The organism is Pseudomonas sp. GW821-FHT09E04, from assembly GCF_059416185.1.
Genome location: NZ_JBWKOR010000005.1, coordinates 55,523 through 113,193, shown reverse-complemented (window position 1 = coordinate 113,193; position 57,671 = coordinate 55,523). Strand labels below are relative to the sequence as shown.

The window sequence follows — 57,671 nt, the reverse complement described above, 5'->3', positions numbered from 1 at the left end:
CGACCAGCGTCAGGGTGTAAGCCGAGACATGCAGCGCACTGTCTGCCGGCAACAACGACAGCAGCGGCAGGGCGATCAGCAACGCGAGAACAACGGCACCGACAGCGATGGAAACTTTGGGGCCGGCCTTTTGCGTGGCCGTTACGAGTAGAGGCTGGTTCATCAGTCGATCACCCGTCCTTTCAGTGCGAAGAGGCCTTGCGGACGTTTCTGGATGAACAGAATGATCAGCGCGAGGATCAGGATCTTGCCGAGCACCGCACCGATCTGCGGTTCGAGAATCTTGTTGGCGATGCCCAGGCCGAACGCGGCGAACACGCTGCCGGCCAATTGGCCGACGCCACCGAGCACCACCACCAGGAATGAATCGATGATGTAGCTCTGGCCGAGGTCCGGGCCGACGTTGCCGATCTGGCTCAGCGCCACGCCGCCGAGCCCGGCGATGCCCGAGCCGAGACCGAAGGCGAGCATGTCGACACGCCCGGTCGGCACGCCGCAGCAGGCGGCCATGTTGCGGTTCTGGGTGACCGCTCGCACGTTCAGACCGAGGCGAGTCTTGTTCAGCAGCAGCCAGGTCAGCACCACTACGAACAATGCGAAGGCGATGATCACGATGCGGTTGTACGGCAGCACCAGATTCGGCAACACCTGAATCCCGCCGGACAGCCATGCCGGGTTCGCCACTTCAACGTTCTGCGCACCGAACACCAGGCGCACCAGCTGAATCAGCATCAGGCTGATGCCCCAGGTGGCGAGCAGGGTTTCCAGTGGGCGGCCGTAGAGATGGCGAATCACCGTGCGCTCCAGGGCCATGCCGATGGCGGCGGTAACGAAGAACGCCACCGGCAGCGCGATCAATGGATAGAACTCGATGGCCTGCGGTGCGTAGCGCTGAAACATCAACTGCACGACGTAGGTCGAGTAGGCACCGAGCATCAGCATCTCGCCGTGGGCCATGTTGATCACGCCCAGCAGGCCGAAGGTGATCGCCAGACCCAAGGCCGCGAGCAACAGAATCGAGCCGAGGGACATGCCGCTGAACGCCTGTCCGAGCAGTTCGCCGATCAGCAGTTTGCGCTTGACCTGGGCGAGGCTGGTTTCGGCGGCGGTGCGCACATTGGCGTCAGCCTCGACGCCGGGTTCGAGCAAACCTTCGAGGCGAGTGCGGGCCAACGGGTCACCGGTTTCACCGAGCAGACGCACGGCCGCGAGGCGCACTGCCGGGTCGGTGTCGACCAGTTGCAGGTTGGCCAGCGCCAGGCTCAGGGCGGCGTGGACGCTTTCGTCTTTTTCGCCAGCCAGTTGCTGGTCGAGGAATTTCAGCTGCGCCGGTTTGGCGCTTTTCTGCAATTGCTGCGCGGCAGTCAGACGGGTTTTGGCGTCGACGGCGAGCAATTGGTGGCTGGCCAGTGCGGTGTCGATCAGACCTCGCAGGCGGTTGTTCAGGCGCAGGGTTTTGGGTTGGCCGTCGACGGTCAGTTCGCCTTGTTGCAGGGCGTTGATCAGTTCGACACGGGCCGGATCGGGCTGCGCGGCCCAGGCTTCCAGCAGTTTTGCCTGTTGCGTCGGGTTGGCGGCAACGAAGTCTTCGGCGTCGCTGGCGTGTGCGGCCATTGGCAGTAAAAGTACGAGGGCCAGGACCAAGCGGTAAAGGGCAGTGGACATAACGGGCGTTCCTGTATTGATCGTTCCCATGCTCTGCGTGGGAATGCCTCAACGGACGCTCCGCGTCCGCTTTTGGGACGCAGAGCGTCCCCGGCTGCATTCCCACGCAGAGCGTGGGAACGATCAGGTTGAGCGGGTTAACTCAGTTGCTCTTGACCGCATACTCCGGCTTCTTGTCGTTGCCCGGAATGAACGGACTCCAGGGCTGCGCACGAATCGGCCCCTCGGTCTGCCACACCACGTTGAACTGACCGTCGGCCTGGATCTCGCCGATCATCACCGGTTTGTGCAGGTGGTGGTTGGTCTTGTCCATGGTCAGGGTGTAGCCGGACGGCGCGGCGAAGGTCTGGCCGCCGAGGGCTTCGCGGACCTTGTCGACGTCGGTGGACTTGGCTTTCTCCGCCGCCTGCGCCCACATGTGGATGCCGACGTAAGTGGCTTCCATCGGGTCGTTGGTCACGGCTTTGTCGGCGCCCGGCAGGTTGTGTTTCTTCGCGTAGGCTTTCCAGTCATCGACGAACTTCTTGTTCACCGGGTTCTCCACCGACTCGAAGTAGTTCCACGCTGCGAGGTTGCCTACCAGCGGTTTGGTGTCGATGCCGCGCAGTTCTTCTTCGCCCACCGAGAACGCCACCACCGGTACGTCGGTGGCCTTCAGGCCCTGGTTGGCCAGTTCCTTGTAGAACGGCACGTTGGAGTCGCCATTCACGGTCGAGATCACAGCGGTCTTGCCGCCGGCCGAGAATTTTTTGATGTTGGCGACGATGGTTTGATAGTCGCTATGACCGAACGGGGTGTAGACCTCTTCGATGTCTTTATCCGCTACGCCTTTGGAATGCAGGAACGAACGCAGGATCTTGTTGGTGGTGCGCGGGTAGACGTAATCGGTGCCGAGCAGGAAGTAGCGCTTGGCGCCGCCACCTTCTTCGCTCATCAGGTATTCAACTGCCGGGATCGCTTGCTGGTTCGGCGCGGCGCCGGTGTAGAACACGTTCGGCGACATCTCTTCGCCTTCGTATTGCACCGGGTAGAACAGCAGGCCGTTGAGTTCTTCGAACACCGGCAGCACCGATTTGCGCGACACCGAGGTCCAGCAACCGAACACCACCGCGACCTTGTCCTGCGTCAGCAACTGCCGGCCCTTCTCCGCGAACAGCGGCCAGTTCGACGCCGGGTCGACCACCACCGGTTCCAGCATCTTGCCGTTCACCCCGCCCTTGGCGTTGATCTCGTCGATGGTCATCAACGCCATGTCTTTGAGCGATGTTTCGGAGATCGCCATGGTGCCGGACAACGAATGCAGAATCCCGACCTTGATGGTCTCGGCGGCCTGTACCGTCCAGGTCATGCCCATCGCGGCAATGGATGCCGTGAGTGTGAAAGCCTTGATCAAACTGCGACGCTTCATTGTGCGATCTCCACGAACGTTAAAGTTTTTTATGGTTGGCAGATGCGAACGACTGAAGGGTGTTTTGCAAGGGCTGTGCCCGGTCGGGATCGGGCAGCAAAAGGTCGGTTTAGAGCGGTTGTGCGCAGGGGCGGCGCACCAGGAGGGGACAGGCGGCAGGGTGTGGTGCGGGGACGTGCTTCATTGTGGTGCTGCCGCGAGGCGGCAGCGGGGATGCGTGACAGATCAGTTCACGCCAGGCCAGGAGTCCACGTACTTGATGGTGAAATCAGGGTAAGAGTCGACGATCTGAATCTTGTAATCGGGATACTGATCAACGATCTGCCATTTGCCCACCGAGTCTGGCCACTGAGTGACTTGCTTCACTTTCAGATCTGGCCAGGAGTTATCGATCTTTACTTTGTAATCCGGGTACGAGTTGACGAACTGGATCTTGCCGTAGATCTTCGAGACATCGACGGTCGTATCGGCCAGCACCGCGCTGGATCCCACAAACAGCAACGCGACAACAGCTGCTTTCAACATGACACTCATCCTGAGAAAAAATCGGGGGCGCAGTCTAAAGCAGGCTCAGCGGCGGCGCATCAGGCCGATGAAGAACAATCCGCCGAGGGCAGCGGTGGCAACACCAATGGGCAAGTCTTCGGGGGCGATCAGCGTGCGTGCGGCGACGTCCACCCAAACGAGGAAGACGCTGCCGAGCAACACGCACACCGGCAGCAGACGCCGGTGCTCGGCACCGATCAAGCGCCGCGCAATGTGCGGCACCATCAGCCCGACAAACCCGATTGAGCCGCTGATCGACACCAGTACCCCGGTCATCAGTGAAGCAATCACGAACACCCGCAGACGTACCGCCCGCGCGTTCAGGCCAAGGGTGACAGCCGTCTGTTCGCCAGCCATCAAAGCGTTCAATGGTCGGGCCATGCCCAGCAGCAGAATCAGCCCGAGCAACACGCTGAGCGCCGGCACGGCCAACAACTCCCAGCGCGCCAGACCGAGGCCGCCGAGCATCCAGAACATCACCGCCGAACTGGCGCGATGATCGCCCATGAACAGCAGCAGATTGGCGATCGCCATCATCACGAACGACACCGCTACACCGCACAACAGCAACCGGTCACTGTCCAATCGCCCGTGACGGTTGGCAATGCCCAGCACCAGAAACATGCTCAACAACGCGCCGATAAACGCGGCAATCGGCAAGGTCAGCAGACCGACGATTTCGCCGACGTGCAGCACCACGATCACTGCGCCGAGGGTCGCGCCGGAGGTAACGCCGAGCAGGTGCGGGTCGGCCAGAGGGTTACGCGTCACCGCTTGCAGCACCGCACCGATCAACGCCAGCCCGGCGCCAACCAACGCACCGAGCAACATGCGCGGCACGCGGATCAGCCAGACGATGTGCTCCTGGCCGGCGCTCCAGTCCGGCACGCCGAAACCGAACAACTTGTGCAGCAGAATCCGCCACACCACGTCCACCGGCACCCGCGCCGGGCCGAAGCCCAGCGACACCACGCACGACACCAGCAGCACCGCGCCGAGGGCGATCAGCAGCCAGCCGTAACGACGATTGATCATTCGCCGTGGAACCCTTTGGCCAGAGTTTCAACCGCCAGCACGTTGTCGATCCCCGGCGTGGCCTGCACGTAAGGGATGACGATGAAACGCTGGTTCTTGATCGCGTCCACCGATTGCAGCGCCTTGTTCTTCAGCAGAAATTCAATCTTCTGTTCGGCGGTGATTTCGCTGTAGTCGACGATCACGATCACCTGCGGATTGCGCTCGACCACGGTCTCCCAGTTGACCCGGGTCCAGCTCGCATCGACGTCATCGAGAATGTTGCGCCCACCAGAAGCGTCGATCAGCGCTTGCGGCATGCCGAGGCGGCCGGAGGTCATGGCGCGGTCTTCGCCGCTGTCGTACAGGAACACCCGTGGCTTCTCGGCGGGCAGGTCTTTGCGGATGTCGGCGACCTGACTTTGCATGTCGGCGATCAGTGCGTTGGCGCGATCCTGCACGTCGAAGATTTTGCCGAGGTTGCGCAGGTCGTTGTAGGTGTCTTCCAGCGTGGCGGCCGGGCGCTTCATCACGAAGGCGCAGGACTCGGTCAGCTCATAGACGTTGATGCCCAGCGGTTGCAGCGTCTGCGGGGTGAGATCGCCACCGACGCGCATGCCGTAATCCCAGCCGGCGAAGAAGAAATCGACGTTGGCGTTGAGTAACGTTTCCACCGACGGGTATTTGGCCGCCAGTTCCGGCAGGCCATCGAGCAGCGACTGCATTTCGGGTGTTACCGACTTCCAGCCACTGACGCCGCTGTAGCCGGCCATCTTCGACTTGAGGCCGAGGGCGAGCATCATCTGGGTCATGTTGATGTCGTGGCTGACCGCGTGTTTCGGCGCTCCCTTGAAGGTCACTTCGCGGTTGCAGCTGTGGATCGTCAGCGGGTACTTGGTGGCCTCGGCGAAGGCTTGGGTGGTGCCCAGCAACAGGGCGAGGCAAAGCAGGGAACGCACAGTCATGGTCGGGTTATCCAGGTGATTCGCGGGTAGCCGTGGAGGGGGTGGGCATCGATCAGTGCTTCGACGCCGAACACGTCGCGCAGCAATTCAACCGTGAGGACTTCTTGCGGGGTGCCGCTGGCGACGATGCGACCGTGGTTGATCACATACAAACGGTCGCAGAACGCGGCGGCCAGGTTCAGGTCGTGAATGCTTGCCAGGGTGCCGATCTGCAAGCGCTTGACCAGTTGCAGCAGTTCCAGCTGATAGCGCGGGTCGAGGTGGTTGGTCGGCTCGTCGAGGATCAGCAGTTGCGGTTGCTGGGTCAGGGCGCGGGCGAGGATCACGCGTTGTTTTTCACCGCCGGACAGCGTGGCGAATGCGTGGTCTTCGAAACCATCGAGGCCCACGGATTTGAGGGCCTGGGTGGCGAGGTGGCGGTCTTCCAGCGTGTCGCCATCGAACAGGCCTTTGTGCGGCGTGCGGCCCATGGCGACCACTTCTTCGACGGTCAGGCCGAAGGCGTCGGGGAATTCCTGCAAGACCACGGCGATGCGTTGTGCGCACCAGCGCGAGGATTGCTTCCACACGTTGTGATGATCGAGTCTGACCTCACCGTGTTCCGGCTGACTGAAGCGGTAGGCGCAGCGCAACAGGCTGGTCTTGCCGCTGCCGTTGGGCCCGATCAGCCCGACGAACTCACCGGCGGCCACTTGCAACGAGGCGTCACGCAGCTGGAACTGGTGATGGCAGTGGTCGTGGCCCAAGGGGGACCATCTCAGGTCGGTGAGGGTCAGGGAGGTCATTTCGTTCCTGTTCTAGAAGGTGTAGTCAGCTGTGACAAAGAACGAACGAGGCTCACCCAGAATCCACTGCTGCCCCTCATTGTATTGGCTTTGCGCATAGGTCCGGTCAAACAGATTGTTCACCTGCAACCCCAGCGTGGTGTTGCGCAGGGCTTTCCACGACAGTGTTGCGTCGACCACGGTGTAGCTCGGCAGCTCGTTGCGGTTGGCCATGTCGGCGTAGCGCGCATCGACATAACGCACGCCGGCGCCGGCTTTCAGGTCATCGCTCAGCGCCTTGCTCAGCCACAGGTTCGCCGTGCGACGTGGCACGTCCACCGGGCGATTGCCGTTGCGCGACACCGGCACGCCGCCGACCACCTCTTCGAAATCGTCGTACTTGGCTTTAACGATGGCGGCGTTGGCTTGCAGTTGCCAGGCGTTCGGCAGTTGCAGATCGAGGCTGGCTTCCAGGCCGTTCGACGATTGCTGGCCGACCTGCTGCTTGAGCGTCGGGTTGCCGGGATCGTCGGTCAGCAGCTTCTTCTTCACGATGCGATACGCCGCCAGCGTGAATTCGCCACGCTGATCCCAGAACAGCTGCTTCATGCCGATCTCGGTTTGCCGCGCGGTGGACAAGTCGTATTGCTGCTGGCTCGGGCTCAGAGAAATCAAACCGCCGATGCCATCGGTGCTGGTAGCGACCTGACCGTAGAACGAGGTGTCCTGTGTCAGCGCGAACACCAGCCCGGCCTTCCAGTTGTTGCCGGTCAGGGTCTTGTCGCTCTGGCTGCCGTCGACCAGGTTGTTGCGATCCACGTGCACGTAGTCGCGGCGCACGCCGGTTACCAGCGACCAGCGCTCGCTCAGTTGCGTGCGGTTTTCGGCGAACACCGACATCTGTCTGGTGGTGCTGTCGAATTGATCGCGATACGGGTCGGCGCTCTCGAAGTAACCGGTTTGCGGGTGGTACAGATCCAGCGGTTGGCCGTTCGGCAACACGTCGTTGAACGGCGAGTTGCTGTTGAGCTGGAAGCGGATGCGGTTGTAATCGACGCCGGTCACGGTCTGGCTGTCGAGGCCGAACAGCGAATGCTTGAAGGTGAAAGTCTGGCGGTCGCCGACCTGTTCCTGTTTGTGGCCGATGCCGAAGTAACCGCTGCGGCTGAGTTGTTGGCTGCCAGCGTCGAAGTTGTAGTTCTCGGCGTTCTGCCAGCGGCGCTGAGCCTTGAGGTAATACAGCTCGTTGCTGGCGTTGACCGCGTCGTTGATCTGCCAATCGGTGGTCAGGCGTGTCCATTGATCGTTGTAGTGCTGCTTGTCGTTGCGCACGTTGTAGTTCTTGTTGCGCAGGCTGTCCTTCAACTGGCCGTTGATCAGCGGTGTGCCGAAGTAGTTCTGCGGGCGTTGGTCGCCGTAATCGTGGGCGAGGGTGAAGGTCAGATCATCGGTGGCCTGCCAGCGCAGGGCGGCGCTGATGAAGTCGCTGGACGAGTCGCCGCGATCGATCCAGCCGTTGCTGCGCAGGCGGTTGAGGTTGAGGCGATAGCTCAGGGTGTCGGTCAGCGAACCGCCGCTGTCGAACGCCTGTTGCTGGCTATCGAACGAGCCGTAACCGACGCGCACGTGGTTTTCGATTTCGCCTTCGAACGGTTTCTTCGGGATCACGTTGACCACCGCACCGGTCGCGCCTTCGCCGTACAGCACCGAGGCCGGGCCGCGCAGGACGTCGACGCGCTCCACCGACCAGGTGTCGACCGGGAACGTCACGGTGCCCATGCCGGTGTACATCCGGTTGCCGTCATACAACTGCATCACCGAACTCTGCCCGGTAAAGCCCCGGGCCTGCAACGAAGTGCCGCCATCGCCCGGCGTGCCGGTTCGGCTGATGCCGGTGCTGCGCGACACCGCGTCCTGCACGCTGCGGTCGCCACGAGCGCGGACTTGCTCGCCGCTCAGGCTTTCGACGCTGGCCGGGGTTTCCATCGCGCTGAGGTTCAGGCGCGAGCCGGCGCTGGTCGGCGTGGTCAGGCTGACGGTCTGGTCGTCATTGGCCAGAGCCGTGATGGTGCCGGTGGGCAGCGTCAGCGGCGCGCTGTCGGCGTGGGCGCTGTTGTTCAGGGCGAACAGGCAGAGGCTGGACAAGAGGTACTTGTTCATCGGGGCGGTGAATCACTTCTTCAAAATAAAAGCCCGCAGGCTCATGGCAATGCATGGCTGCGGGCAGAGCAGCAAGTTAGTGTTATACAGTAACACTAAAAATTGCCGGAGTTTAAGCCCCGGCAGTTTAAAGATCTGTCTAGGTCGCGCATCTCGCCTGTTTCATGATGAAGTTGAGGCAGATTCAGCTTGCCGGCCCAGACGCGACAACAGCAGCCGATCCAGCAACCACACCACCACCAGCGAAGCGCCCACCAGTGGAAACACCACCGCCAGAACCAGCATGATCGCCACGCCGGTTTTCCATTTCGGCAGATCGTGGCGCAGCGGTGGTACGCCGAATTTTCCTTGCGGGCGACGCTTCCACCAGATCACCACGCCGCTGACGGCGCTGAGCAGAATCATCAAGCAGATCAGCAGCACGATGATCTGGTTGAAGGTGCCGAACATCTTGCCTTCGTGGAGCATCACGCCGATTTCCGTGGCCCGGGCGACGGCGCCGTATTGCTCGAAACGCACGTCAGCCAGAACCTTGCCGGTGTACTGATCGATGTGCAGGGTCGCATCGTTGCGTGGGTCGTCGGCGAACACCGCAATGGTGAACACGCCGGTGGCGGTGGTCGGCAGGGTGATGCTGTAGCCCGGCTCGACCTTGCGCTCGATGGCGATGTTCTGCACGTCCTGCAGGCTGATGATCGGCGCGGCGGGGCCGTGTTGCATGCCGCCGTGGGCCATGTGTTCGGCGTGGTCGCCGGACATCGGCATCGGGGTGTTTTCCATGGCCCAGGGTACGGTCTGGCGCGCGGCGTTGTTGAGGCTGCCGGCTTCGACGTCGGAGGTCGGCACGTTGTCCCACATCGCCGCCGGGAACACGTTCCACACCTGGGCGTACTGCTTGCCCCAGAACCCGGTCCAGGTCATGCCGCTGAGCAGCATCACCAGCAGCAACGCGGCGCCCCAGAAACCGGTAACGGCGTGCAGATCACGCCACAGAACGCGACCGCGACTGTTCAGGCGTGGCCACAGTATTCCGGCGGCCTGACCTCGCGGCCACCACAGGAAAACCCCGGACACTACCAGCACCACGCCCCAGCCGGCGGCGAGTTCGATCAGCCGGTCACCGACGGTGCCGATCATCAATTCGCCGTGGATCGCCCGGGCGAGCGCTTGCAGGTTCTGCTTGGCGTCCTGCTCGCCGAGGATGTCGCCGTGGTACGGATCGACAAACACGTTCAGCTCATGGCCGGCGTTCTTCACCACGAATTGCGCGCTGCGCTCGGCGTTCGCTGGCGGCAGGTACTGGGTGACCTGGCCTTGTGGATAAGCGCTTTTGACCTTTTGCAGCAAGTCATCGGCCGGCACGGTGTGATGCCCGGCCGGGACGTTCAGCAGGCTGCTGTACATCAGCGAATCGAGTTGCGGCTTGAACAGGTAAATGATGCCGGTCAGGGCCAGCATCACCATGAATGGCGCGACGAACAATCCGGCATAGAAATGCCAACGCCAGGCCAGGTTGTAGAAATTCGGTTTGGGCTGTTTCATCACGAGTGCTCCGCTTGGCTTGGATCTTCTAGTTGTCTGTTGTCACTCGCTCCCTCAAGGAGAGCGAGTGCCCTTGAGGGTTAGAAACTCATGTCCACCTTGGTCCAGAGCGTGCGCCCCGGTTCATTGATGGCTTGCGGGTCGTTGGCCGGGTAGCCGAATCCGGCGTTGCCCGCCAGGTTGAGGTGTTCGGCGTAAGCCTTGCCGAACAGGTTGTCGACGCCGGTACTGACCTTCCAGTTTTTGTTGATCCGATAGGCACCGTTGAGCGAGAACACGCCGAAGCCCGAACTCTTGTCGTAATCCTTGCCGACCACGTTGCCCTTGTTCTGGTCGATACGGTTTTGCGCGGCAACCACCCTCCACAGTGCGCCGGCGCTCCAGTTGTCTTCGCTGTAGGTCAGGCCGAAACGTGCATCCAGCGGTGGCATTTGCGGCAGTGCCTTGCCGTCGCTGCTGTTCTTGCCCCAGGCGTAGGCCAGGGTCGCATCGGCTTTCCAGTGGTCGGTGAGTTTGTAAGCGGCACCGAGTTCACCGCCCATGATCCGCGCGTCGATGTTCTCGGCGCGGGAGGTGCTCATGCCCATCATCGTCGGGGTGTAGTCGAACAGGATGTAGTCGCGTACCACGCCGATGTAGCCCGAGGCCCAGGCTTCGAGGTCAGCGTCCTTGTAGTTCACGCCGAAGTCGAGCTGAGTGGTTTTTTCCGGTTTGATCGAATCGAACGCATTGACCGAGCCGGCCGGGCCGGACTTGGGCGAAAACAGCTCCCAGTAATCCGGGAACCGCTGGGCGTGGCCGAGACCGGCGTAGAGCGTGGTCGGGCTGTCGGCCAGGTCATGCTCGTAACGGATGAAACCGCTCGGCAGGGTGTCGGCGCGGGTATCGCCTGCGGTCGGGTTCGGGCGGGACATCATTCCCGATCCGGTGGTCTGCCGATAATCCTTGGCCGAGGCGCGGTCGACCCGGGCGCCGGTGATCAGGCGGTCACGGTCGGCGGCGTACCAGGTCATTTCGCTGAATACCCCGTAGTTATGGAAGTCAGCGTCCTTGTTGCGCGGCAGATCCTTGTAGGCGTCGATGCCCATGGCCGCGCGCTGACGGTGTTCGTTGGTCTGCGCATCGAGGCCGGTGATCAGCTGGATATCGGCCCAGCGCCAGGTCGACTTGATCCGCGCGCCGAGGGTGCGGCGGTCGACGTTGGACGCCATGGGACCTGCCATCATCCCGGTGCCGGATGGCGTGCGCAGGGTGTAGTTGTCCATCACGTGGTCGGCGTAGTTGTAGTAGACCTGCGCTTCGAGCTTCTCCAGCACGTCGGTGATGTTGGATTTCTCGAAGCGCAGGCCGAGGCTTTCACGCAGGAACTGTGAGCCGTCCATGCCGCGCCCGGCGTAGCGCGCTTCGCCGTCGCCCTTGCCGGCGGTCAGCTCCAGCAAGGTGTCGGCATCCGGGGTCCAGCCCACTGCCACGTCGCCGTTCCACTTGTCATAGCGCGAGGCGACGGTGTCGTTGTTGCCATCGCGGTAGTCATCGGAATGCGCGGTGTTGCCGATCACGCGCACATAACCCAGCGAGCCGCCGGCCGCCGCGTCGACGACTTTGTCGAAGCGTCCGTTGGAGCCGGCCAGCACGCTGGCATTCACGCGGGTGCCGAGTTCGCCGAAGCTCTCTGGCTCGCGGTCGAACAGGACTGTGCCGGCCGATGCGCCCGGTCCGTAGAGCACGGTTTGCGGGCCTTTGATCACGGTGAGTTTGTCGTAGGTCTCGGGCGAGATGTACGAGGTCGGCGCGTCCATCCGGCCGGGGCAGGCGCCGAGCATCATGCTGCCGTTGGTGAGGATGTTCAGACGTGAACCGAACATGCCACGCAGCACCGGATCACCGTTGGTGCCGCCGTTGCGCACCAGCGCGAAGCCGGGAATGGTCTTCAGATAGTCGCCGCCATCGCTGGCCGGCACCGGTTGGCGCGGGTCTTTCGGGTTGGTGACGATGGTCAGCGGCGAACTCGGGGCGATGGCTGTGATCACCGTCGGGCTCAGTTCTTCTGTGTGGCCGGCGTGTTCATCGGCGTGGACCAGCGGGGACAGCAGAACGCCGCAAAGGACGGCGGTAGCGTGCCTGAAACGGATACGCGATTCGTTCAGGGCGAAGGACGCCGGGGCAGAACCCGAGCGTGGGACAGCAGAAAACCTGGACATGACAATTTCCATCAAACAGTCGTAAACGACACGGCCGGCAGCCTGAAGCTGTCTTCTCAACCGTGTGCAATCAGAGGTGGGTGTTTACGCTGCGACGGGCGGGGCGCGGGTGCGGGCGCCAGGGAAGAAAGTCTGCCGGGCATGGCCCAGACGTGGGGAGGGCGTGGTGAAGGTGTTGACGTGGGCGATGCTGAACGTGGCAAAACTGCCGCCACCGGTCAGTGCCGGGCAGTTGAACAGCAGGCTGCAATAGCCGCATTTCTCCCACAACACATGGTGCGACGATTGCGGCGGGCAGTGTTCGGCCGAGGGTTTCGCTTCATGCGCGGAATGATCCATGCCCGCCATGTCCATCGACATGTCCATGCTCATCGGCATCGAAGTCGAGGCGTGCTGATCCATCGGCATCGACTGAGAAATCAGCGGGCCGATGAAGATCATCAACATGGCGAACAGGGCAATCCAGCTGCCGCGTGTCAGGTGTTCAGTCTGACGGCGTTGCACGGACGACCTGGCGCTGCGCGGGCGCATGGGCGGAGTCTGCCGAAGGGGTTACTGGGCGTGCGCGTGTTCCGGCATGTCTTGCGGTGGCTTCTTCTGCACGGCCACTTCGACGGTCACGTTACCGGCCTTTTCAAAGTGCAGGGTCAGCGGGAAGCGCTTGCCATCGGTCAACAGACTGCGGTCGGTCGGATTCATCAGCATCACGTGATAGGCCATCGGCGCGAAGGTCACGTTTTCGCCGGCCGGGATCGACACGTTCGGCACCTGTTGCATCTTCATCAGATCGCCCTGCATCACGTGTTCGTGCAGTTCGGCAGTCGGGGCGATGGGCGAATCCACGCTGAGCAGGCGGTCAGCGGTCTTGCCGCCATTGTGAATGATGAAATACGCGGCAACCGTCGGCGCATTCGGTGGCAGTTCCTGTGACCACGGGTGGGCGATTTCCAGCTCGCCGGCCTTGTATTCGTGGGCATGGGCGAAGCACGCAGGCAGCAACAGCGCAGCGATGACGATGAATTTGTTCAACATGGCAGTTCTCCAGAACGATTTGAAACGCAGGTCAAATGCGGGAACAAATCAAACCAGAGGAGAGGCGCGGGGATTGAGGCTCGGCCATTGCTGGCGCGGTGTCGGGGATTGCAGCAAGGCGAGCGCCACACTGCGATTGCTTTCGTATCGGGCGAAGTACAGCTGCGGCGAATGCCCCGGCAACGCCACCACCGGCGCCGATCCGGAACAGCACCAGCAATGCTGCATGGTCGAATGATTGTCACCGCTTTGCGGTGCTTTCTGATCGAGGCTGCCGATGTCGATCGCCACCATCTTCGTCCCGCTGCCGGTGCAGAAACTGCTCCACAGCAACTGTTCGGCCGGCGTTTGCGCCGCCTGCGCCATGGCACCCGTCAACGGCATGGCGAGCATGTTGAACAGCACTGCGAAGCAGGCGATCCAGGCAAATGCGAGCCGGTGTCGGTTCATGGGACAGGTCCGTAGGGTGGGCGATCAGGCGCGGCTATTTAGCCTGATCAGGGCCGATAAGTAAAAAAGCGTCGTGCGGTTTGGTGTCGCAGAGGATTCAGCCTGCTACGGCATGCAGCCGCAAACCCAGCGCCTTCATGACTTTCATGATAGTCGCGAATTCCGGATTTCCAGTGCTGCTCAGCGCTTTATAAAGGCTTTCACGACCCAGACCTGCATCTCGCGCAACCTGAGTCATGCCTTGGGCGCGGGCAATGTCATTAAGCGCTGCACGGATGAGAACGCCATCGCCAGCATCTTCGTCAAAACAAGCGTCCAGGTAAGCCGCCATTTCCTCGGGCGTTTTCAGAAATTCTGCAGCGTCGAAGCGGGTGAATTTTTCGGTCATGACTTACTCCTCATTACCGATGCTTTGCGCCATCCGGATGGCGCGTTTGATATCTCGTTTTTGTGTCGACTTGTCGCCCCCCAGCAGTAGCAGATAAATCACGTCACCTTTACGTGTGAAGTACATCCTGTAGCCGGGACCGTAATGAACACGCATTTCATAAACGGCACTGCCAACGAACTCGCAATCACCCATGTTTCCATGCTCTGCACCTCGAATTCTGGCGATGATTCGAGCTTTGCCATTGGTGTCTTTCATCGAGTCGAGCCAATCGGCAAATGCAGGGGATCGTTCAAATTCGATCATGTCGAAATCGTATTCCTTGGGATACAGACTGACAAGCCGCATTTTTCTTGAGCGCTGCAGTGCGCTTCAAGAATTTGCTCGCTGCAAATCTGTGGGGATTAAAGGAATCGAAATCTTGGGGTGAGGTGGCAAGAACGAACAGTCAGATGCTTCCTGAAAATTTGCCGGTCAAATCAAGGATTAGCTCGAAATCAGGAATTATCTGACGTAGAGAGGGCTTCCAGGACTTCAGACGTGCTCATGAACTCCCGATCAACCCCCGCCAACTCCGGCCGCTTCAACACCATCACCGGCACCCCAAGCTCCCGCGCCACTTCCAGTTTCGGCTCGGTTGCGGTGCTGCCGCTGTTCTTGCTGATCAGCACGTCGATCTGCCGGCGTTCGAACAACGCCCGCTCATCCTCCAGCAGAAACGGTCCACGGGCGCCGATGACTTCGCAGCGTTCGTTGCCGGGGTAGACGTCGAGGGCGCGCAGGGTCCAGAACTGGTGCGCAGGGATTTCATCGAGGTGCTGAAGCGGTTCGCGGCCAAGGGTGAACAGGGGGCGGCGGAAGGGTTCGAGGGCGGTGATCAGTTCGGCCCAGTCGGCGACTTCGCGCCAGTCATCGCCCGGCTGTGGTTGCCACGCCGGGCGGCGCAGGGCCCAGCAGGGAATGCCGGTGAGTTGCGCGGCGGTGGCGGCGTTCTGGCTGATTTGTGCGGCGTACGGATGGGTCGCGTCGAGCAGCAGATCGATGCCTTCATCGCGAATGAACTGCGCCAGACCCTCGGCACCACCATAGCCGCCGACGCGCACCTGACACGTCAGATCGGTCGGCACACGGCCCACTCCAGCCAGGCTGTAAATGTGTTCCGGCCCCAAAGTGCGCGCGATGGCCAGCGCTTCAGTCACGCCGCCCAGCAACAGAATCCGTTTCATACAAAAGCCCCCGCATGGCCAACGATGCCGCCCTGACGATCAATCGCAAACACCTCGACCTGCACCTGCGCCGGCACCACGCTGCGTGCGAATTCCAGAGCATGACGGCAGACCTCGTCGCCCAGCGCAACGCCCGCCGCACTGGCCATCGCCAACGCCTGCTGACTGGTGTTCGCCCCGCGAATAGCTTGCTGCAAGGCGTCATCGGCGCCAATCGCCGCCGCCCATTCGGCCAGTTGCGGCAGGTCGATGCTCGAATGGCGCGAGTGCAGATCCATGTGCCCGGCCGCCAGTTTGCTGATCTTGCCGAAGCCGCCGCACAGGCTGAGTTTATCCACAGGCACTTTGCGCAGGTGCTTGAGTACGGCGCCGACGAAGTCGCCCATTTCGATCAGGGCGATTTCCGGCAGGTCGTAGACCCGGCGCATGGTGTCTTCGCTGGCGTTGCCGGTGCAGGCGGCGATGTGCAGGTAGCCGTTGGTTTTTGCCACGTCGATGCCTTGATGGATCGAGGCAATGTACGCCGCACAGGAAAACGGCCGGACGATGCCGCTGGTGCCGAGGATCGACAGGCCGCCGAGAATCCCCAGGCGCGGGTTCATGGTTTTCAGCGCCAGGGCTTCGCCGCCCTCGACATTCACCGTCACCTCGAAGCCGCCGCGATAGCCGGTTTCTTCGGCGAGCAATGTCAGGTGATCGCTGATCATTTTTCGCGGCACCGGGTTGATCGCCGGTTCGCCGACGGCCAGCACCAGCCCCGGCCGAGTGACGGTGCCGACGCCTTTGCCGGCGATGAAGCGGATACCCGGCTCGGCCATCAGTTGCACGCGGGAGTAGAGCAGGGCGCCATGCGTCACGTCCGGGTCGTCGCCGGCGTCCTTGAGGGTTCCGGCTTCGGCGCCGTTCTCGGTCAGCCGACAGAACTCCAGGCGCATCTGCACCTGCTTGCCCTTGGGCAATACGATTTGCACGGCGTCCGCCACCACTCCACCGAGCAACAGGCGCGCGGCGGCGAGGCTGGTGGCGGTGGCGCAGCTGCCGGTGGTCAGGCCGCTGCGCAGGGGCGCAGGTTGTTCGGCGGTTTCGTCACGCATCGAGGGGTTTGACCAGATCGAGCAGGGTGATCGGCAAGGCCTGACGCCAGGTGTCGAACTCGCCCAGCGGCTGCGCCTGGGCGATGTGGATGCGGGTCAACTCGCCGCCGTGGCGTTCGCGCCAGCTCATCAAGGTCATTTCGCTTTGCAGGGTCACGGCGTTGGCGACCAGTCGGCCACCGGGTTTCAGTTGCTCCCAGCAGGTTTCCAGCACGCCTTCGCGGGTAACGCCCCCACCGATGAAAATCGCGTCCGGGCGTTCCAGCCCGACGAGGGCATGTGGTGCGCTGCCGCGAATCAGTTGCAGGCCGGGAACTCCCAGCGCATCGCGGTTGTGTTCGATCAGTTGCTGGCGACCGTCATCGGCCTCAATGGCGAGGGCGCGGCAACTCGGGTGAGCGCGCATCCATTCGATGCCGATCGAACCGCTGCCAGCGCCGACGTCCCACAGCAGTTCGCCCGGTGTCGGGGCGAGGCGGGCGAGGGTGATGGCACGCACGTCGCGCTTGGTCAATTGTCCGTCATGTTTGAAGGCTGAATCCGGCAGGCCGGCGAGACGCGACAGACGCGGTGTCTGCGGATCGGCGAGGCACTCGATGGCGATCACATTGAGATCGGCAATGTCTGGGTCGTTCCAGTCGTTGGCGGTGCCGTCGATCCGGCGTTCGGCGCTGCCGCCCAGATGTTCCAGAACGCTCAGGCGACTGGGGCCGAATCCGCGCTCGCGCAGCAATGCCGCAACGGCGGCCGGGCTCTGTCCGTCATTGCTCAACAGCAACAGGCGCACGCCGCTGGACAACCGACCATTGAGGGCCACCAGCGGGCGGGCCACCAGCGAAAGGATGCTGACCTCCTGCAATGGCCATCCCAGCCGGGCGGCCGCCAGCGAACACGAGGACGGCGCCGGCAGCACCAGCATTTCGGTGTCCGGAACCTGCCGTGCCAGGCTTGCGCCAACGCCGTAGAACATCGGATCACCGCTGGCCAGCACGCACACCGCTTCGCCACGGCGCTCGAGAACCGGGGCCAGAGAAAACGGGCTCGGCCACAACTGGCGCTCGCCACGGATGCACACCGGTAACAGATCGAGCTGACGCTGACCGCCGATGATCCGCGAAGCGCCCATCAGGGCGCGTCGGGCATTTTTGCCCAGGCCCTTGAAGCCGTCTTCACCGATTCCTACTACTGTCAGCCAGGGTGACATCTGTAGCCCCTCAAAAAAGTGTCCGCAAACGCGCCGTTCCGACGGGCAGACTTTTCATGCCGTCGGACAAAGCAGGCATAATACCGCGCCTTCGCCCGCGAAGCGCCTTTCCCACAGAGCTGCCAGCCCTTGAACGAACGCCCGATGTCCAACGCCATACGCCCCTCGGCCTGTCCGGGGTTGCTGCGTATCGTCCAGGCGCTGGATGGCGGTATCTGCCGGATCAAGCTCGATGGCGGTTCGATCTCGGCCGATCAGGCCGATGCGGTGGCCAATGCCGCCGAGCGGTTTGCCGGCGGGGCGATCGAGGCGACCAACCGGGGCAATCTGCAGATTCGCGGCATCGGCGATCAGTCCGCCGCGTTGATCGACAGCCTGCTGGCCGCCGGGCTCGGGCCGCGAACCGCGGCGGGCGACGATGTGCGCAACCTGATGCTCAGCCCGGCCGCCGGCATCGACCGGCAGATGCGCTTCGATACCCGTCCATTGGCCGGGCAGATCCTCGAGACCCTGCAACGTCATCCGCGTTTCCATGAGTTGAGCGCCAAGTTCGCCGTGCAACTGGATGGCGGTGAAGCGCTGGCGATGCTCGAACATCCCCACGATCTGTGGTTGTCGGCATACGAAGATCGCGGCGATACGCTGTTGGCATTTGGTCTGGCGGGTTGCCCGACGGATCGACCGCTGGCCGCCGTGACGCTTGCGGATGGACATGCGCTGGTGGTCGCGGTGCTGGAGTTGTTCCTCGAACTGGCCCGACCGGAGCAGACACGAATGCGCCATCTGCTGGATGAATGCCCGGCGCCGATGTTCCTCGAAAAACTCGGTCAGCGGATCAGCCTGCTAGCTGTAGGTGATTGGCAACGTGGAGCCGTGCAGGAAGGCTTGCACATCGGCATTCATCCTCAGCAAGTGGCAGGTCAGGTCTATGTCGGTGCTGTACCGGCGCTCGGTCGTCTCGATCCGGACATGCTGCGAGGTGCCGCGCAATTGGCCAGAACCTTTGGCGACGGCAGCCTCCGTTTCACACCCTGGCAAAGTCTGTTGCTGCCCAATGTGCGGGAAGCGGACTCAGTCCAAGTGCTTGATGCTCTGAGCAAGCTGAACCTGCTGACCCAGACCGAAGATCCGCTGTCACACCTGATCGCCTGCACCGGCTCCAACGGTTGCGGCAAAGGCTTGGCCGACACCAAACACGATGCCCGCCTGCTGGCTACGCTGTTGCCACACACCGTGGATGTGCACCTGTCCGGCTGTTCGCGTTCCTGCGCCGCCGCACATCGGGCTGCCGTGACTCTGCTGGCGGTCGGCCCCGGTCACTACGATCTCTATTTCCGCGATGCAGCTCTGCCGGGTTTCGGCGCGCTGCACGCTCACAACCTTACTATCGAAGCGGCCGCGACTCTGCTCGCCGCCCGCTCACGGAGCCCCCTTGATGCTTGATTACATCCGCGACGGTCAGGAGATCTATCGCAACTCCTTCGCGATCATTCGCAGCGAGGCCAACCTCTCGCGCATCCCGGCCGACCTGGAAAAACTCGCGGTGCGGGTGATCCATGCCTGCGGCATGGTCGAGGCCATCGACGGGCTGCAATTCTCCGAAGGCGCGGGCAAGGCCGGGCGCGATGCGCTGGCTGCGGGCGCGCCGATCCTGTGCGATGCGCGGATGGTTTCCGAGGGCGTGACCCGTGCGCGCCTGCCGGCCAACAACGAAGTGATCTGCACCTTGCGCGACGACAGCGTGCCGGAGCTTGCGCGTGAGCTGGGCAACACTCGCTCGGCAGCGGCGCTGGAACTGTGGCGTCCGCATCTGGAAGGCAGCGTGGTGGTGATCGGCAACGCGCCGACCGCGCTGTTCTATCTGCTGGAAATGCTCGACGCCGGCGCTCCGAAACCGGCGCTGATCCTCGGCTTCCCGGTGGGTTTCGTCGGTGCTGCCGAATCCAAGGCCGAGCTGGCGGCCAACAGCCGTGGCGTGCCGTTCGTGATCATGCAGGGCCGCCTCGGCGGCAGTGCCATGGCCGCCGCTGCCGTCAATGCCCTCGCCACGGAGATCGAATGATGCAGGCTAAAGGACGTTTGATTGGCCTGGGCGTCGGACCCGGTGATCCGGAACTGATTACCGTCAAGGCCCTGCGCCTGCTGCGCGAATCGCCGGTGGTGGCGTATTTCGTGGCCAAGGGCAAGAAGGGCAACGCGTTCGGCATCATTGAAGCGCACCTGCAGGATGCGCAGAACCTGCTGCCGCTGGTGTACCCGGTGACCACCGAAGTGTTGCCGGCGCCGCTGTCCTACGAACAGGTGATCAGCGATTTCTACGATGACGCTGCCGAGGAAGTGGCCGCGCATCTGGATGCCGGTCGCGACGTGGCGGTGATCTGCGAAGGCGACCCGTTCTTCTACGGCTCCTACATGTACCTGCACGATCGCCTCGCCAGCCGTTACGAAGCCGAAGTGGTGCCGGGCGTTTGCTCGATGCTTGGCGGTGCTTCCGTGCTGGGCGCGCCGCTGGTGTATCGCAATCAGAGCCTGTCGGTGCTGTCCGGCGTGCTGCCTCATGAAGAGCTCAAGCGTCGTCTGGCCGATGCCGATGCGGCGGTGATCATGAAGCTGGGGCGCAACTTCCCGAAAGTGCGCGACGTGTTGGCAGAGCTGGGCCTGGCCGAGCGTGCGCTGTACGTCGAGCGCGCAACCATGGCCAATCAGAAGATCGTCCCGCTGGATGAGGTCGAGCCGATGTCGTCGCCGTACTTCTCGCTGATCATTGTTCCCGGCGAACGGTGGCAAGGCTGATGACCCATTCCACACCGGCCATCGTCATTCTCGGCCAGGGCGCGCTGGCCACGGCCCGTCGCCTTCAGCAGGTCTATCCGGCTGCGCAGATCCACGGGCTCAAAGGACGTGTCGAAGGGGCTGATCTGACTTACAGCGAGTTCGGCGCAACGCTGCGCGAGCTGTATCAACAGGACACGCCGATCATTGCGCTGTGCGCGGCAGGCATTGTCATTCGCACACTGGCGCCGCTGCTGCTGGAAAAAGGCGTCGAGCCACCGGTGCTCGCCGTGGCTGAAGACGGCAGCGCCGTGGTGCCGCTGCTCGGCGGCCTGGGCGGGGTGAATGTCATGGCCCGTGAGATGGCGACTGCACTTGAAGTGCCGGCGGCGATCACCACCAGCGGCGAATTGCGCTTTGGCACCTGCCTGCTCAACCCGCCCGGCGGTTATGCCCTCGGCGATCTGGAGCAGGGCAAACGCTTTGTCTCCGATCTGCTTGCCGGCCACAGCGTGCGCATCGATGGCGCCGCGCCTTGGCTTGAGCAGGCGCAACTGCCGGAAGATTCACAGGCGCAGCGCTCGATTCACGTCGGCAGCGACGCCCGCGTGGCGAGCGCCAGTGAGTTGCTGATTTATCCGCGCAGCGTGGCGGTGGCGGTCGGTGCCGATGTGGCCGACCTGCCGGATGCGATTCGCAATGCGTTGCTGCAGGCCGGTGTGGCGATTCAATCGCTGGCCTGTCTGGTGGCGGCTGACGTTCAGATGGCCAGCCCGGCATTGCGTGAAGCTGCGCTTGAATTGGCGGTGCCGCTACGCTTTGTTGCGCCAGCGAGTGACATCGCGGAGCTGGCAATCCATGCCGTCCCAGACGCTCGAATCATCACAACATCCCACGATATTGCCATCGCCGTGGCCGAACAGCCGCTGGATGTTTCGCAGGTCGGTCGTCCGCGCGGACGTCTGGCCGTCATCGGTCTCGGGCCGGGTGCCGCCGAGTTGATGGTGCCGGCAGTGAAGGCCGAACTGGCCCGGGCTACCGACGTGCTGGGTTACGAAACTTACGTGCGTATGGCTGGCCCGTTCCGCGACGATCAGGTGCAGCACTGCACCGATAACCGCGAAGAAATGCAGCGCGCTCGCCATGCCTTCAGACTGGCCGCTCAGGGCCGTTCGGTGATTGTGGTTTCGTCCGGCGATCCGGGGGTGTTCGCCATGGCGGCGGCGGTGCTTGAGGCGTTGCACGAGTCGACGGATCCGGCGTGGCACAGCGTCGATCTGGAAATCCTGCCGGGTGTTTCCGCGTCGCTCGCCACCGCCGCTCAGGCCGGTGCGCCGCTGGGTCACGACTTCTGCGTGATGTCGCTGTCGGACAACCTCAAGCCGTGGTCGATCATCGAAAAACGCCTGGACCTGGCCGCCGAGGCGGATCTGGCGTTGGCGTTCTACAACCCGATCTCCCGCGCCCGTCCGTGGCAACTGGGGCGAGCGCTGGAAATCGTTGCGCAACATCGCACACCGCAAACGCCAGTAGTGCTGGGCCGCGATATTGGCCGGCCGGGGCAGACACTGCGAGTGACAACGTTGGGCGCACTGACACCGGATCAGGTCGACATGCGCACGATGGTGCTGATCGGTTCGTCCACCACCTGTACTTTCCCTCGCAGCGAGGGCGGTGAGTGGGTGTATACGCCGCGTTGGTATGGGGAAAAACCGGCCGGATGACAGCGCTTTTGTAATCCGTTTTGTTTCTCTACATGGATGTCAATAACAAGGCCGCGAATGAAAGTTCGCGGCCTTGTCTGTTTTTGCGTGGCCTGTTTTCGGAATCATATTTAATTGTTGTAAAAAATCTTGAGCTGATGTTGTTGGGTGTTTCTTCTGACATTGTTTGAATGGCTTCATGTTTGTCTGTGAAGTTCTTTTGCACTAGTTTTGCGTTCGATGGGTTTTTAAGGTTCCACCGTTTTGGTTTGTCATCAGAGGATTTCTCTCTTGGCTAAGTGTTTGGTGCGCGCTTGTTTTTGGTGCGTATGTCATTGGATGTTTCAAGGAAGTCGGTTCATGCAAGATGCAAAAGTTAAAGTCGTTGATGGTGAATATGTAAAATTCGTCAATTTGTTCAAGTTGGCGGACCTTGAACAGGCACTGTCGCCGTACAAGAACACCCGACAATATGATGCCGTTATCCGTTATTACTTTGCCTGCATCGGCCTGCTTGATTCGCCGCGGCTGCTGCATCCTCTGGCGCTGTTCAAGCAGGCGCTGGGCGAATTTGGCCAGGGCCGTGTACGCCGGGAAGTGGAGCAGGAGCCGGCGCACAGCCCTGATACAGAATCGGCTCCCACCCTTTCACAAATAACTGACCGAGTTGAAAACTTCGAGTCGCGCCTGCTTAACAGCATCGAACAAATTAAATCGCCTGCGACGCAAGTACCGAAAATTTTGCACTTCGTGTGGCTGGGTGGGGGCATTAGCGAGATTCAGCGTGATTACATCAATCTCTGGAAACAAATACTGGCCGGGCAGGGATACAAAATCAATCTCTGGTATGACAGTGATGCAATGCTTGTCCATCAGACGACTCGCCTTATTGTCGAGGCCGCCAAAGCGCACGCGATGCAGCAGGGTGGAGTTGATAGCGCTACGGAATATGAACTCGGAGAGGCCTATGTAAGGCGAGCGATTGTTCTGAAGCAGCAAATGTTTGCTCATATCAATGAGGCTGTAGCAAGCGGTGTATCAGCTGACGATGCCAGAATGCAGTTGTTGGCCAAAGCGTATGGTCAGCAGGACACAGATCTGAAACTGCTTAAAGAGCGCAATTTGCAGAGCCTGCAGGCGGTGGCCGGTGGCGACTTGCAGTTGCGCGATTTGGCCGGCACTTCGCAACCCATGCAGTTACAAGCCATTTACGATCAGGAAATGCGCATGCGCGGCAATCTTGCCGCGGGTTCCGATGTTGTGCGGCTAGAAGTATTAGTGCCAGAAGGCGGAATGTACTCAGATGTCGATAATCTTCCTCCCTTATTGAAGGAGTTGGGCGGTTTGGATATCAGCAAGTTCGGTCCGTATGCCGAGCTTGGCATCACTCAACTGCTGTTGGATCACAATCCACACTGGATGCCCGGACGTCAGGCATTGCGCAGTCGTTACAAGAGTTATGACCACTACATCCCCCAGGAACATCGTGCCGCGCTGGAGTCTTTTGCCAAAAGCGCGCCGGCGTTGAGTCAAGTCTTCCAGGCGCCGAGCGACCTGTTGGCACGCTCTTACATGCTGCGTGCCGTGGCTGAAATGGGTTCAGTGACCAACGCTTATCTGATGGCTCATCCGGGCGCGCCGATGCTGCAGTCGGTGCAGGAGTGTCTGCGTTTCAACTTTGCAGTGATCGACTCAGTCGCCATGGTGGGTAGGGCCAAAGGTGTCGCGCCAGATGACCACGGTGCCATGCAAAAGCTGGCGGTTGTCGAAATCGAGCGTCGACTCGGGCCTTTGAATGCGCTGTCTAATGTTCGGGAAATGGAAATGTATACGCTGGCGGATGCTATCGCCGGTTACCACAGAGACGGTATTCGTCCAGAAAAGGAGGTAACGATTTTTCTGACCGGTCCAGGGGCTATGCGCCGGGGCATGCAGGACTATGAACGGGCTCATTTCACACCTCGGGACGACGGCACCCTGAATCCAGAGCTGAGTATCGCTCCTCTGGGGACAGTTAATCGCTCTAGCGAGGAGGAGCAGGACCACTCATGGAAGGAAAACGCAGAGAATTTAGTTCAATGGGTAAAAGATGAAAAACAACGTTGGCACGACGGCCAATACAAAACCCGCTACGCCGGCAACATCGACGAACTGCTAAAACACTCGGCCGTCGAATTCGAACTCGGCTGGCCGCTCATCGAAGGACGCCATGTCCTGAATACCGAGCTGTTGCAGCGCATGGCCGAGCGCCTCGGTGAACCGTTTACCCAGGCGATGATGAGCGGCCACGATGGCAAGGTTGTGTTCGCTGAAAGGTTGCCGCTGAGCTTCGATGATCGTCAGGCCATCCGCAATCAGGACACTCGCCTGCGGCCACCGGCATTCCCGAAAAGTCCGATCGCCCAGAATCTCGCGCTGGATGAACTGTTGATCGGTCTGGGCGCCGGCTCCTGGCAACTTGCGCAGCTCAACCCGTTGCAGCGTTTGACGCTTGGGGCGTTGGTGGGCATCGAGTCACTGGACAGTCAGAGCTTTTCCGCCCTGAGCGGTGCGCTGGACAATCTGATCAACAGCGTCAGCGAGCGGGGGACGTCCGGGCGTTACGCAGTGATCGAGCAGCATCTCTATCAGCGTCGGGCGCCCGCGTTTCTGGCAGGGATGGCAAGTGTCGAGGATGGCTTGCCGGCGAACTCGGTCAGCGCACTGAGCCTGAAGAAAAACGCGCTGGCCAACGCCGTGACGCTGTTTGACTGGGGGCGTCAGGTGGCGCAGGTCCAGCGACTCGCCACTCAGGAACACCGTGAAAAGGTACAGGAACGGGTGGAGCAAGTGCTGAACCAGTTCGAGGCCGGAACCGCCAAACTGGTGCCTCAAGATCTTTTGATGCATGGACCAGGTGACACGGCTGGCGGCCGTTGCTTTCCGCTGGTGCTGGCGATGAGTGCCGCCCTCACGCAGGGCGAGGTAGCGACCCGACAATTGCGCGAGCGGTTTTTCCTGACGGTACTTGAACCGGGGCAATCGGACTCGACGGCGTTTCTGGGGGCACTGGAGGAAATGCGTGGCATGAACGCCGCAGAGGTCGGCACGGCGCTGGGGCGGGTCGATCTGGACACGGTGGTCTCGACCCTCGAGGAGTCTGTTAGCACCCGAACCCTGATGCTCAACTCGGACAACCACTCGATGCTGGTGGCCCGAACTGTAAACGGGGCGGCAGACGCTTATCACTTCTATGATCCGAACTTCGGCCTGTTCGAATTCGACAGTCCCGCGACCTTCAAAATGGCCCTGAAGCAATTTTTCAAGGACACGGACATGGCTCAACACTACGCCGTGTATGGCAAGGCTGGCAGGCCGCAGTTCGATCTGATCGATGTTCAGGGGGAGCAGGTTGCCGGTCTGGAGCTGTCGAGCGGCTTCAAGGTGGCTCAGTTGCTCAAGGATGAACCACTGCCGGACAAACCGTTCAGGCCCATTCGCCAGAGGGTTAACAGTGCTCACGGCCAGTCGCTGATGGCGAATTCGCGACTGGGCAGTGCGCTGCTGAGTTCAGACAATCACTGGTGGGCGGAGCAGATCGCTGAGGCAACTTCGCGCTTGCAGGAGGGCCATGATTCGGTCACTCCATTGGTGCCGTTGTTCGATTCGCTGGAGGTGATACCCGAGGGCGGCTATCGGGTGAACATGATCGATCCGCAGAGTGGCGAGTCGGTGGCCATGGTCACCAGCCGGGATGATCGCCTGTTGCGAATCAGGAGTTACCTGACTGACCTGTTCTCGACCCTGGGGCGCAAACGTGCGACCGGCGCGGTGGTGGATCCGACCGAGGCGGCAGCGGTGCACACGCTCAATGCCGGGTTTGCGGTGCAGGCACTGATGAATGCGTTGCGCGGGCGTGAAGGCGACGAGCGCACATTGAGCACTGCGGTGCAGTGGCATGCCTACGTCAACTACGCACAACTGGTGCATGGCAATGTGGTCGATGTGGCAGGGCTGATCGGTCTGGTGCAAGCCGCGTTGCGCGATGAAAAACTGATTGCCCGTACCAGTGCGAAGGTGGTCGGCGAAGCACTTGAGCCATTGACCGGCAGAGCCATCGGTGCTGTAGCCGGGCATGTGGCCAACGAGGGCGTCGGTGCCGTGCTGGGGCTGGCCAATGTCGGCTTCGATATCTATCAGTTGGCGAATGCCCGTAACGATGTCGAAATCGCGACCTATGCCACTCAACTGACATTCGACGCCAGCAGTCTGGCCCTGACGGGGGCGGGACTTGGTGCGGCGCTCGCCGGCGCGGGTACGGCGGCTGCAGTGCTGGGTGGCGCCGGGGTGATTCTGGGTGGCCTGGCAGTCGGCGTGGCTGCACTGGCGCAAAACTTCGCAACCATCGCAGAAGAAGCGAAAGCGGTCGGGCTGTTTTTCGCGGAACTGGAGCAGGCGCATCACGGTGCCGGGTATCGCTACAGCGGCGAGCAGGGTGCCTGGTTGCCGCGTCCGTCGCTGATTATCAACGGTCTGGATCTGAGCAGCGGCAAACTGTTGCTCGATAGCACTCGCCTGTACCCGCTGCACGATCATTTCGGCGTACCGGAATTCGAGGTCGACTATTCACGCGCCATCAACCTGAGCAAGGAGCTGGGCTACCCCGCCGAGATGAAGTTCTCGCCACCGGCCGAGCAAGCCATTGTCCTGCCGTGTACGCCGATCACCTGCTACCGCTACGAGTACCAGATCCTGCCGTTTGCATCGCAGCGCCACGACAAGGGCTTCGACATCGCCCGGCGTCTGGAGAAGAAAAAAGCAGACGGTCAGTGGCTGTTCCTGTTTTCGTTCTACTCGTTTCCCAGCCACTACATCCTCTATCGGATGTACCCCGATTATCGGCCGACCGAGATCAACGTCACGCTCGATGCGCAGGCACGCAAACTGGTGGTGCCGGTCATCCCCAAGCCATGGCACGAGCAGATCAGCTATCGGATTCAGGGCGGTGGAGGCACATGCACACTCGTGCTCAACCCCGGCGTCAACGTCGGACTGACGTCAGTAGGCAAACAAAAGGACCGCTGGATCATTGTCGCGCCGTGGGCCGTCGAGACGGACATCGTGTTCGGCAGCAACGGGCAATTCAGTATCAAAGGCTGCGAATTCAAGGTGACGGCTGACATAGCGCCGGAAATTTCCCTGCTGATCGAAAATGGCCGGCTCTTCCGGATTGCCGGCGACAAACGGCTTGAGCTGGATCTTCTGGAAGAACAGGCGCCCAAAGGGCTGGACGGCCAGATCCTGCAGGATCATCTGCAAGACCTGGCGCGAGCCCATCGATTGGCGCTGCGCTACACGCCGATCCACGACTATCTGATTCCGTTCGAAAACATCAAGGTTCCGCGCTACACCAATGGCTGGTACGACGCTGCGGAGGACCGGATCCTCTACATTCGCAACGACGAGGTGTTCGACGATGAGGGGCTGTTGTCGGTGGTGGTCGGCGGCTTGGCGTTTTTCCATGATCCGCTCGGTTACGAGATCTGCCAGGTTGATGCTGGCACGGGACTGCTCAGTCATCGCTATCGTTTGATGTTCCGTCGCACTGGCGTCAGCACGATCCGCAGCGTCGAAGCCGATGGTCAGGGCGTCGTGCATGTGGTGCAGGACTATGCCCATGAAGACGGCACGCTTGAGCGCCTCAATTACCTGATTCACGAAGGCTTGCTGTGGCTGAGTTCGGTTACCCGCGGACTTGAACCGACCTTCGAGTCGCTGCTCGATGACAGCACTCCCTTGGCCGGCTGGGCTCCGATACTGGGCGAGTGGGTGGTGCCCAAACCGGTCTACGATGACAAGGGGTATGCCACGGTCGACTGGCAGTTCGCGCCTTACGTTTCGATCTGCTGGAAGATCGAAGAGAACGCCCGGGACATGGCCTGGATTCGTACCCGTGACAATCTGATCGTGCGGCCGGTACCGCGTCGTCGTCATGCACGCGGCTGGCCCGATTCGGTCCAGAACCTGAACGAGTTGATGCTGCTGACGCTGGCTGATGACGTCGACGTGTTTGTCATCTACGACCGCCAGCTTCAGAACCTGTGCCGGGTGCAGCGCACAGTGGAGGAAGGGCAGGGCCAATGGTCGCACCGCTGGGTGCAACCTGGGGGCCTGAAACAGGTGACTGCTGAGCACAAGGGTTATCAGGCGCGGACCGAGGACGGGTTGTCGTTCGAGATCGGTACCGACGGCGAAGTGCGTTTTGCGGGTCTGGCCGAACCATGGCTCAAGGGACGAGGGCAATGGTGGCTGGCGCTCGAAGCGGTGGCCCGGCAATACACCGTTGAACAGTTCCTGATTGTCGGCATTGCCAATGCCGCTGGCGATGCACGCTTGCACGCCTGGTACGTGGGAGGCCGCCTGCTGCTGTGTGAGGCGCAACAGACGCAGCTCCAACTGCTCGGCATGACGCCGGACAATCAATCGGCATGGCTGTTCGAACCCGAAAGCGGCGAGGTCTGGCGCCAGACCTTTATCGATAAAGAGCAACTCGACCAGGCCTTCGGAAAAGGCACGCAATTGTTACAGGCCGCATTGCTGCCCAAACCCGAACGACAGTGGACTGCCTGGCGTTTTGCCGATGTGCGGATCGACGGTGCTGGTCTTGTGGGCACGACGCGGGAGGGGGTGGTGCTGCAACTGGAACATCAGGCACCCCCGCTGATCACCGGCGTGCAGCATGATTGGCTGGCGGCCCATGGCGACAATCTGATCGGCAACTTGCAGGCCTTGCTGGCGAACGAGGCGCATCGTCCGTTCATTTCGATCGCTGCGCAGGACGCCAGTGTTCAGTGGTACATCGCCGACAGCGCACGGCTGATCCAGATCCCCGCTGCCGATTTGCCAAAGGATTTCGAGCTGCTCGGAACCCGGCGAAATACCGATGTCCTGCTGCATAAGCCGCAGGAACGGGTCGTTCAGGGCTACCCGAGTTTGCGTCAGATCAAACCGCTGGATTATGTCCAGCGCACGGGTGAGGTACTGGTGCTTGAAGGGCGGGTGGATGCCTACGATCTGCTGCCGCTGGTGCCGGACGATGTGCGCACACTGGTTTTGCGGGTGGGGCGCGGTTCGATGAAATGGCACCTGTCCGAGGCGCTCATGCGCAAGCTCGATTCGCTGGTGGTGGATTGCCGTTATCCGCTGGTGGGTTTTCCGCAGTTCATGGGCCGCTTGATCCTGACCATGACCGATCCGCACAAGCTCGAAGTGGGGATGGTCGAGGAGCATCTGGTGGTGATTGATCCTGACAGTGAGCACTGTGTGCTGGTGCGCAATGCGGATGCGCCTGATCCGGCGCTGCGTGGTGATGCCATGCTTGAGGTCAAGGGGCTGCATCCATGTCAGGTGTCGACCCTGGTGCGTTGGCTGAAGGCGCGCAAGGATGAAACCGAAAGCGTGACGTTGAAAGCCTTGATCGATCAGGCAGGCGCGAAGAAAACCGTCGAGTCTGCCGGTTGAGGGCTTACGGGCACTGACGAAAAAAGACCGCCGACGTTACCGTCGGCGGTCTTTTCGTTTCAGGGTTCAAGGCACAAGGTAGCCTTTGACCCCGGTAAAGATGATCTGCGCCGCCAGCGCGCACACGAACAACCCCATCAGGCGGCTGACGATCTGCAGGCCCTGGTCACCGAGAATCCGCTCGATGCGGTTCGACAGGTACAGCACCACGCCAACCGTGAAACTGGCGAGCGCGATGCTCATGATCGCGATCAGCTTGTCATCCCAGTGCGGCTGGCTGACGCCCATCACCAGCAATGCACCGATGGTACCGGGGCCGACGGTCAAAGGAATGGTCAGCGGAACAATCGTCACATCCTGCTGCACGTTGTCGGTCTGTACGGCCGACTTGCCCTGCGCCATGCCCAGCGCCGAGATGAACAGCACGCTGCCGGCACCGATGCGGAAGGCATCCACGGTGATGCCGAACACGTCGAAGATCACCCGCCCGAACAGGTACAGCAACACGCTCGAAACCAGGGTGGCGATCGCAACTTTCCAGGCCAGGCGCCGTTGTTCCTTGCGCGAATAACCCCGGGTCAGGCTGATGAAGCAGGACAACACGAAGAACGGGCTATAGAGCACCAGCATCTTCAGGTAAACGCTGAACAACACATGGAGCATGATTGAAACTCGCGCCGACGAAAGTTGAACGGAGTCTATCAGGCGGATCTGGCGTCATCACGCCATGTTCCGTTCGAGGAGTGAGGACTCGCCGAGATCAGGGCGTACGGGCCGTCGTGCGGTTTTGCTGATCACGCTGGGCCACCCAGTGCTCGATCAGTTCACGCAATTGCGAAAGCTCCACCGGTTTGGCCATGTGCCCGTCCATGCCGGCCTGACGCGCTCGCTCCTTGTGTTCGGCGAGGATGTGCGCGGTCAGTGCGACGATCGGCGTTCGGATGCGCTGATTGCCGACTTCCCAGGCTCGCAGTTGCTGGGTGGCGGAGAAACCATCGAGGATCGGCATTTCGCAGTCCATCAGCACCAGGTCGTAGCGCTGGGCTTTCATGGCCTGCAAGGCTTCTTCGCCATTACTGGCGGTGTCCGGTTGCAGATTGAGTTTGCCGAGCATGCCGCGGATCACTTTGGTGGAAATCGTGTTGTCTTCGGCGACGAGGATGCGGAAATCGCTCGGGACCTTGACGGCCGTGGCCGGGCCAGTCGGTTGTGGCTGGAACACGGCCTGGCCACGATTGCGCTGGTTCAGTTCGTCGGCCAGCGTGGTCTTGAGCGTGTAGCCGGCCACCGGTTTGGCCAGGATGCGCTTGATCCCCGAGTTGCGCGCGATGATCTTGCTCGGCGCATTGCTGATGCCGGTGAGCATGATCAGCAGGATGTCGTGGTTCAGGCTTGGGTCTTCCTTGATCTTGGCCGCCAGTTGCATGCCGGTCATGCCGGGCATGTTCTGGTCCAGCAAGACCACGTCGAAGTAATCACGCAAATGCGCCTTGGTACGCAACAGGGCCAGCGCTTCCTTGCCCGACGGTACCGCGCTGACGTTCAGGCCCCAGGCGCTGCACTGTTGCACCAGCACTTTGCGGCAGGTGTCGTTGTCGTCGACCACCAGTACCCGCGCGCCTTGCAGCGGACTGTCGAGATCGGAGGTCGGATGCTCCAGGCGGTCGGGATCCAGCGGCAGGGTCAGCCACAGCGTGCTGCCCTGGGTGGCGCCGCTCTTGATGCCGAACTCGCCCTGCATCAGGCGAATCAGTTGCCGTGCGATCACCAGCCCGAGATTGCCGCCCAGCCGGTTGGCCGACAGGAAGTGCTTGCTGTGTAGCTCTGCGTGCATCAACGCATCACGCTCTTCCTGATCCATCGGCTGACCGCTGTCCTGCACGGCAATGCGCAGGCGCGGTTTGGTGCTGCGCTCATCGAGGGCAACCACCACCAGCACTTCGCCTTCTTCGGTTTTCTTCAGGGCGTTTTCCAGCAGACTCAGCAGCGTCTGGCGCAGACGCGTCGGGTCGCCGCTGATGACCCGTGGCACCTGCGGCTGGATGAAGCTGATCAGTTCGACGTTCTGCTGTTCGGCCTTGGCGCGGTAGATGCTCAGGCAATCGTCGATCAGGGCGTTGAGGTCGAACTGCACGTCGTCCAGCTCGATCTGCCCGGATTCGAGGCGGGAGATGTCGAGGATCTCGTTGATCAGGGTCAGCAGTTCGTTGCCGGCGCTGTGGATGGTCTGCACGTAGTCGCGTTGCTTGACCGACAGCGGCGTGCCGAGCAGCAGTTCGGTCATGCCCAGTACGCCGTTCATCGGCGTGCGGATCTCGTGGCTGATCTTGGCGAGGAATTCGGCCTTGGCATTGATCTCGGCGTTGCTCGCGGCGAGGTCGCGGCTGATGCTGAAGCGGCTTTCGGTGATGCTGCGCTGACGCTCGCCGAGGGCAATGCTCATCAGCAGGCCACTGATGCAGATGAAGCCCATCAGGGTCATGATCAGGCCTTGCGGTGCCACCAGGGTCAGCCCCAGCAAGGCCGGAAGGATGATCAGCGTGCCGATGTTGAACACCACCATCGCGGCGACGAACAAGCGGGCAGGGCGGTAGCCTTTCTGCCAGTGATAGAACGCCACCAGCAACATGCTCAGACCGGCCAGGGCCACCAGTGCGTAAGTGATGATGTTCAGCGGCAGGGTGTTGACGAACAACAGCAGCAGGCTGCAGATCACGATGAACAGGATGTCGCCCAGCAGCAGTTTGTTCAGCGGGTGCGGGCCGAGCGGGGCGAAGAAGCGGTAGGCGAACATCAGGCCGGCCGGCGCGGTCAGCAGCAGGGCCAGATAGGCGCCGGGGGTCTGGATCGCATGCCAGTTCGGCAGCCATGGACCGGCGAGGTTGAGCAGCAGCAACAGGCTCAGGCTCAGCAGCGCTTCACAGACTGCCAGCCACAGGCTGCTGCGCGAGCGGGTGTAGGCGTAGCGGATCAGGTTGTGCAGGATCAGCATCGCCAGGCAGCCGAACAGCAAGCCGTAGATCAGCGTCTGATTATGGTTGGCCGCGCCCATCACCGCCGATTGCAGGGTGATGTACGGGCGTAACTGGTGGTCGGAGACCATTCGCAGGTAGATGTCGAGGGACTTGTCGCTTTGCGGCAGCGGCAGCAGAAAGTCGCTACTCGGCAGGGGGCGCTCGGCCTGGGCCTGAACGGTGCCGGTTTCCCGTTGCTCGATCAGTCTGTCGCCATCGAGCACGTACAGATTGAGGTGCGACAGGTCGGGAGCGAAGATGCGCAGCACTTGTTCGTGCTTGCCGGGCGCCAGTCTGAAGCGCAACCATAACGCGCCATCGGGTTCGGCCGCGGTGAGGCGGTCAAGCTCGATAGGGCTGAATTGATTGGTGTAGCGGGCGGAGCGGATGTCGCTCAGCTGGAGGTTGCCCTGATCGTCGAGCAATACCGACCAGCCACTGCCTTGCGCGGCCTGGGCCGGGAGCATGCAGAGCAAGGTCAACAGTGTGACGGTGAAGCCTATGGCAATCCTGAGCCAGCGCACGGCGAAATCCCTTCGTAGGTTGATGCCAGAATATAACGATGCGCAGCGTCGGAACAGTCCGGCAAGGACCAAGGGCCCTTGCCGGAAACACAGCGTAGCTTATTACCGGGTTTCGCCGCGTTCACGGGCAATGGCGCGGTAGCCAATGTCGGTGCGGTAGAAGCAGCCTTCCCAGTCGATGGCCTTGGCCAGTTTGTAGGCCTGCTCCTGGGCAGCACCCACGCTGGCGCCCATGGCAGTGGCGCACAGCACCCGACCACCGGCCGTCACGACGTTACCGTCCTTGAGCACGGTGCCGGCGTGGAAGACCTTGCCTTCCAGGTTCGCTGCTGCGTCCAGACCGTTGATCGTCGCGCCCTTGGCGTAGTCGCCCGGGTAACCGCCAGCGGCCAGCACGATGCCGACGCTCGGACGTGGATCCCACTGCGCTTCGACTTTATCCAGGGCCTGGGCCAGTGCCGCTTCGACCAGTAACACCAGGCTCGACTGCAGACGCAGCATCACCGGTTGGGTTTCCGGATCGCCGAAACGGCAGTTGAACTCGATGACCTTCGGATTGCCGGCCTTGTCGATCATCAGACCGGCGTACAGGAAACCGGTGTAGACGTTGCCTTCTTCGGCCATGCCGCGCACGGTCGGCCAGATCACCAGATCCATCACGCGCTGGTGCACGTCGGCGGTGACCACCGGGGCAGGGGAGTAGGCACCCATGCCGCCGGTGTTCGGGCCGCTGTCGCCGTCGCCGACGCGTTTGTGGTCCTGGCTGGTGGCCATCGGCAGGACGTTCTTGCCGTCGACCATGACGATGAAGCTGGCTTCTTCGCCGTCGAGGAACTCTTCGATCACGACGCGCGAACCGGCGTCGCCGAAGGCGTTGCCGGCGAGCATGTCGCGCACGGCGTCTTCGGCTTCGGCCAGGGTCATGGCGACGATCACGCCTTTACCGGCGGCCAGGCCGTCGGCCTTGATCACGATCGGCGCGCCTTTTTCACGCAGGTAAGCCAGGGCAGGCTCGATCTCGGTGAAGTTCTGGTAGTCGGCGGTCGGGATCTTGTGGCGTGCCAGGAAATCCTTGGTGAAGGCTTTCGAGCCTTCCAGCTGCGCAGCACCGGCGGTCGGACCGAAGCAGTCCAGGCCACGGGAGCGGAACAGATCGACGACGCCGGCAACCAGCGGCACTTCCGGACCGACGATGGTCAGGGAAACGTTCTTCTCTGCGAAGTCGGCCAGTTGCTCGAGGGCCAGTACGTCGATGGCGACGTTTTCGCACTTGGCTTCAATCGCGGTGCCGGCGTTGCCCGGTGCGACGAAAACCTTCTGCACACGCGGATCCTGAGCCACTTTCCAGGCCAGGGCGTGTTCGCGGCCACCGCTGCCAATGATCAAAACATTCATTTCAAAAACCTCGGATGACGCTAATTCTGTAGGGGCTGATCGTTCCCACGCTCCGCGTGGGAATGCCTCAACGGACGCTCTGCGTCCGAGGGACGCGGAGCGTCCCGGGCTGCGTACCCACGCAGAGCGTGGGCACGATCAACAGTGGATCGTGTACTTAGTGGCGGAAGTGGCGCATGCCTGTGAAGACCATCGCGATACCGGCTTCGTCAGCAGCAGCAATCACTTCAGCATCGCGCATCGAACCGCCTGGCTGGATCACTGCAGTGATACCCACCTTGGCCGCATTGTCCAGACCGTCGCGGAACGGGAAGAACGCATCGGATGCCATCACCGAACCGGCGACTTGCAGACCGGCGTGTTCAGCCTTGATCGCGGCAATACGTGCCGAGTTCACGCGGCTCATCTGGCCGGCGCCGACACCGATGGTCTGACGGTTCTTGGCGTAGACGATGGCGTTGGATTTAACGTACTTGGCCACTTTCCAGGCGAAGATCAGGTCGTGGATTTCCTGTTCGGTCGGTGCGCGCTTGGTCACCACTTTCAGGTCGTCGGCGCCGATCATGCCGATGTCGCGGCTCTGAACCAGCAGGCCGCCGTTGACGCGCTTGTAGTCCCAGGCAGCAGCGCGGTCAGCCGACCAGTCGCCGCAGGCCAGCAGGCGCACATTGGCCTTGGCAGCAACGATGGCGCGGGCTTCTTCGCTGACGCTCGGGGCGATGATCACTTCAACGAACTGACGCTCGACGATCGCCTTGGCGGTCTCGGCATCCAGTTCACGGTTGAAGGCGATGATGCCGCCGAACGCCGACTCGGTGTCGGTGGCGTAGGCCAGTTCGTAGGCCTGACGGATGCCGCCTTCGGCGTCCGGGCTCACGGCCACACCGCACGGGTTGGCGTGCTTGACGATCACGCAGGCTGGTTTGACGAAGCTCTTCACGCATTCCAGCGCGGCGTCGGTGTCGGCCACGTTGTTGTACGACAGCTCTTTGCCTTGCAGCTGGGTGGCGGTAGCGATGCCGACTTCGGCCGGTTTGGCTTCCACGTAGAACGCCGCGCTCTGGTGCGGGTTCTCGCCGTAGCGCATTTCCTGGGCCTTGATGAACTGGCTGTTGAAGGTGCGCGGGAATTCGCTGCGACCTTCGGTGCTCAGGGTCTCGGCAGCCTGGTTCACGGTGCCCATGTAGTTGGCGATCATGCCGTCGTAGGCGGCGGTGTGTTCGAACGCCTTGAGCATCAGGTCGAAACGCTGAGCGTAGGTCAGGCCGCCGGCCTTGAGGTTTTCCAGGACGTTGGCGTAATCGCTGGCATTCACCACGATGGCCACGTCTTTGTGGTTTTTCGCGGCCGAACGGACCATGGTCGGGCCGCCGATGTCGATGTTTTCGATGGCGGTCGGCAGGTCGCAGCCTGGTTTGCTGATGGTGGCTTCGAACGGGTACAGGTTGACGGCTACCAGATCGATCGGCTTGATGCCGTGTTCGTTCATGATCGCGTCATCGATACCGCGACGACCGAGGATCCCGCCGTGGATTTTCGGGTGCAGGGTTTTCACCCGCCCGTCCATCATCTCTGCGAAACCGGTGTAATCCGCGACTTCCACTGCGGCCACGCCGTTGTCCTGCAGCAGTTTGAAGGTCCCGCCGGTGGAAAGGATTTCCACGCCCAGGGCTTCCAGCTCCCTGGCGAATTCGAGGATCCCGGTCTTGTCGGAAACACTGATCAAGGCGCGGCGGATCGGCAGGCGGGTAGTCTGGTCGGTCATCTCAATTTCCATCAAAAGCAAGGGAAGTCAGCAAAAAAGGCGACCGGTTTTACGCGGGCGCCTTTCTGGTTTGATTGAATGCTTACAGCAGATCGTACTGCTTGAGTTTCTTGCGCAGCGTGCCGCGGTTGAGTCCGAGCAGCTCGCTGGCTTTGGTCTGGTTGCCCTTGACGTAGTTCATCACGCTTTCGAGCAGGGGAGCCTCGACTTCGGAGAGCACCAGGTTGTACACGTCCGTGACGGCTGCGCCCTCAAGGTGGGCGAAATAATTGTGCAGCGCCTTCTCGACACTCCCGCGAAGGGTCTGGCCTTCTTCGCTCGGTGTATTGAGGTGCTGTTTCAAATTCACGTTGTCGCTCACGGGTGTTGTTCCACTCACTAAAGTCTCGGTCATCATCGTCATGCGGCCACCCCTTCTCCGTCCCCTGTCAGGCTCTTGTAACGTTCGGCGAAGAACTCCCGAACGTTGGCGCATTGTGTTTCCGTACCATCCAAACGATTGAAACGGGCGCGAAACTCCTTGGCGCCCGGCAAGGTTGCGAGATACCAGCCCACATGCTTTCGGGCAATGCGTACACCCATCACGTCCCCATAAAAGGCGTGGAGGGCGGCCAGATGCTCAAGCAGAATGCGTTCCACCTCGATCAGCTCCGGCGCCGGCAGTTTTTCGCCGGTACGCAGGAAGTGGTCGATCTCACGAAAAATCCATGGCCGCCCCTGGGCGGCCCGGCCGATCAACAGGCCATCGGCACCGGTCGCGTCGAGCACGTAGCGGGCCTTTTCCGGCGATACGATGTCGCCGTTGGCAAAGACCGGAATCGACACCGCCTGCTTGATCGCGGCAATGGTGTCGTACTCGGCTTCGCCGGTGTACAGGTCGGCGCGGGTGCGGCCATGCACCGCCAGCGCCGTGATCCCGGCCTGCTCGGCGATCTTCGCCACGGTCAGGCCGTTCTTGTTGTCGCGATCCCATCCGGTGCGGATCTTCAGGGTCACCGGCACATCAACCGCAGCCACCACGGCGTGCAGGATCTCGGTAACCAGTGCTTCATCCTTCAACAACGCGGAGCCGGCAGCCTTGTTGCAGACTTTTTTTGCCGGGCAACCCATGTTGATGTCGATAATCTGTGCACCCAGTTCGACGTTGGCCCGGGCCGCATCCGCCAGCATCTGCGCGTCGCCACCGGCAATCTGTACCGAGCGTGGCTCGGGATCGCCTTCGTGGATCATGCGCATGCGCGACTTGCGGGTATTCCACAGGCTCATGTCACTGGTAACCATTTCCGAGACTACAAGCCCTGCGCCCAATCGCTTGCACAACTGACGAAAGGGCTGGTCGGTGACACCCGCCATGGGGGCGAGGATCAAGCCGTTCTGCAATGTATATGGGCCGATGCGTACCGCCGACATAGGACTTCCCTGAAGTGGGGCCGGATCATGAGAGTTCGAAAAAGGGTTGGCATGATACCCGCTCTCGATGACTGGATAAAGGCTGAATTGAACAAAATCTGAACAGTTATTCTGTTATTACCGCCGGTTTGGTCGGTCGATGCCCAGTCAGAAAACTGCCGTCAAACCCGGAGCGGTGAAGCGTTTCACTCGGGCGAGTGGAAACTCAGGCTGTAGTTCACCGCTTTCGGCCCCGGGTCGAGGATGTCGAGGGCGATGTGGATCGGCGTCTGCGGCGGCATCTCCGCCATGCCTTCAAGGTCGCCGTTGAGGTATTCGCCGGGTTTGAAGCGACGACTGGCGATCAGGTGGCCGTTGAGGTCGGCGAAGCGCAACTCCAGCAGCGGAAACGGTTGCGAGAAGGGCGCGCGGTTATAGATGATCGCGTCCACCACCAGCGCTCCGCTGAATTCCGGATGGCTGCGCACTACCAGGTTGCTGCTCTTGATCTTGGCGATGTCGACCTTGGACGGCACCGTGCAGCCGATCTGCGGGCACAGTTGCTGGAACCACGGGCGGTATTGATCCTGGCGAGCCAGCTCATCGAAATGATAGGCGATGTACTGACCGGCGAGAGCGCCAGCGGCCAAAAGTATCAACAACAGCCAGAGCAGGCGTCGGCCCCAGGGCGAACGGCGTTTCTGCCAGTCCAGTTGCAGCGGATCGTCGGTCAGGTCCTGCAGCACTTCGGCACGTACGCCGGGCTCGCTGCGTTCGCGCTTTTTACGCGGCGGTTCGACCGGTGTCAGATCGTCGTCCGTCTCGTCACTGGCCGACAGGCGTTCGTGGCGCGCGGAATGATCGATCGGGTCGTGCAGGCGCAGTTGCGGGATGGGCGGCTCGTCATCGAGGTCCACCGGCTCCAGTGACAACGAAGGTTCGGTGCGTTCCTGCTTCACCGGTTCGAGGTCGACGGCTTCGGTTTCATGCTCGGGTTCGCTGATCCGTTCGTCCGCCGGTTCGCTGAACAGGCTGTCCGACCACGGCTCGTCTTCCGGCTCATGGCTGTCGCGTCGAGCGCTGAGAGACTCTTCGCGCGGGCGGCCGAATTCGGTGGTCAGCTGGATTTCCCGCTGCTCGAGGCGGGCCAGTTCCTGATCCAGGTCCAGGCTGTCCAGATCCAGCTCGGCGGCGCTCCACTGCTTCTGGCTGATGGTGCGCGGCTCAGGCGGTTCGATTGGCTCGGGTGGTCTGGCGACGACCGGTGCTTCGGTGACCGGTGCCGGTTCGACGATGGCTGGCGCTACCGGCGTGACTGCTTCCTTGCCTGCGCGTTGTTCGAGCAACTGCTTGGCTGCGTTGAACACTTGCAGGCAGGAGCCGCAACGAACCACCCCGCGGGCCACGCTCAATTGAGTGTGGCTGACGCGGAAACTGGTTTGGCAATGCGGGCACTGGGTGACGAAGCTGTCGGTCATGCGGCGATCCGGATTGAGCAGGCGGTCATTCTAGCGCCGACGGCCGGTGATGCGCACCCAGCCATCGCGATTGGCGATCGGGTCGAGATCGAAGTCCTGCGCGTAGGCGGCGGCGACTTCTTCACCTTGTTCGGCGAGGATCCCGGACAGTGCGAGACGCCCACCGGACTTGACCAGGCCGGACAGTTGCGGCGCCAGGGAAACCAGCGGGCCGGCCAGAATATTGGCCACCAGCACGTCGGCTTTGACCTGCGGCAGATCCTCCGGCAGATACAGCGGGAACAGCTCGTCGGCAATGCCGTTGCGACCGGCGTTGTCGCGGGACGCTTCCAGCGCCTGCACGTCGATGTCGGTGCCGACGGCTTCCTTGGCGCCGAGCAGCAGGGCGGCGATGGCCAGAATCCCCGAGCCACAGCCGAAGTCCAGCACGTTGCAGTCTTTCAGGTCCTGACCGTCCAGCCATTCCAGGCACAGGGCCGTGGTCGGGTGGGTGCCGGTGCCGAACGCGAGGCCCGGATCCAGCAGCAGGTTGACTGCGTCAGGTTGCGGCGCGGCGTGCCAGCTCGGCACGATCCACAGGCGCTGGCCGAATTGCATCGGCTGGAAACCGTCCATCCAGCTGCGTTCCCAGTCCTGGTCTTCGATCACTTCGCTGTGATGCTCGGGCAGCGGGCTGCCGGTCAGCAGTTCGAGATGGGCCAGTACCGGCGCCGCTTCGGTGCCGCCCTCGAACAGGGCCAGCAGGTGGGTGTGCGCCCACAGCGGGGTGGTATTGAGTTCCGGTTCGAAGATCGGCTGATCTTCGGCGTCCATGAAGGTCACCGAAACGGCGCCCACTTCAAGGAAAGCGTCTTCGTAGGTTTCGGCTTGTTCTGGGCTGATGGCGAGACGGACTTGCAGCCAAGGCATGGCGGGCACCTGTGAAAAAGATTGATTGCAGCCTAGCGGCCTGCGAGAAGCGCGCAAGTTTACGCGAGCGCGACGGTTTTGTGGGAGCAGGTAATGTGTGAGCAGATGAAACCTTCGGAAACAACAAAGCCGCCCGAAGGCGGCTTTGTCATGTGCGGGCTGAAGCTTAGTGCTTCTCGCCAGCCAGCTTGTGCTCAAGGTAGTGAATGTTCACGCCCCCTTTGCAGAAGCCTTCGTCGCGGGTCAGGTCACGGTGCAGCGGGATGTTGGTCTTGATCCCGTCAACCACGATTTCGTCCAGGGCATTGCGCATGCGTGCCATGGCTTCGTCGCGGGTGGCGCCGTAAGTGATCAGCTTGCCGATCAGCGAGTCGTAGTTCGGCGGAACTGCATAACCGCTGTACAGGTGCGAATCGACGCGAACGCCGTTGCCGCCTGGAGCGTGGAAATGCTTGACCGTGCCCGGGCTCGGCATGAAGGTTTTCGGGTCTTCAGCGTTGATCCGGCATTCCAGCGAGTGACCGCGGATGACCACGTCATCCTGAGTGAACGACAGCTTGTTGCCAGCGGCGATGCTGAGCATCTCCTTGACGATGTCGATACCGGTGACCATTTCCGAAACCGGGTGCTCCACCTGAACACGGGTGTTCATTTCGATGAAGTAGAAACGACCGTTCTCGTACAGGAACTCGAAGGTGCCGGCGCCACGGTAGCCGATGTCGACGCACGCCTTGACGCAGCGAGCGAGGACTTCCTTGCGGGCCTGCTCGTCGATGCCCGGTGCCGGCGCTTCTTCGAGGACCTTCTGGTGACGGCGCTGCAGCGAGCAGTCACGGTCGCCCAGGTGGATGGCGTTACCCTGGCCGTCGGACAGAACCTGTACTTCGACGTGACGCGGGTTGGTCAGGAATTTTTCCAGATAGACCATCGGGTTGCCGAACGCCGCGCCAGCTTCGGTGCGGGTCAGCTTGGCGAAGGCGATCAGGTCTTCTTCCTTGTGCACCACGCGCATGCCGCGACCACCACCGCCGCCAGCGGCTTTGATGATCACCGGGTAGCCGACTTCACGACCGATGCGCAGTGCCGTTTCTTCGTCTTCCGGCAGTGGGCCGTCGGAGCCTGGAACGGTTGGAACGCCCGCTTCGATCATCGCGTGCTTGGCCGATACCTTGTCGCCCATCAGGCGAATGGTGTCGGCTTTCGGGCCGATGAAAGCGAAACCGGAGTTCTCGACCTGCTCGGCAAAGTCGGCGTTTTCCGCGAGGAAACCGTAGCCTGGGTGAATGGCGGTAGCGCCAGTCACTTCAGCGGCCGCAATGATTGCCGGGATGTGCAGGTAAGAGTGCGCGGCAGAAGCCGGGCCGATGCAGACGGATTCGTCTGCCAGACCCAGGTGCATCAGCTCTTTGTCGGCCTTGGAGTAAACGGCGACGGTCTTGATGCCCATCTCTTTGCAGGCACGCAGAATCCGCAGGGCGATCTCACCGCGGTTAGCGATCAGAACTTTTTCCAACTTCGCAGTCATCAAAGGCTCTCCGCAGTTCAAACGATGGTGAACAGCGGTTGGTCGTACTCAACCGGCTGGCCGTCTTCGACGAGGATGGACTCGATCACACCGCTGGTTTCAGCTTCGATGTGGTTCATCATCTTCATGGCTTCAACGATGCACAGGGTGTCGCCTTTCTTCACGGTCTGGCCGACTTCAACGAAGGACGGCGAGGTTGGCGAAGATTTGCGATAGAAGGTGCCGACCATCGGCGAACGGGCAACGGTGCCGTTCAGCGCTGGAGCAGCAGCGGCAGCCGGAGCGGCGGCAGCGACTGGAGCGGCAGCGGCAACAGGTGCAGCGGCCGGAGCCTGCATCGGAGCCGGTGCGTAGTACTGCTGCGCCGGGGTCTTGCTGTGGCGGCTGATGCGTACGGACTCTTCGCCTTCCTTGATCTCGAGCTCGTCGATGCCGGACTCTTCCAGCAATTCGATCAGTTTCTTAACTTTACGGATATCCATGAATCATCAACTCCCAAGGGTCGGTCAGGGGCGTATAGCTTGTTGTTCAAGCTGCTCTAGTGCAGCCTCCAGGGCCAGTCGATAACCGCTGGCGCCAAGGCCGCAGATCACTCCCACCGCTACGTCGGAGAAGTAAGAGTGATGGCGGAAAGGTTCGCGTTTGTGCACGTTGGACAAATGCACTTCGATGAATGGGATGCTCACCGCCAGCAGCGCGTCACGTAATGCGACACTTGTGTGTGTAAAAGCTGCTGGGTTGATCAGAATGAAGTCCACACCTTCGCCGCGTGCGGCGTGGATGCGGTCGATCAATTCGTACTCGGCGTTGCTTTGCAGGTACAGCAGGTGATGGCCGGCTTCACGGGCGCGGCGTTCCAAGTCCTGATTGATCTGCGCCAGGGTCGTCGACCCGTAGGTCCCGGGTTCGCGGGTGCCGAGCAGGTTCAGGTTGGGGCCGTGCAGCACCAGTAGCGTTGCCATCTGCGTGTTCCTTGTTATGGGTGAGCCTTCGTCAGAACCCGGCGACTATGCCGCAAAGACTTTGTGACTGTCCAGTTCTCTGCAATAGCCAGCACGATCTCCGATGTTTGCGCGAAATATGTGACTGAGTGATCAGATCCGGTCATTCGCGCCGCCAAACCCCGCAGAGTTGCGATCAGACGCGGAAAGCCTGAACCGCTGTATGCAGTTGCCCACCCAATACCAGCAGATTCTCGCCCTGTTCGCGTCCTTCGCCGATGCGCAGCAAGTTATCCCCACCCAATTGGTGAATCCGTTCGCTGTGATCGCGGATTTCGCTGACCGCGCCACTTTGCTGCGCGGTGACATCGGCGATACGGACTGCCGTGTCGGAAATGGTCTGGATCGCGCCGACGATCTTGTCCAGCGCGCCGTCCGCCGATTGCGCCTGATTGGCTGTGGCTTCGGCGTGTTCAACCTGAGCGCGCATGCCTTCGACCGATTGTCGGGCCGCAGTTTGCAGGCCGGCGATCAAGGTTTGGATTTCTGCGGTGGCGCCGGCGGTGCGTTGCGCCAGTGAGCGGACTTCCTCGGCCACCACGGCAAAACCACGGCCCATTTCCCCGGCGCGGGCGGCTTCGATCGCTGCGTTCAGCGCCAGCAGGTTGGTCTGGTCGGCAATCGAGCGAATCACCGTCAGCACGCCGCCGATGGTGGCCGACTCTTCCGCCAGATGCTCGATCATCTGTGCATTGCCTTGCACTTCTTCTACCAGCGCATGCAGTCCGGTAAGGCTCAGGCCGATGACTTTTTGCCCGTGCTCGACAGCCTGTCCCGCGTGACGGCTGGCGTCTGCAGCCTGACGCGCATCGCCGGCCACTTGCTGGATGGTCGCTTCCAGTTCGCTCAGGGAGTCGCGGATCAGTGCTGTATCGCCGGCCTGATGTTCGGCACCGCTGTGCAGGTCATTGCTCAGATCGGCGAGGGTGCGACTGCTGCCCGCCACTTGTTCGGCATTGCCGCGAATCGTCCCGACCAGATCCACCAGATAGGCACGCAGGCGGTTGAGCGACGCTTCGATGTCGTGCAGTTCGCGGTTGGTCTTGCCCAGATGAATGTCTTGGCTGAAATCACCCTCGGCCCAAGTCGACAACGCGGGCGCGAGATTGGTCAGGGTGCGGGCCAGGCGTCGTTGCAGGGTGTCGATCAGCAGGGCGATCAACAGGATCAGGCCGATCATCACGCCTTGCATCAGGCGGACTTCGCTCTGGATCTGGCCGTGCTGGGCGCGCACCACTGGCTCCAGACCGGCGATGGCTTGTTGAACGGCAGCGATTTTCTGGTGGGTGGCGGTGCTGAGCTCGGTGCGTTTCTGGATCTGGTCGCGAGTGCGGGCCAGTTCTGCAGGGTAACGGCCGAGCAAACTGTTGAGTTCGCGTTTGAGGCCGACGCCGGCATCTTCGGCGACCGCTTTTTCAGTGCTTTCAATGCCCATCATCGAGGCGAAATCGTCGCTGCCGGATTCACTGCGGGTGACCACGCCAAGCAAGGGCAGGGCATCGATTGCCTGGGCCTGGGTGCGGATGTTGGTGACTTCGCGCTCGACGTCGGCGGCCAGTTCACTGCGCCCGCTGCTGACCAGTTTGTCCCGGGCCAGCGACAACTTGCCCAGGTGTTGAGACGCCGCGAGCAGCGGCGTCAGGTAAGTCGCGTTGCCGCCGGCATAGGTGCTGAGCTGATCGAGGCTGGCGCTCAGTTCGCGCTCGGCCTGCAACAGCAACGCCTGTGGATCCCCGGCCAGTTTGCCGGCGGCGAGCAGGTCGGTCTTGCTGAATTCGTCGAGGCTAGACAGGCTCGGGCGCAGGGTGTCGGCCAACGCTGGCGGCAGTTCGCCGAGCTCTTTCTGCAGGCTGTCGATGGCCTGGCTGGCGCTGCTCAGGCGCAGGGCGTCGCCGCTACCGAGGTAGTCCTCGACGTTGCGCGCGACTTCATTCTGAAATTGCTGGGACAGCCCGAGGTAGCGCTCCATCAGCAGATAAGGGCGTTCGAGGGCTTTCTGCGACCACCACAGCGTGGCGCCGAGGGCCACGCAGACGGCGACCAGCAACAGCGTGTTGAGATTGGTGAGCAACTTCAGGCGCATGACGGCTACCAACGGCAGAAATGGTAAGCGCCTGAATTTATTGCGGTTCTGTTACAGGGTTATGACCGAATCGGTGGAATCCGGTGAAAAAGTGGCACTTTGCTTTGAGTCCCGCGCGGTCTGCACCCGATTGCGGCCTTCACCCTTGGCGCGGTACAGCGCCTCGTCGGCCTGGCTCGCCATCATCAGGCTGTCGGAATCGTCGTGCATCTCCACCACCCCGGCGCTGAACGTGCACCACAGATCGTGGGGTTGGGCCGGGTAATGGATTTCGGCGAAGCGCTGGCGAATTTCGTCGAGCACTTTGTGCGCGGCTTCTATATCGGTGTCGGGCATGACAATGGCGAATTCTTCGCCGCCGTAACGGCCGATGAAATCGGTCTTGCGCAGACGCTGCTTGAGGAACAGCGCCAGACTCTTGATCACCCGGTCGCCCATGGGGTGGCCGTGGCTGTCGTTGACCCGTTTGAAGTGGTCGATGTCGAGCATCGCAAAACTCAGCGGCTTGTTTTCGCGGCGGGCGCGGAACGAGCAGTCTTCCAGTAACTGAAGAATGTGCGTGTGGTTGTACAGGCCGGTGAGGCTGTCGCGGACCATTCGCGCCTTGAGATTGCGCGCACGCGCTGCGCGGTTGCGCACCGTGGTGATCAGGTGGCGCGGCTTGATCGGTTTGGTCAGGAAGTCGTCGCCACCCTCGCTCATGGCGTCGAGCTGCTTGTCCAGGTCGTCTTCGGCCGACAGGTAAATGATCGGCACGCTGACGTAGCGATCGTTGTGGCGGATGACCTTGGCCAGTTCGGTGCCGGTGCAGGCTGGCATGTACATGTCGAGGATGATCAGGTCCGGCTGGAAGTCCGCCAGCTCGGCCATGGCCTGAATCGGCTCGATCAGCGTGCGGGTGACGATCCCGGCGCTGTTGAGCAGCCGCTCGGTGTGCATCGCCTGGGCGCGGGAGTCGTCGATTATCAGCACTTTATAAGGTTCGTACTGGGCGACGCAGGTCAGGACTTCGATTTTTTCCAGCAGGCTCGAGGCTTCGAGGGTGCCGGTGAGAAACTCCTGACCACCGGCGCGCACGGCGGCGAGGCGGGTCGGGGTGTCGGTTTCATGCAAGCTGAAGAACAGCAGCGGCAACGGTTCTTCCAGACCTTGCTGGGCTTCGGCGGCGAGTTTCAGGCCGACGCCGGCGCCGCTGAAGTCCACGTCCATGACGATGGCGGCCGGCAGGCGCTCGACCATCGAGGAGCGAAACGCCGACACGCTGTCCAGCGCCTGGGCGCTCAGACCAAAAAATTCAAGTTGCTTGGCCAGCCGCTCGGCGCGGTCGTGATCCTGAAGCATCACGTAGATCGGTTTGCGCAAGGGCGGCAGAAAGGTCTGGTCGAGCTGATCACCATGACGCAGGCCGGTGCGCGACAAGCGCTGCATCAAACGGTTGAGGTCGGTGATCAGGCCGCTGCTCAGGCGCCCGCGATTGGCGTCCACCGCTTCCAGCGACTGGCTGATGTGGTGGGCGAGTTGAGTGTGCTCGGGCTGTTCGAAGCGCTCGGCAAAACGCAGCAGGCGCAGGTTGGCCTCGCTCAGTTCGGCGAGGTCGGCAGTGGACCACTCACTGCGTTGCAGGCGCTGCCATATCTCAAGAATCTGACGTGCCTGATGAATTACCCGCTGGGCAAAGTGGTGCTTGAGGCGCTCACGGCTGGGGTCTTCTGGCTCGGTCATATCCTGACTACTAGTTAGGGTGCATGCTGAGATCGACTGGTGGCTCTATGCTAGCACCTCTTTCCGGTTACATGAGTGTCGTACGTCAATAATCTGCGGTGCGTCACCATTCAGTTTCCGACCGGCGGGTTTCAATCCGCACCGGATCGTCGGGGAAGTCCCCGTGAACAGGGCACTTCGTGGCGTATCGAGAACCAGGTTCTGCCGAAAGCGCGAAACGAAAACCTGAGGGTTCACGAATTTTTCCATCGGTATCGACAAGGTTTTCTCAGGGCGACAGGTATCAGGGAATCCCTTAGCGCACGACGACAGGCCCAAAGAGTCACCCCCTGTCATTATTGACGGGTGCGGGCCAGAGGCACGTTGTTGTATGGTTGCTGTCGAACCGTTGAACCCAAGATTGAAAGGATATCGCCATGCTGGACTGGAAGAATCGCGCGGGCAGCGCGCCCGAACGTGCCGCCGAGCCGAAGTCGGCCGCGCGCAGCTATGTTGGCGGCCTGTTGTTCAGCCGCGCGCTGGCCACGCTGGTCGGTATTTATCTGTTGGTGACCATCGGCCTGGGCTGGTACTGGAGTGAAGAGCCGGCCCTGTTTCCGGTGGCGCAGAACGCACAGCTTGCCGCCGAGAAAGAAGGCAAGCAGATGGTGGTTGGCTATACCACCGTCGAAACCCTGAAGACCGTCGCCGGCACGCTGCTGAACAAGCCGGGCGGCTACATTTCCAACGACCGTTTCCCGCCGGGCCTGTGGATGGACAACATGCCGAGCTGGGAATATGGCGTACTGGTGCAGGTGCGTGACCTGACCCGTGCCTTGCGCAAGGACTTCGCCCGCTCGCAGTCGCAATCGGCTGAAGACGCCGATCTGGCCAAGGCCGAACCGCGCTTCAACTTCGACAACAAGAGCTGGATCCTGCCGTCCAGCGAGTCGGAATACCAGGAAGGCATCAACTCCCTGAGCCGTTATCAGGCGCGCCTGTCTGACCCGACGCAAAAGAACGCGCTGTTCTACGCTCGCGCCGACAACCTGAACAACTGGCTGGGTGATGTCGGGACTCGTCTCGGTTCGCTGTCGCAACGCCTGTCGGCCAGTGTCGGCCGGGTCAAGCTCAACACCGCGCTGAAAACCGAAGTGCCGGCGGTGGGTGAAGTGCCACAGGTCGACGAGGAAATCGTCGAGACCCCGTGGATGCAGATCGACAACGTGTTCTATGAAGCCCGCGGTCAGGCCTGGGCGCTGTCGCACATGCTGCGTGCCATCGAAGTCGATTTCGCCGACGTGCTGGCGAAGAAGAACGCCACGGTCAGCGTGCGCCAGATCATTCGTGAACTGGAGGCATCGCAGGAGCCGGTGTGGAGCCCGATGATCCTCAACGGCAGCGGCTTCGGGGTGCTGGCCAACCACTCGCTGGTGATGGCCAACTACATTTCCCGGGCCAACGCCGCCGTGATCGATCTTCGTCAACTGCTCAATCAGGGCTGAGTCATGAGCGACAACGCCAGAGAGGCGGCCCACCGCGCGGCCTCGGATGCCGAACAGATCGCCTGGGTCGACGAGCAGGACAACCTGCTCGGCGCCCTGGTGCGCTCCGACTTGCGCGAGCGCGGGCTGATCGGGCGTGGCACCTACATCATGCTGTTCAACTCCGCCGGTGAACTCTGTGTCCATCGGCGGACCCTGAGCAAAGCCATTTATCCCGGCTACTGGGATGTGGCGGCAGGCGGCATGGTGCAGGCGAACGAGTCCTACGCCGAGTCGGCGGCCCGAGAGCTGGAAGAAGAGTTGGGGGTGAGCGGCGTCGAGCTGACGGCCCACGACCATTTCTATTTCGAGGACACCGGCAATCGCCTGTGGTGCTCGGCGTTCTCGGCGGTGTGGGACGGGCCGCTGATCCTGCAGCCGGAAGAAGTGCTAGAAGCGCGCTTCATTCCGGTCGCCCAGGTCATGCTGGAAATCGAGCAAAAGCCTTATTGCCCGGACTCTCTGGCAGCCTTGAAGCGCTATCTGAAGGCTCAACAAAGCAACGTCGCAAAGAACTCATAAAATGGCGCCGATTGGCACTTAGCAATCGGCGTTTTTGCCGTTACACTGCGCGACCTTTTCAAGCTGTGCCGGCCTGCTTTACAGGAGCAACCGGCACAGTAGCGCTGCCCCTGCCTGAGTGGGGCTTCGCGGTCGATAGCCTTGCCCAAGGCTGCGATCAGTCTTTGTCCTCCCAAGAGGATTGCCGGTGGCCAAAAAAGCCGCATCCTTCGCCGCCCTGGGCGGCCTGGTATTTTCCACCGACGCAGGTCGTCATTGCCCGGAATGCAGTAAGCCGGTGGACGCCTGTATCTGCAGACAAACCGTGATCCCGGCCGGCGACGGCATTGCCCGCGTGCGCCGCGAGAGCAAGGGCCGTGGCGGCAAGACGGTGACCACCATCACCGGCGTGCCCCTGGCCGAAGACGCACTCAAGGAGCTGGCGACAACGTTGAAGAAACGTTGCGGCACCGGCGGTGCGTTGAAAGACGGGATCATCGAAATCCAGGGCGATCATGTCGAGCTACTCTTGGCCGAGTTGATCAAGCACGGTTTCAAGGCGAAGAAGTCCGGCGGCTAGCAGCCTCTGTGAAAACCACCAGCGGCTTGATCCGGCTCTGATTGTCATCAGTCCCGGCGTCGTCTCCATGGTTTTCACAGAGCCTGTTCATGACCGGTTTCTAAACTCAACGCTGTCAGCGCGGTCTACCGCCCCGCTGACGAACCGTCATTTTCATTCTTTAGACTGCGCCGGCCTGCAATCAGGCGACGCACTATGACTTCTTTATAGGGGACTTCGATGTCCGTACGACGCACACGCAAAGACGATGGCAGCCAATGGACAGTTGCGGACAGCCGCAGTGTTTACGGGATTCGCCATTGGGGGGCCGGGTATTTCGCGATCAATGACGCCGGTCGCGTCGAAGTTCGTCCGAACGGCCCGAGCAGTTCACCGATCGACCTGTTCGAACAAGTCGACCAGCTGCGCAAGAGCGGTCTGTCCTTGCCGCTGCTGGTGCGTTTCCCCGACATCCTGCAAGACCGCGTCCGTCAGCTGACCGGTGCGTTCGATGCCAACATCGAGCGTCTGGAGTACCAGAGCAAGTACACCGCGCTGTACCCGATCAAGGTCAACCAGCAGGAAGCGGTGATCGAAAACATCATCGCGACCCAGAACGTCTCCATCGGTCTGGAAGCCGGTTCCAAGCCTGAGCTGCTGGCCGTACTGGCGCTGGCGCCGAAGGGCGGCACCATCGTCTGCAACGGTTACAAGGACCGCGAGTTCATCCGTCTGGCGCTGATGGGCCAGAAGCTCGGCCACAACGTGTTCATCGTGATCGAGAAAGAATCCGAAGTCGGTCTGGTGATCGAAGAAGCGGCTTCGCTGAAGGTCAAGCCACAGGTCGGCCTGCGTGTTCGCCTGTCGTCGCTGGCTTCGTCGAAGTGGGCGGACACCGGTGGCGAGAAATCCAAGTTCGGTCTGTCGGCCGCGCAACTGCTGTCCGTGGTCGAGCGCTTCCGCGCCGCCGGCCTGGATCAGGGCATCCGCCTGCTGCATTTCCACATGGGTTCGCAGATCGCCAACCTGGCCGACTACCAGCACGGCTTCAAGGAAGCGATCCGTTATTACGGCGAATTGCGCAACCTCGGTCTGCCGGTCGATCACATCGACGTCGGTGGCGGTCTGGGTGTCGACTACGACGGTACCCACTCGCGCAATGCCAGTTCGATCAACTACGACATGGACGACTACGCCGGTGTCGTGGTCGGCATGCTCAAGGAATTCTGCGATGCGCAGAGCCTGCCGCATCCGAACATTTTCTCTGAAAGTGGCCGCTCGCTGACCGCACACCACGCCATGCTGGTGGTGCAAGTCACCGACGTCGAGAAGCACAACGACGACGTGCCGCAGATCGAGAACAAGGAGTCGCTGCCGGAAACCGTGCAATGGCTGGTTGATCTGCTCGGCCCGACCGACATCGAAATGGTCACCGAAACCTACTGGCGCGCCACTCACTACATGAGCGACGTGGCCGCCCAGTACGCCGACGGCAAACTGACCCTGGCCGAGAAAGCCCTGGCCGAACAGTGCTACTTCGCCGTGTGCCGTCGCCTGCACAACTCGCTGAAGGCGCGTCAGCGTTCGCACCGTCAGGTGCTGGACGAACTCAACGACAAGCTGGCCGACAAGTACATCTGCAACTTCTCGGTGTTCCAGAGCCTGCCGGACACCTGGGCCATCGGCCAGGTGTTGCCGATTCTGCCGCTGCACCGTCTCGACGAAGAGCCGCTGCGTCGTGCAGTCCTGCAAGACCTGACCTGCGACTCCGACGGCAAGATCAAGCAATACGTCGACGAGCAGAGCATCGAGACCAGTCTGCCGGTGCACGGGCTGAATGACGGTGAGGATTACCTGCTGGGTATCTTCCTGGTGGGCGCCTATCAGGAAATTCTCGGCGACATGCACAACCTGTTCGGTGACACCGACTCGGTGAACATCTACCAGAACGCCGACGGCAGCGTGTACCACGCCGGGATCGAAACTCATGACACCATCGAAGACATGCTGCGCTATGTGCACCTGTCGCCGGAAGAGCTGATGACCCACTACCGCGACAAGTGCGCCAGTGCTCGTATCAGCGCTACCGAACGTACCCAGTTCCTCGATGCGCTGCGCCTGGGTCTGACCCGCTCCTCCTACCTGTCTTCCTGACGTCAGGTTCCGAATCCATCAGGTTGTCTGAAATTGTTCCGCACGCAGCGGAAGTTTCGGATGACCTGATGAGACTTCTCTTTTTCTGCTAGCGAACTGGCCTTCATCCTCACAAGAAAAGTGATGTTGTCTGCTTTTCGCGTAGGCCATTTCCTAATTTGTACTTCGGCTCTCTACTCGGCCATGGCTCTCGGCGAGAATCCCCGGCCGCCCCTCCTGTAGAGAATCGCCCATGTTCGATCCAGCCGACGAGTCGTCGTTTCGTCTCGATGTCGCGGGTCTGTCCGCCCCGCTCGAAGTCCTGGCCTTTACCGGTTGCGAGGCGATCAGCGAGCCTTTTTCGTTCGAAATCGATCTGTTGATCGACGATCCTCATCTCGATCTTGCCGGCCTGCTGTACCGCTCGGCGCGTCTGTGCTTCGGGCCTTCGGGCAACGGCGTGCACGGACAGTTGCAGGGTCTTGTCCAGCACGAGCATGGCCATGGCGCCAGATTGTGCCGGGCGCGACTGAACCCGAAGCTGAGTTGTCTGGGCCTGCGCCATAGCCAGCGAATCTTCAGTGGCCGGTCGGTGCCGCAGATCCTCGATCAGGTGCTCAGGGAGCACGGCATCAGCGGCCACCAGCGCCGGTTCGAATTGCAGGCGGACCACCCGTCACGCAGGTTTTGCACTCAATACGGCGAATCGGACCTGCAACTGGTGCAGCGCCTGTGCGCGCAGTCGCGGATCCACTATCACTTCGAACATGGGCGCGAGAACCATTGCCTGGTGTTCGGTGACGATCCGGCGTTGCTGCCGCAAACGGGGAGGGTGAGTTTCGCGGCGCAGGGGCGTGCGCCGGCGGTGCGCCGCTGGCTGTTGCGGGAGCGGGTCCGAGAGCCCGGTGATTACGCCTTGCGGGCCCGAACGGCGCAGGGACATTCCGATGTACCAACCCTGCGTTGCGGTCGGTGGCTGAGTTTGTCCCCGCGGCCGTTTGCAGAGTGCGACACCCACTGGTTGTTGACCCGTATCGAGCACCGCGCCGACCAGACGATCGAACCCTCCTACAGCAACCGCCTCTGTGCCGCCGAGCACTTGCAGGCGTGTGAACCGGTCGTCGAACGTTCGGCATTGCGCATGGGCAGCCTGCAACGGGCCTGGGTGGTGGCGGTCGACGAGCCACAACCTGATCGCTCGCGGCCGGTCGCGGTGCAGTTCGACTGGCTCTATCAGGGCGAAGGGGCAAAACCCAGCCACTGCTGGCTGCCCTTGGCACCCGCGTTGGCGGATACGACGCTGACGTCATTGCGTGAAGGCGTCGAGGTGGTGGTGAGCTTTCTCGAAGGCGATCCCGAGCAACCGGTGATCAGTGGTGTTCTGCAGCCGGCGGCAACCACTGAGTGCCATGAAGATGACGAACCGCCACTGCCCGACACCCTGGCGAGTGAAGGCCTGGCGCCATGGCTGAAGACGGGCGAGCCCTTGCTGCTGCTGTGTCTGATGCCGGGAGGCGGCAGTTATCACCACTGCCGGGAGTCGGTGTGCAGCTGCCGACTGGTTGCCGGGTTCAGCCCTGGCGATGGACGATGAGTGGCAAGGCGCCGGGGCAGCGTGCGCAATGGCTGTTGCTGGATGTCGGGCATGCACCGCAGGCGTTGAGCGTATTGCGTCAGGCGTTCTCCGGCGTACCGAGCCTGAAGCTGTTTGACGGCACGGAGTTTCAGCCCGTGTGCGAGCAGGGGCCGTTGTTGGTCGATCTGCGCGATTGCCCGGTGTTGTCGGCGTTGTGTCACACAGACCCGCAGACCTGGTGCGGGCTGCTGCTGGGCAGTGATGCCTCGAGCGAATCACTGCGTGAACATTTGCAACGGATGCTGACGGTTTCTGTCGGGCTGAATCATCGTGCGCTGCTCAGTTACTACGACCGGCAGACCGCCAGTTACTTTTTCGACGCCTGCGATGCCCGCCAGTTGAGCCGCTGGCTCGGGCCGATCAGTTGGCTGCGCTGGTTCGGCGGCACCTGGGCCGACCGGGCGAGCGGCAGCCTGGGCTGGCAACAGCTGCGAAATCCGGGACTGGCCATCGAGCCACTGAAGATTGAACAGGGGCTTACCCATCATCAACGTGAGCGCCTGCATCGCTGCCTGCTGGAGCAACATATCTGGCGCTGGAGCCAATCGACGGGAACCGATTACCGCACGTTGTCCTCCCACGTTGAACAGGGCCTGACTTTGGGTTTCAGCGAGCGGGCCGTGCTGGACGACTGGTTGTGGCTACGCTTGCAGCATCCCCGGGCAGAACTGGTGCAACCGCCACAAGGATTGACCCAGCAAGAGCGGCTCGACCATCTGCGTCGACGCTGGCAGAACGATCCGGAGTGAGGTGCTCCCCTTCATCGCCTCAGTGAACGGTGCCGACAAACCAGCCGTCGTTGCGCCGCAGCCGCCACGCCAATGTGCCGAGAGTCAGGCTGCGCAGCACCATGAACAGCAGGAATGAAATCCACAGCCCGTGATTGCCCAGCCCGTTCAACGCCCAGGCGAACGGCACCAGGAGAGCGACCGTCAGCAGCATGCCGTTGCGCATTTCCCGGGCGCGGGTGGCGCCGATGAACAGACCGTCGAGCAAGTAGCTCCAGACCGCAATCAACGGCAGGACGGCAAGGTAAGGCAGATAGATGAACGCGGTGTCGCGCACGCTCTGGATATCGGTCTGCATCTCGATGAACAGGTGCCCGGCAAAAAGAAACAGCGCGGCAAAGCCCAGGCTCGCGAGCAGTGACCAGCCGCCGGCCACCACCAGCGAACGGCGCAGGGCGAGGCGATCGCGGGCGCCGATGGCATGCCCGCACAAGGCTTCGACCGCGTGGGCCAGACCGTCCAGGGCATGGGCGGTCAACAGCAGGCCGTTGAGCAGCAGCGCGTTGGCCGCGACCGTAGCGTCACCCAGCCGTGCGCCTTGCACGGTGATCAGGAAAAACACCGATTGCAGCGCCAGGCTGCGGATGAAGATGTCGCGGTTGACCCCCAGCAGCGGTCGCCAGCTCTGCCACAACCTCAATGCCGCCCAGACGATGTGCCCAGGATAGGCGCGCAGGGCCTTGCGGGTCAGCGCCAGACCGAGCAGCGCACCGCTCCATTCGGCGATCACCGAAGCCCGGGCCGAACCGACCACGCCCCAGTCCAGACCGATGACGAACCACAGGTTCAGTACGATGTTGATCAGGTTGGTCGTCAGCAGAATCGCCAGCGGCGCCCGGGCGTTCTGGGTGCCGAGGAACCAGCCGACCAGCGCATAACTGGCCAGTGCCGCCGGCAGCCCGAACAGGCGGGTGTGGAAGAAGTCGCGGGTCAACTGATTGAGTTCCGGTGACGGCTGCATGAAGTGCAGGGCGACACCGCTCAGCGGCACGCCCACCGCACCCAGCAGCAGTGCCAGTCCCATGGCCAGCAACAGACCTTGCAGCAGGATTTGCCGCAGCGCCGCACCATCGCTGCGCCCGGAGGCCTGCGCGGCGAACCCGGTGGTGCCCATCCGCAGGAAACCCATGGCCCAGGCCAGAAAGGTGTACAGGCTGGCCCCGACCGCTACCGCACCCAGCTGATGAGCGTGGGGCAGGTGACCGATGACGGTGCTGTCGACCAGCGCCACCAGCGGCACGGAAATGTTGGAAAGGATCATGGGGGCGGCGAGGGCCCAGACCCGGCGATGGGTCGGGCGGTCGCGCCAGTCGGCGATCAGGTTGGACATGCGGGCTCCTTGGGGAGCGGCATTGTAGCGGGTGGGGTCAGTGAATGATCCAGCTCAGCAGCCACAACCCCAGCAGCAACCAGATGATTCCCGCAATGATCGACGCATTCATGAATGCGCGGATCGCTGACCAAAGCAGCATCAGACCGACGATCAGCGCGATGATGCTGATGATCGAAGTGTCCATGCCCAGGGCCTTCGCCAGCCCGTCGACGAAGTTGCCGCCGGCATTGCCCAAGATGTTGAACAGGCCGCTCAGGCCGTCGACGATGAAGCGGATGATCGAGCCGAGCGCCTGGCCCAGCCATTCGAAAAAGCTTTCTACCTGCATGTTTGCATCCTGATGAAAGAGCTGAGCCTTGGGCCGCGCCGGGGGCGGCCGAGTTCCCTGCAAGCATAGAGGGTTTGCCGGGTGGTGGCTGCCCCTTGCCTTCGCGCAGCATCCCCCCGAAGCTATACGCCTTCAGGAGAAAACGATGAACCTTGTTGAACTGACCGAACGCCTGCACGCCATTCGCGACCGCAATGACTGGCGGCAATTTCACAGCCCGAAAAACCTGGCCATGGCTGCCAGCGTGGAGATGTCCGAGCTGGTGGAAATCTTCCAGTGGCTGACCGAAGACCAGTCGCGCGAATTGCCCGCGGACAAACTGGCCCATGCCGGCCAGGAAGTCGGTGATATCGTCCTCTATCTGTTGCTGCTGTGCAGCGAACTGGGGCTGGACATGAATGAAGTGGTGCGCAGCAAGCTCGCCGACAGCGAACGGCGGTTCAGCTGATGAGCGACCGTCATTTCGATCAGTTGGCGACCCGTTTCGCCGAGAAAATCTACGGCGGTGCCAAAGGCGCGATCCGCCTCGCGGTGTTGCAGGCGGATCTTGCCGAAGCCCTGCCGGATCGCCCGTTGCGGGTGCTGGACATCGGCGGTGGTCTTGGCCACATGTCGCTGTGGCTGGCCGAGCGTGGGCACGACGTGACCTTCACCGAGCCGGCCGAGCCGATGCTCGAAGGCGCGCGTCAGCGTTTCGCCGAGGCCGGGCAGACCGCAACGTTCATTCAGGCGCCGTGGCAGGAGCTGCTCGGTCAACTCACCGAACCCTATGACGTGGTGATCTGCCACGCCGTGCTCGAATGGCTGGCCGAACCCCACGCGATCCTGCCGGTGCTGCATCAACTGACCAAGCCCGGCGGCTGGCTGTCGCTGGCGTTCTACAACCGTGATGCGCTGGTTTATCGCAACCTGCTCAAAGGCCATTTCAAGAAAATGCGCAAGAACGACATGGCCGGCGAGAAGCAGAGCCTGACCCCGCAGCAGCCGCTCGATCCACGGGAGCTGGCCGCGCAACTCGAAGGGTTGTGGCAGGTCGAAACTCAGAGCGGGGTGCGGGTTTTCCACGATTACATGCCGGTGGAATTCCAGGCCCGCGCCGAGTTGATCGATTTGCTCGAGATGGAGCTCGCCCACCGTCGTCACCCAAGCTTCGCCGGGCTTGGGCGTTACTTGCACTGGATCTGCCGGCCGATCTGATCGGAGCGTGAAATGAAAGGTCATTCAGGGTTACTGCTGATCTGTCTGGGGTTGGCCGCGTGTCAGGGCAGCAACCCCTATGTGGCGCAGTCGCGGCCATTGCCGCCGGCACCACCGCAAGCCGCGACCACTTTCGACCGCAGCGCTTATCCCGCGCCGCCACGGGATTACGGGCGCTATCGCAGTTGGGCGTGGCTCAATGGGCGCTTGCCTCCAGGCAGCGCTTGGGCGGACTCGGCGCAAGTGGCCGAGGCGGTGAGCAATGCGCTGGACCAACGTGGCTTGCGCCCGTTGCATGACAATCGCCCGGCCGACCTGTTTGTCAGTGCCAACCTGAGTCTGGAAACCCGCTTGCGCCAGGTCCAGGACGATTACGGGTACGGCGGATACGGTGGTTATGACCGTTACGGCCGAGGCTACGGGATGTACAACACAGTGCCGATCGTACGCACCTATCAGGAGCAGGTCGTGGTGGTTCGAGTCGATCTGTTCGATGCCGGCAGCGGTCAGCCGGTGTGGAGTGCCAGCGCCGAAACCGGCACCCAGGGCAACCAGAGTGACCGGGCCGATGCGATCCGGGAGGCTGTCGAAAAGGCAATGTCGGCGTATCCTCCCAGTTAGCTTCCTGCCAATGAGAAGCTCCCCAGGTTCATGTCTTCCACCGGAGAAAAACCATGTTCCGCCGTCTCGCTTTACTGGCCGTGGCCGCGCTGCTCAGTGCGTGCGCCGCGAACCAGGTCAATCATGACTTCGACGCCAGCCGCGACTTTGCCGCCTACCGTAGCTGGAGCTGGAAAGAACCCGCCCTGCAATACCGTCCCGACGACCCACGGATCAAGAGCGACCTGACCGAACAGCGCATCCGCCAGTCTGTCGCCGATCAACTCGACCAGCGCGGCCTGCGTCCGGCCGCTGCGGGCAGCAAAGGTGACTTGAATGTGCAGACCTACCTGATCGTCGAGGATCGCCAGCAACAGGTGACCACCAACTACGGCGGCGGTTGGGGTGGCCCGTGGAACGGTTACTGGGGCGCACCGATGTACAACGAAACCCGCAACATCACCTACAAGGTGGCGACCATTCAGGTTGATCTGCTCGACGGCAAGGACGGCAAACTGGTGTGGCGCGGCAGCGATGAACAGATGCTCAGTCGCACGCCGAACCCGGCGGATCGCAGCAACGCCATTCGGGAGACCGTGACGCGAATCCTGTCGAACTACCCACCGCGCTAAGC

At 61.8% G+C, this 57,671-nt stretch carries 48 protein-coding genes (1 of these 48 cut by a window edge); 15 read left to right on the top strand and 33 right to left on the bottom strand.

Features of this window, described 5'->3' with window-relative positions; translation table 11 throughout:
• The 18 genes from urtC to cbiE all read right to left on the bottom strand — a co-directional run.
• Positions 1-163: the 5' end (the start) of an urea ABC transporter permease subunit UrtC gene (gene urtC / locus AC07N4_RS19340; protein ID WP_493065792.1), read on the bottom strand. The gene continues 917 nt to the left of window position 1, outside the view; the window shows 163 of its 1,080 coding nt (coding positions 1-163); the start codon lies at positions 161-163; the stop codon falls past the left edge of the window.
• Positions 163-1,665: an urea ABC transporter permease subunit UrtB gene (urtB, locus tag AC07N4_RS19335; protein WP_102620103.1), complete on the bottom strand. Its 1,503-nt coding sequence runs from the start codon at positions 1,663-1,665 to the stop codon at positions 163-165. Before urtB ends, urtC begins: the two co-directional genes overlap by 1 nt.
• A gap of 142 nt (positions 1,666-1,807) precedes the next feature.
• On the bottom strand, positions 1,808-3,073 hold the full coding sequence (gene urtA / locus AC07N4_RS19330; RefSeq protein WP_085711205.1) for an urea ABC transporter substrate-binding protein: 1,266 nt from the start codon (positions 3,071-3,073) through the stop codon (positions 1,808-1,810).
• Positions 3,074-3,298: 225 nt separating this feature from the next.
• Positions 3,299-3,598 carry a 7(1) septoil knot domain-containing protein gene (locus AC07N4_RS19325; protein ID WP_102620101.1) on the bottom strand — a complete coding sequence of 100 codons (300 nt, stop codon included), beginning with the start codon at positions 3,596-3,598 and terminating at the stop codon, positions 3,299-3,301.
• Positions 3,599-3,643: 45 nt separating this feature from the next.
• Positions 3,644-4,654: a FecCD family ABC transporter permease gene (locus AC07N4_RS19320; protein WP_493065791.1), complete on the bottom strand. Its 1,011-nt coding sequence runs from the start codon at positions 4,652-4,654 to the stop codon at positions 3,644-3,646.
• Positions 4,651-5,598, bottom strand: coding sequence for an ABC transporter substrate-binding protein (locus AC07N4_RS19315; protein WP_493065790.1), 948 nt, complete (start codon positions 5,596-5,598; stop codon positions 4,651-4,653). The genes AC07N4_RS19320 and AC07N4_RS19315 overlap by 4 nt, the downstream gene beginning before the upstream one ends.
• The gene (locus AC07N4_RS19310; protein WP_493065789.1) at positions 5,595-6,383 is read right to left on the bottom strand and encodes an ABC transporter ATP-binding protein; all 789 of its coding nucleotides are present in this window, start codon (positions 6,381-6,383) and stop codon (positions 5,595-5,597) included. The genes AC07N4_RS19315 and AC07N4_RS19310 overlap by 4 nt, the downstream gene beginning before the upstream one ends.
• Before the next feature lie 12 nt (positions 6,384-6,395).
• Positions 6,396-8,522, bottom strand: a complete 2,127-nt coding sequence (locus tag AC07N4_RS19305; protein WP_493065788.1) for a TonB-dependent receptor — start codon at positions 8,520-8,522, stop codon at positions 6,396-6,398.
• 162 nt (positions 8,523-8,684) lie between these two features.
• Complete coding sequence (locus AC07N4_RS19300) at positions 8,685-10,064, bottom strand: PepSY-associated TM helix domain-containing protein (protein ID WP_102620097.1); 1,380 nt, start codon at positions 10,062-10,064, stop codon at positions 8,685-8,687.
• A gap of 80 nt (positions 10,065-10,144) precedes the next feature.
• Positions 10,145-12,265 carry a TonB-dependent copper receptor gene (locus AC07N4_RS19295; RefSeq protein ID WP_493065787.1) on the bottom strand — a complete coding sequence of 707 codons (2,121 nt, stop codon included), beginning with the start codon at positions 12,263-12,265 and terminating at the stop codon, positions 10,145-10,147.
• An 84-nt stretch (positions 12,266-12,349) separates the two neighbouring features.
• Complete coding sequence (locus tag AC07N4_RS19290) at positions 12,350-12,796, bottom strand: DUF2946 domain-containing protein (protein WP_096819759.1); 447 nt, start codon at positions 12,794-12,796, stop codon at positions 12,350-12,352.
• Positions 12,797-12,817: 21 nt separating this feature from the next.
• Positions 12,818-13,297: a copper chaperone PCu(A)C gene (locus AC07N4_RS19285; protein WP_192559658.1), complete on the bottom strand. Its 480-nt coding sequence runs from the start codon at positions 13,295-13,297 to the stop codon at positions 12,818-12,820.
• Positions 13,298-13,345: 48 nt separating this feature from the next.
• A complete protein-coding gene (locus AC07N4_RS19280) occupies positions 13,346-13,747 on the bottom strand; it encodes a DUF2946 domain-containing protein (RefSeq protein ID WP_493065786.1) in 402 nt (133 codons plus the stop codon).
• Positions 13,748-13,844: 97 nt separating this feature from the next.
• A complete protein-coding gene (locus AC07N4_RS19275) occupies positions 13,845-14,135 on the bottom strand; it encodes an addiction module antidote protein (RefSeq protein WP_085609233.1) in 291 nt (96 codons plus the stop codon).
• A gap of 3 nt (positions 14,136-14,138) precedes the next feature.
• Entirely contained in the window at positions 14,139-14,441 is a 303-nt protein-coding gene (locus AC07N4_RS19270) for a type II toxin-antitoxin system RelE/ParE family toxin (protein WP_102620223.1), read from the bottom strand.
• Between the two features lie 191 nt (positions 14,442-14,632).
• A complete protein-coding gene (locus tag AC07N4_RS19265; RefSeq protein ID WP_493065785.1) occupies positions 14,633-15,361 on the bottom strand; it encodes a cobalt-precorrin-6A reductase in 729 nt (242 codons plus the stop codon).
• Entirely contained in the window at positions 15,358-16,455 is a 1,098-nt protein-coding gene (locus AC07N4_RS19260; protein WP_493065784.1) for a cobalt-precorrin-5B (C(1))-methyltransferase, read from the bottom strand. The genes AC07N4_RS19265 and AC07N4_RS19260 overlap by 4 nt, the downstream gene beginning before the upstream one ends.
• Positions 16,448-17,659, bottom strand: a complete 1,212-nt coding sequence (cbiE, locus tag AC07N4_RS19255) for a precorrin-6y C5,15-methyltransferase (decarboxylating) subunit CbiE (RefSeq protein WP_493065783.1) — start codon at positions 17,657-17,659, stop codon at positions 16,448-16,450. Before cbiE ends, AC07N4_RS19260 begins: the two co-directional genes overlap by 8 nt.
• A 144-nt stretch (positions 17,660-17,803) precedes the next feature.
• Here cbiE and cobG point away from each other — a divergent pair, with 144 nt between their 5' ends.
• From cobG to AC07N4_RS19230, 5 genes are all read left to right on the top strand, one after another.
• Entirely contained in the window at positions 17,804-19,102 is a 1,299-nt protein-coding gene (cobG, locus tag AC07N4_RS19250; RefSeq protein WP_493065782.1) for a precorrin-3B synthase, read from the top strand.
• Positions 19,095-19,721, top strand: coding sequence for a precorrin-8X methylmutase (locus AC07N4_RS19245; RefSeq protein ID WP_114881270.1), 627 nt, complete (start codon positions 19,095-19,097; stop codon positions 19,719-19,721). Before cobG ends, AC07N4_RS19245 begins: the two co-directional genes overlap by 8 nt.
• On the top strand, positions 19,718-20,452 hold the full coding sequence (locus AC07N4_RS19240; protein WP_425220352.1) for a precorrin-2 C(20)-methyltransferase: 735 nt from the start codon (positions 19,718-19,720) through the stop codon (positions 20,450-20,452). The genes AC07N4_RS19245 and AC07N4_RS19240 overlap by 4 nt, the downstream gene beginning before the upstream one ends.
• A complete protein-coding gene (gene cobJ, locus AC07N4_RS19235) occupies positions 20,452-22,155 on the top strand; it encodes a precorrin-3B C(17)-methyltransferase (protein WP_493065781.1) in 1,704 nt (567 codons plus the stop codon). The genes AC07N4_RS19240 and cobJ overlap by 1 nt, the downstream gene beginning before the upstream one ends.
• Before the next feature lie 318 nt (positions 22,156-22,473).
• Positions 22,474-29,634, top strand: coding sequence for a TcdA/TcdB pore-forming domain-containing protein (locus tag AC07N4_RS19230; RefSeq protein WP_495077481.1), 7,161 nt, complete (start codon positions 22,474-22,476; stop codon positions 29,632-29,634).
• 66 nt (positions 29,635-29,700) lie between these two features.
• On the opposite strand, the gene AC07N4_RS19225 is transcribed toward AC07N4_RS19230, so the two are convergent.
• The 13 genes from AC07N4_RS19225 to gcbA form a co-directional block, all read right to left on the bottom strand.
• Positions 29,701-30,297 carry a MarC family protein gene (locus AC07N4_RS19225; RefSeq protein ID WP_096819748.1) on the bottom strand — a complete coding sequence of 199 codons (597 nt, stop codon included), beginning with the start codon at positions 30,295-30,297 and terminating at the stop codon, positions 29,701-29,703.
• Positions 30,298-30,394: 97 nt separating this feature from the next.
• A complete protein-coding gene (locus AC07N4_RS19220) occupies positions 30,395-33,172 on the bottom strand; it encodes a hybrid sensor histidine kinase/response regulator (protein WP_493065779.1) in 2,778 nt (925 codons plus the stop codon).
• A 102-nt stretch (positions 33,173-33,274) separates the two neighbouring features.
• Complete coding sequence (gene purD / locus AC07N4_RS19215) at positions 33,275-34,567, bottom strand: phosphoribosylamine--glycine ligase (RefSeq protein WP_273540695.1); 1,293 nt, start codon at positions 34,565-34,567, stop codon at positions 33,275-33,277.
• A gap of 157 nt (positions 34,568-34,724) precedes the next feature.
• Positions 34,725-36,332, bottom strand: a complete 1,608-nt coding sequence (purH, locus tag AC07N4_RS19210) for a bifunctional phosphoribosylaminoimidazolecarboxamide formyltransferase/IMP cyclohydrolase (RefSeq protein ID WP_102620083.1) — start codon at positions 36,330-36,332, stop codon at positions 34,725-34,727.
• An 82-nt stretch (positions 36,333-36,414) separates the two neighbouring features.
• Positions 36,415-36,735, bottom strand: coding sequence for a DNA-binding transcriptional regulator Fis (fis, locus tag AC07N4_RS19205; protein ID WP_003186237.1), 321 nt, complete (start codon positions 36,733-36,735; stop codon positions 36,415-36,417).
• Positions 36,732-37,742 (bottom strand): tRNA dihydrouridine synthase DusB, encoded by a 1,011-nt coding sequence (dusB, locus tag AC07N4_RS19200; RefSeq protein ID WP_493065778.1) that lies wholly within the window; start codon positions 37,740-37,742, stop codon positions 36,732-36,734. Before dusB ends, fis begins: the two co-directional genes overlap by 4 nt.
• A gap of 185 nt (positions 37,743-37,927) precedes the next feature.
• Complete coding sequence (locus tag AC07N4_RS19195; RefSeq protein WP_493065777.1) at positions 37,928-39,199, bottom strand: DUF3426 domain-containing protein; 1,272 nt, start codon at positions 39,197-39,199, stop codon at positions 37,928-37,930.
• A 30-nt stretch (positions 39,200-39,229) separates the two neighbouring features.
• Positions 39,230-40,108 carry a 50S ribosomal protein L11 methyltransferase gene (gene prmA, locus AC07N4_RS19190; RefSeq protein ID WP_085732735.1) on the bottom strand — a complete coding sequence of 293 codons (879 nt, stop codon included), beginning with the start codon at positions 40,106-40,108 and terminating at the stop codon, positions 39,230-39,232.
• 166 nt (positions 40,109-40,274) lie between these two features.
• Complete coding sequence (gene accC / locus AC07N4_RS19185; RefSeq protein WP_096819741.1) at positions 40,275-41,633, bottom strand: acetyl-CoA carboxylase biotin carboxylase subunit; 1,359 nt, start codon at positions 41,631-41,633, stop codon at positions 40,275-40,277.
• Positions 41,634-41,650: 17 nt separating this feature from the next.
• Positions 41,651-42,115, bottom strand: a complete 465-nt coding sequence (gene accB, locus AC07N4_RS19180) for an acetyl-CoA carboxylase biotin carboxyl carrier protein (RefSeq protein ID WP_096819740.1) — start codon at positions 42,113-42,115, stop codon at positions 41,651-41,653.
• Positions 42,116-42,139: 24 nt separating this feature from the next.
• Complete coding sequence (gene aroQ, locus AC07N4_RS19175; protein WP_096819739.1) at positions 42,140-42,595, bottom strand: type II 3-dehydroquinate dehydratase; 456 nt, start codon at positions 42,593-42,595, stop codon at positions 42,140-42,142.
• Positions 42,596-42,770: 175 nt separating this feature from the next.
• On the bottom strand, positions 42,771-43,814 hold the full coding sequence (locus AC07N4_RS19170) for a methyl-accepting chemotaxis protein (RefSeq protein WP_492574049.1): 1,044 nt from the start codon (positions 43,812-43,814) through the stop codon (positions 42,771-42,773).
• A gap of 954 nt (positions 43,815-44,768) precedes the next feature.
• Positions 44,769-46,439, bottom strand: a complete 1,671-nt coding sequence (gene gcbA, locus AC07N4_RS19165; protein WP_096819737.1) for a diguanylate cyclase GcbA — start codon at positions 46,437-46,439, stop codon at positions 44,769-44,771.
• Between the two features lie 416 nt (positions 46,440-46,855).
• On the opposite strand from gcbA, the gene AC07N4_RS19160 reads away from it, so the two are divergent.
• The 6 genes from AC07N4_RS19160 to AC07N4_RS19135 all read left to right on the top strand — a co-directional run bounded on the left by AC07N4_RS19160 (position 46,856) and on the right by AC07N4_RS19135 (position 53,540).
• Positions 46,856-47,923 (top strand): DUF2333 family protein, encoded by a 1,068-nt coding sequence (locus AC07N4_RS19160; RefSeq protein WP_096819736.1) that lies wholly within the window; start codon positions 46,856-46,858, stop codon positions 47,921-47,923.
• A gap of 3 nt (positions 47,924-47,926) precedes the next feature.
• A complete protein-coding gene (locus AC07N4_RS19155; RefSeq protein WP_102620079.1) occupies positions 47,927-48,484 on the top strand; it encodes an NUDIX hydrolase in 558 nt (185 codons plus the stop codon).
• Positions 48,485-48,671: 187 nt separating this feature from the next.
• Complete coding sequence (locus AC07N4_RS19150; protein ID WP_096819734.1) at positions 48,672-49,043, top strand: translation initiation factor Sui1; 372 nt, start codon at positions 48,672-48,674, stop codon at positions 49,041-49,043.
• A 219-nt stretch (positions 49,044-49,262) separates the two neighbouring features.
• Positions 49,263-51,176: an arginine decarboxylase gene (gene speA, locus AC07N4_RS19145; RefSeq protein WP_096819733.1), complete on the top strand. Its 1,914-nt coding sequence runs from the start codon at positions 49,263-49,265 to the stop codon at positions 51,174-51,176.
• A gap of 232 nt (positions 51,177-51,408) precedes the next feature.
• Positions 51,409-52,749: a type VI secretion system Vgr family protein gene (locus tag AC07N4_RS19140; protein WP_493065776.1), complete on the top strand. Its 1,341-nt coding sequence runs from the start codon at positions 51,409-51,411 to the stop codon at positions 52,747-52,749.
• On the top strand, positions 52,746-53,540 hold the full coding sequence (locus AC07N4_RS19135) for a DUF4123 domain-containing protein (RefSeq protein WP_493065775.1): 795 nt from the start codon (positions 52,746-52,748) through the stop codon (positions 53,538-53,540). The genes AC07N4_RS19140 and AC07N4_RS19135 overlap by 4 nt, the downstream gene beginning before the upstream one ends.
• A gap of 19 nt (positions 53,541-53,559) precedes the next feature.
• Here the strand turns inward: AC07N4_RS19135 and AC07N4_RS19130 are convergent, their stop codons facing one another.
• On the bottom strand, positions 53,560-54,909 hold the full coding sequence (locus tag AC07N4_RS19130) for an MATE family efflux transporter (RefSeq protein ID WP_493065774.1): 1,350 nt from the start codon (positions 54,907-54,909) through the stop codon (positions 53,560-53,562).
• A 37-nt stretch (positions 54,910-54,946) separates the two neighbouring features.
• Positions 54,947-55,240, bottom strand: coding sequence for a hypothetical protein (locus AC07N4_RS19125; RefSeq protein WP_085732747.1), 294 nt, complete (start codon positions 55,238-55,240; stop codon positions 54,947-54,949).
• A gap of 145 nt (positions 55,241-55,385) precedes the next feature.
• Between AC07N4_RS19125 and AC07N4_RS19120 the strand changes: the two genes are divergently transcribed.
• From AC07N4_RS19120 to AC07N4_RS19105, 4 genes are read left to right on the top strand one after another with little or no spacing between them, the layout of a single operon-like run.
• On the top strand, positions 55,386-55,688 hold the full coding sequence (locus tag AC07N4_RS19120; protein ID WP_011332275.1) for a MazG-like family protein: 303 nt from the start codon (positions 55,386-55,388) through the stop codon (positions 55,686-55,688).
• On the top strand, positions 55,688-56,437 hold the full coding sequence (locus AC07N4_RS19115; protein ID WP_096819729.1) for a methyltransferase: 750 nt from the start codon (positions 55,688-55,690) through the stop codon (positions 56,435-56,437). Before AC07N4_RS19120 ends, AC07N4_RS19115 begins: the two co-directional genes overlap by 1 nt.
• 12 nt (positions 56,438-56,449) lie before the next feature.
• Positions 56,450-57,058 carry a DUF4136 domain-containing protein gene (locus AC07N4_RS19110; RefSeq protein ID WP_102620074.1) on the top strand — a complete coding sequence of 203 codons (609 nt, stop codon included), beginning with the start codon at positions 56,450-56,452 and terminating at the stop codon, positions 57,056-57,058.
• A 53-nt stretch (positions 57,059-57,111) separates the two neighbouring features.
• Complete coding sequence (locus AC07N4_RS19105; RefSeq protein ID WP_096819727.1) at positions 57,112-57,669, top strand: DUF4136 domain-containing protein; 558 nt, start codon at positions 57,112-57,114, stop codon at positions 57,667-57,669.
• The last annotated feature ends 2 nt before the right edge of the window (positions 57,670-57,671 follow it).

Bases quoted from the DNA above. Each gene is read 5' to 3' on its own strand.
- accB (WP_096819740.1), bottom strand. From the start codon at position 42,115: ATGGATATCCGTAAAGTTAAGAAACTGATCGAATTGCTGGAAGAGTCC.
- urtA (WP_085711205.1), bottom strand. From the start codon at position 3,073: ATGAAGCGTCGCAGTTTGATCAAGGCTTTCACACTCACGGCATCCATT.
- AC07N4_RS19125 (WP_085732747.1), bottom strand. From the start codon at position 55,240: ATGCAGGTAGAAAGCTTTTTCGAATGGCTGGGCCAGGCGCTCGGCTCG.
- accC (WP_096819741.1), bottom strand. From the start codon at position 41,633: ATGACTGCGAAGTTGGAAAAAGTTCTGATCGCTAACCGCGGTGAGATC.
- purD (WP_273540695.1), bottom strand. From the start codon at position 34,567: ATGAATGTTTTGATCATTGGCAGCGGTGGCCGCGAACACGCCCTGGCC.
- speA (WP_096819733.1), top strand. From the start codon at position 49,263: ATGTCCGTACGACGCACACGCAAAGACGATGGCAGCCAATGGACAGTT.
- AC07N4_RS19315 (WP_493065790.1), bottom strand. From the start codon at position 5,598: ATGACTGTGCGTTCCCTGCTTTGCCTCGCCCTGTTGCTGGGCACCACC.
- dusB (WP_493065778.1), bottom strand. From the start codon at position 37,742: ATGTCGGCGGTACGCATCGGCCCATATACATTGCAGAACGGCTTGATC.
- AC07N4_RS19325 (WP_102620101.1), bottom strand. From the start codon at position 3,598: ATGTTGAAAGCAGCTGTTGTCGCGTTGCTGTTTGTGGGATCCAGCGCG.
- fis (WP_003186237.1), bottom strand. From the start codon at position 36,735: ATGACGATGATGACCGAGACTTTAGTGAGTGGAACAACACCCGTGAGC.
- AC07N4_RS19195 (WP_493065777.1), bottom strand. From the start codon at position 39,199: ATGACCGACAGCTTCGTCACCCAGTGCCCGCATTGCCAAACCAGTTTC.
- AC07N4_RS19140 (WP_493065776.1), top strand. From the start codon at position 51,409: ATGTTCGATCCAGCCGACGAGTCGTCGTTTCGTCTCGATGTCGCGGGT.
- urtB (WP_102620103.1), bottom strand. From the start codon at position 1,665: ATGTCCACTGCCCTTTACCGCTTGGTCCTGGCCCTCGTACTTTTACTG.
- AC07N4_RS19230 (WP_495077481.1), top strand. From the start codon at position 22,474: ATGTTTCAAGGAAGTCGGTTCATGCAAGATGCAAAAGTTAAAGTCGTT.
- AC07N4_RS19120 (WP_011332275.1), top strand. From the start codon at position 55,386: ATGAACCTTGTTGAACTGACCGAACGCCTGCACGCCATTCGCGACCGC.
- AC07N4_RS19130 (WP_493065774.1), bottom strand. From the start codon at position 54,909: ATGTCCAACCTGATCGCCGACTGGCGCGACCGCCCGACCCATCGCCGG.
- AC07N4_RS19170 (WP_492574049.1), bottom strand. From the start codon at position 43,814: ATGATCGGCCTGATCCTGTTGATCGCCCTGCTGATCGACACCCTGCAA.
- AC07N4_RS19320 (WP_493065791.1), bottom strand. From the start codon at position 4,654: ATGATCAATCGTCGTTACGGCTGGCTGCTGATCGCCCTCGGCGCGGTG.
- AC07N4_RS19115 (WP_096819729.1), top strand. From the start codon at position 55,688: ATGAGCGACCGTCATTTCGATCAGTTGGCGACCCGTTTCGCCGAGAAA.
- prmA (WP_085732735.1), bottom strand. From the start codon at position 40,108: ATGCCTTGGCTGCAAGTCCGTCTCGCCATCAGCCCAGAACAAGCCGAA.
- AC07N4_RS19260 (WP_493065784.1), bottom strand. From the start codon at position 16,455: ATGCGTGACGAAACCGCCGAACAACCTGCGCCCCTGCGCAGCGGCCTG.
- purH (WP_102620083.1), bottom strand. From the start codon at position 36,332: ATGACCGACCAGACTACCCGCCTGCCGATCCGCCGCGCCTTGATCAGT.
- gcbA (WP_096819737.1), bottom strand. From the start codon at position 46,439: ATGACCGAGCCAGAAGACCCCAGCCGTGAGCGCCTCAAGCACCACTTT.
- AC07N4_RS19160 (WP_096819736.1), top strand. From the start codon at position 46,856: ATGCTGGACTGGAAGAATCGCGCGGGCAGCGCGCCCGAACGTGCCGCC.
- AC07N4_RS19240 (WP_425220352.1), top strand. From the start codon at position 19,718: ATGATGCAGGCTAAAGGACGTTTGATTGGCCTGGGCGTCGGACCCGGT.
- AC07N4_RS19270 (WP_102620223.1), bottom strand. From the start codon at position 14,441: ATGATCGAATTTGAACGATCCCCTGCATTTGCCGATTGGCTCGACTCG.
- AC07N4_RS19290 (WP_096819759.1), bottom strand. From the start codon at position 12,796: ATGCGCCCGCGCAGCGCCAGGTCGTCCGTGCAACGCCGTCAGACTGAA.
- AC07N4_RS19225 (WP_096819748.1), bottom strand. From the start codon at position 30,297: ATGCTCCATGTGTTGTTCAGCGTTTACCTGAAGATGCTGGTGCTCTAT.
- AC07N4_RS19295 (WP_493065787.1), bottom strand. From the start codon at position 12,265: ATGTCCAGGTTTTCTGCTGTCCCACGCTCGGGTTCTGCCCCGGCGTCC.
- AC07N4_RS19285 (WP_192559658.1), bottom strand. From the start codon at position 13,297: ATGTTGAACAAATTCATCGTCATCGCTGCGCTGTTGCTGCCTGCGTGC.
- aroQ (WP_096819739.1), bottom strand. From the start codon at position 42,595: ATGGCAACGCTACTGGTGCTGCACGGCCCCAACCTGAACCTGCTCGGC.
- AC07N4_RS19265 (WP_493065785.1), bottom strand. From the start codon at position 15,361: ATGAAACGGATTCTGTTGCTGGGCGGCGTGACTGAAGCGCTGGCCATC.
- AC07N4_RS19245 (WP_114881270.1), top strand. From the start codon at position 19,095: ATGCTTGATTACATCCGCGACGGTCAGGAGATCTATCGCAACTCCTTC.
- AC07N4_RS19310 (WP_493065789.1), bottom strand. From the start codon at position 6,383: ATGACCTCCCTGACCCTCACCGACCTGAGATGGTCCCCCTTGGGCCAC.
- cbiE (WP_493065783.1), bottom strand. From the start codon at position 17,659: ATGTCACCCTGGCTGACAGTAGTAGGAATCGGTGAAGACGGCTTCAAG.
- AC07N4_RS19155 (WP_102620079.1), top strand. From the start codon at position 47,927: ATGAGCGACAACGCCAGAGAGGCGGCCCACCGCGCGGCCTCGGATGCC.
- AC07N4_RS19300 (WP_102620097.1), bottom strand. From the start codon at position 10,064: ATGAAACAGCCCAAACCGAATTTCTACAACCTGGCCTGGCGTTGGCAT.
- AC07N4_RS19135 (WP_493065775.1), top strand. From the start codon at position 52,746: ATGAGTGGCAAGGCGCCGGGGCAGCGTGCGCAATGGCTGTTGCTGGAT.
- AC07N4_RS19280 (WP_493065786.1), bottom strand. From the start codon at position 13,747: ATGAACCGACACCGGCTCGCATTTGCCTGGATCGCCTGCTTCGCAGTG.
- AC07N4_RS19275 (WP_085609233.1), bottom strand. From the start codon at position 14,135: ATGACCGAAAAATTCACCCGCTTCGACGCTGCAGAATTTCTGAAAACG.
- cobG (WP_493065782.1), top strand. From the start codon at position 17,804: ATGTCCAACGCCATACGCCCCTCGGCCTGTCCGGGGTTGCTGCGTATC.
- cobJ (WP_493065781.1), top strand. From the start codon at position 20,452: ATGACCCATTCCACACCGGCCATCGTCATTCTCGGCCAGGGCGCGCTG.
- AC07N4_RS19305 (WP_493065788.1), bottom strand. From the start codon at position 8,522: ATGAACAAGTACCTCTTGTCCAGCCTCTGCCTGTTCGCCCTGAACAAC.
- AC07N4_RS19110 (WP_102620074.1), top strand. From the start codon at position 56,450: ATGAAAGGTCATTCAGGGTTACTGCTGATCTGTCTGGGGTTGGCCGCG.
- AC07N4_RS19105 (WP_096819727.1), top strand. From the start codon at position 57,112: ATGTTCCGCCGTCTCGCTTTACTGGCCGTGGCCGCGCTGCTCAGTGCG.